52 protein-coding genes (1 of these 52 cut by a window edge) are annotated in these 57,082 nt (G+C 62.8%); 25 read left to right on the forward strand and 27 right to left on the reverse strand.

Features of this window, described 5'->3' with window-relative positions:
• Positions 1-874, forward strand: an 874-nt coding sequence (locus NKI49_RS23110; protein ID WP_352605645.1) for a class I SAM-dependent methyltransferase, incomplete at its 5' end; no start/stop codon positions are given.
• Positions 875-891: 17 nt separating this feature from the next.
• Here NKI49_RS23110 and NKI49_RS23115 read toward each other — a convergent pair.
• The 4 genes from NKI49_RS23115 to fabA all read right to left on the reverse strand — a co-directional run bounded on the left by NKI49_RS23115 (position 892) and on the right by fabA (position 5,273).
• On the reverse strand, positions 892-2,436 hold the full coding sequence (locus NKI49_RS23115; protein ID WP_352605643.1) for a putative bifunctional diguanylate cyclase/phosphodiesterase: 1,545 nt from the start codon (positions 2,434-2,436) through the stop codon (positions 892-894).
• Between the two features lie 204 nt (positions 2,437-2,640).
• Positions 2,641-3,453 (reverse strand): enoyl-ACP reductase FabI, encoded by an 813-nt coding sequence (gene fabI, locus NKI49_RS23120; protein WP_352605641.1) that lies wholly within the window; start codon positions 3,451-3,453, stop codon positions 2,641-2,643.
• Between the two features lie 31 nt (positions 3,454-3,484).
• Entirely contained in the window at positions 3,485-4,705 is a 1,221-nt protein-coding gene (fabB, locus tag NKI49_RS23125; protein WP_352605639.1) for a beta-ketoacyl-ACP synthase I, read from the reverse strand.
• Between the two features lie 49 nt (positions 4,706-4,754).
• Positions 4,755-5,273, reverse strand: coding sequence for a 3-hydroxyacyl-[acyl-carrier-protein] dehydratase FabA (fabA, locus tag NKI49_RS23130; RefSeq protein WP_352605637.1), 519 nt, complete (start codon positions 5,271-5,273; stop codon positions 4,755-4,757).
• 243 nt (positions 5,274-5,516) lie between these two features.
• On the opposite strand from fabA, the gene irrA reads away from it, so the two are divergent.
• Complete coding sequence (gene irrA / locus NKI49_RS23135; RefSeq protein ID WP_027026599.1) at positions 5,517-5,948, forward strand: iron response transcriptional regulator IrrA; 432 nt, start codon at positions 5,517-5,519, stop codon at positions 5,946-5,948.
• Between the two features lie 10 nt (positions 5,949-5,958).
• Positions 5,959-6,318, forward strand: coding sequence for a DUF4260 domain-containing protein (locus NKI49_RS23140; protein ID WP_352605635.1), 360 nt, complete (start codon positions 5,959-5,961; stop codon positions 6,316-6,318).
• A 44-nt stretch (positions 6,319-6,362) separates the two neighbouring features.
• On the opposite strand, the gene NKI49_RS23145 is transcribed toward NKI49_RS23140, so the two are convergent.
• A complete protein-coding gene (locus tag NKI49_RS23145) occupies positions 6,363-6,536 on the reverse strand; it encodes a hypothetical protein (RefSeq protein WP_352605633.1) in 174 nt (57 codons plus the stop codon).
• A gap of 79 nt (positions 6,537-6,615) precedes the next feature.
• Entirely contained in the window at positions 6,616-7,176 is a 561-nt protein-coding gene (locus NKI49_RS23150; protein ID WP_352605631.1) for an SH3 domain-containing protein, read from the reverse strand.
• A gap of 147 nt (positions 7,177-7,323) precedes the next feature.
• Here NKI49_RS23150 and NKI49_RS23155 point away from each other — a divergent pair, with 147 nt between their 5' ends.
• Positions 7,324-8,325, forward strand: a complete 1,002-nt coding sequence (locus NKI49_RS23155) for a 2-hydroxyacid dehydrogenase (protein WP_352605629.1) — start codon at positions 7,324-7,326, stop codon at positions 8,323-8,325.
• A gap of 133 nt (positions 8,326-8,458) precedes the next feature.
• On the opposite strand, the gene NKI49_RS23160 is transcribed toward NKI49_RS23155, so the two are convergent.
• From NKI49_RS23160 to NKI49_RS23200, 9 genes are all read right to left on the reverse strand, one after another.
• The gene (locus NKI49_RS23160) at positions 8,459-8,947 is read right to left on the reverse strand and encodes a GNAT family N-acetyltransferase (protein ID WP_352605627.1); all 489 of its coding nucleotides are present in this window, start codon (positions 8,945-8,947) and stop codon (positions 8,459-8,461) included.
• Positions 8,948-8,950: 3 nt separating this feature from the next.
• Positions 8,951-9,703: a molybdopterin-synthase adenylyltransferase MoeB gene (locus tag NKI49_RS23165; protein WP_352605625.1), complete on the reverse strand. Its 753-nt coding sequence runs from the start codon at positions 9,701-9,703 to the stop codon at positions 8,951-8,953.
• A gap of 31 nt (positions 9,704-9,734) precedes the next feature.
• On the reverse strand, positions 9,735-10,880 hold the full coding sequence (gene recF, locus NKI49_RS23170) for a DNA replication/repair protein RecF (protein WP_352605623.1): 1,146 nt from the start codon (positions 10,878-10,880) through the stop codon (positions 9,735-9,737).
• 177 nt (positions 10,881-11,057) lie between these two features.
• Positions 11,058-12,176: a DNA polymerase III subunit beta gene (gene dnaN / locus NKI49_RS23175; protein WP_027026589.1), complete on the reverse strand. Its 1,119-nt coding sequence runs from the start codon at positions 12,174-12,176 to the stop codon at positions 11,058-11,060.
• Positions 12,177-12,482: 306 nt separating this feature from the next.
• A complete protein-coding gene (gene dnaA, locus NKI49_RS23180; RefSeq protein ID WP_352605620.1) occupies positions 12,483-14,030 on the reverse strand; it encodes a chromosomal replication initiator protein DnaA in 1,548 nt (515 codons plus the stop codon).
• An 847-nt stretch (positions 14,031-14,877) separates the two neighbouring features.
• On the reverse strand, positions 14,878-15,144 hold the full coding sequence (gene rpsT, locus NKI49_RS23185) for a 30S ribosomal protein S20 (RefSeq protein ID WP_027026587.1): 267 nt from the start codon (positions 15,142-15,144) through the stop codon (positions 14,878-14,880).
• A 180-nt stretch (positions 15,145-15,324) separates the two neighbouring features.
• Positions 15,325-16,098 (reverse strand): enoyl-CoA hydratase, encoded by a 774-nt coding sequence (locus NKI49_RS23190; RefSeq protein ID WP_352605618.1) that lies wholly within the window; start codon positions 16,096-16,098, stop codon positions 15,325-15,327.
• A 32-nt stretch (positions 16,099-16,130) separates the two neighbouring features.
• Complete coding sequence (mutM, locus tag NKI49_RS23195; RefSeq protein ID WP_352605616.1) at positions 16,131-17,021, reverse strand: bifunctional DNA-formamidopyrimidine glycosylase/DNA-(apurinic or apyrimidinic site) lyase; 891 nt, start codon at positions 17,019-17,021, stop codon at positions 16,131-16,133.
• On the reverse strand, positions 17,014-18,255 hold the full coding sequence (locus tag NKI49_RS23200; RefSeq protein WP_352605614.1) for a phosphopentomutase: 1,242 nt from the start codon (positions 18,253-18,255) through the stop codon (positions 17,014-17,016). Before NKI49_RS23200 ends, mutM begins: the two co-directional genes overlap by 8 nt.
• Positions 18,256-18,451: 196 nt before the next feature.
• Here NKI49_RS23200 and NKI49_RS23205 point away from each other — a divergent pair, with 196 nt between their 5' ends.
• The gene (locus tag NKI49_RS23205) at positions 18,452-19,372 is read left to right on the forward strand and encodes a phosphate/phosphite/phosphonate ABC transporter substrate-binding protein (RefSeq protein WP_352605612.1); all 921 of its coding nucleotides are present in this window, start codon (positions 18,452-18,454) and stop codon (positions 19,370-19,372) included.
• Between the two features lie 6 nt (positions 19,373-19,378).
• On the opposite strand, the gene NKI49_RS23210 is transcribed toward NKI49_RS23205, so the two are convergent.
• From NKI49_RS23210 to NKI49_RS23220, 3 genes are all read right to left on the reverse strand, one after another.
• Complete coding sequence (locus NKI49_RS23210; RefSeq protein ID WP_352605609.1) at positions 19,379-20,002, reverse strand: TadE/TadG family type IV pilus assembly protein; 624 nt, start codon at positions 20,000-20,002, stop codon at positions 19,379-19,381.
• Positions 20,003-20,037: 35 nt separating this feature from the next.
• Positions 20,038-20,619 (reverse strand): TadE/TadG family type IV pilus assembly protein, encoded by a 582-nt coding sequence (locus NKI49_RS23215; protein WP_352605607.1) that lies wholly within the window; start codon positions 20,617-20,619, stop codon positions 20,038-20,040.
• Positions 20,620-20,755: 136 nt separating this feature from the next.
• A complete protein-coding gene (locus NKI49_RS23220; RefSeq protein WP_352605605.1) occupies positions 20,756-21,178 on the reverse strand; it encodes a pilus assembly protein N-terminal domain-containing protein in 423 nt (140 codons plus the stop codon).
• A 355-nt stretch (positions 21,179-21,533) separates the two neighbouring features.
• Here NKI49_RS23220 and NKI49_RS23225 point away from each other — a divergent pair, with 355 nt between their 5' ends.
• The 9 genes from NKI49_RS23225 (at position 21,534) to NKI49_RS23265 (ending at position 30,669) form a co-directional block, all read left to right on the forward strand.
• Complete coding sequence (locus NKI49_RS23225) at positions 21,534-21,710, forward strand: Flp family type IVb pilin (RefSeq protein WP_352605603.1); 177 nt, start codon at positions 21,534-21,536, stop codon at positions 21,708-21,710.
• 183 nt (positions 21,711-21,893) lie between these two features.
• Positions 21,894-22,412: an A24 family peptidase gene (locus NKI49_RS23230; RefSeq protein ID WP_352605600.1), complete on the forward strand. Its 519-nt coding sequence runs from the start codon at positions 21,894-21,896 to the stop codon at positions 22,410-22,412.
• Between the two features lie 216 nt (positions 22,413-22,628).
• Positions 22,629-23,441, forward strand: a complete 813-nt coding sequence (cpaB, locus tag NKI49_RS23235) for a Flp pilus assembly protein CpaB (RefSeq protein ID WP_352605598.1) — start codon at positions 22,629-22,631, stop codon at positions 23,439-23,441.
• A complete protein-coding gene (locus NKI49_RS23240; RefSeq protein WP_352605596.1) occupies positions 23,438-24,982 on the forward strand; it encodes a type II and III secretion system protein family protein in 1,545 nt (514 codons plus the stop codon). The genes cpaB and NKI49_RS23240 overlap by 4 nt, the downstream gene beginning before the upstream one ends.
• A 14-nt stretch (positions 24,983-24,996) precedes the next feature.
• A complete protein-coding gene (locus NKI49_RS23245; RefSeq protein WP_352605594.1) occupies positions 24,997-25,734 on the forward strand; it encodes a CpaD family pilus assembly protein in 738 nt (245 codons plus the stop codon).
• Positions 25,735-25,766: 32 nt separating this feature from the next.
• On the forward strand, positions 25,767-27,053 hold the full coding sequence (locus NKI49_RS23250) for a CpaE/TadZ family protein (RefSeq protein WP_352605592.1): 1,287 nt from the start codon (positions 25,767-25,769) through the stop codon (positions 27,051-27,053).
• 29 nt (positions 27,054-27,082) lie between these two features.
• Positions 27,083-28,591 carry a TadA family conjugal transfer-associated ATPase gene (locus NKI49_RS23255; protein WP_352605590.1) on the forward strand — a complete coding sequence of 503 codons (1,509 nt, stop codon included), beginning with the start codon at positions 27,083-27,085 and terminating at the stop codon, positions 28,589-28,591.
• A 29-nt stretch (positions 28,592-28,620) separates the two neighbouring features.
• Positions 28,621-29,634, forward strand: a complete 1,014-nt coding sequence (locus NKI49_RS23260) for a type II secretion system F family protein (RefSeq protein ID WP_352605588.1) — start codon at positions 28,621-28,623, stop codon at positions 29,632-29,634.
• A gap of 9 nt (positions 29,635-29,643) precedes the next feature.
• Positions 29,644-30,669, forward strand: coding sequence for a type II secretion system F family protein (locus tag NKI49_RS23265; protein WP_352605586.1), 1,026 nt, complete (start codon positions 29,644-29,646; stop codon positions 30,667-30,669).
• Between the two features lie 82 nt (positions 30,670-30,751).
• Here the strand turns inward: NKI49_RS23265 and NKI49_RS23270 are convergent, their stop codons facing one another.
• Entirely contained in the window at positions 30,752-31,573 is an 822-nt protein-coding gene (locus NKI49_RS23270; RefSeq protein ID WP_352605649.1) for a tetratricopeptide repeat protein, read from the reverse strand.
• Between the two features lie 126 nt (positions 31,574-31,699).
• Here NKI49_RS23270 and NKI49_RS23275 point away from each other — a divergent pair, with 126 nt between their 5' ends.
• The 5 genes from NKI49_RS23275 (at position 31,700) to pdeM (ending at position 37,774) form a co-directional block, all read left to right on the forward strand.
• Positions 31,700-33,064, forward strand: a complete 1,365-nt coding sequence (locus NKI49_RS23275; RefSeq protein WP_352605584.1) for a leucyl aminopeptidase family protein — start codon at positions 31,700-31,702, stop codon at positions 33,062-33,064.
• Between the two features lie 157 nt (positions 33,065-33,221).
• Positions 33,222-33,572, forward strand: coding sequence for a MarR family winged helix-turn-helix transcriptional regulator (locus NKI49_RS23280; RefSeq protein ID WP_027026568.1), 351 nt, complete (start codon positions 33,222-33,224; stop codon positions 33,570-33,572).
• A 27-nt stretch (positions 33,573-33,599) separates the two neighbouring features.
• Complete coding sequence (locus NKI49_RS23285) at positions 33,600-34,460, forward strand: C40 family peptidase (RefSeq protein WP_352605647.1); 861 nt, start codon at positions 33,600-33,602, stop codon at positions 34,458-34,460.
• Between the two features lie 66 nt (positions 34,461-34,526).
• Positions 34,527-37,061 carry a ligase-associated DNA damage response DEXH box helicase gene (locus NKI49_RS23290; RefSeq protein WP_352605582.1) on the forward strand — a complete coding sequence of 845 codons (2,535 nt, stop codon included), beginning with the start codon at positions 34,527-34,529 and terminating at the stop codon, positions 37,059-37,061.
• Positions 37,058-37,774: a ligase-associated DNA damage response endonuclease PdeM gene (gene pdeM / locus NKI49_RS23295; protein ID WP_352605580.1), complete on the forward strand. Its 717-nt coding sequence runs from the start codon at positions 37,058-37,060 to the stop codon at positions 37,772-37,774. Before NKI49_RS23290 ends, pdeM begins: the two co-directional genes overlap by 4 nt.
• A 2-nt stretch (positions 37,775-37,776) precedes the next feature.
• Here the strand turns inward: pdeM and NKI49_RS23300 are convergent, their stop codons facing one another.
• From NKI49_RS23300 to NKI49_RS23315, 4 genes are read right to left on the reverse strand one after another with little or no spacing between them, the layout of a single operon-like run.
• Entirely contained in the window at positions 37,777-38,709 is a 933-nt protein-coding gene (locus NKI49_RS23300) for a dimethyl sulfoxide reductase anchor subunit family protein (protein WP_352605578.1), read from the reverse strand.
• A 5-nt stretch (positions 38,710-38,714) separates the two neighbouring features.
• On the reverse strand, positions 38,715-39,449 hold the full coding sequence (locus NKI49_RS23305; RefSeq protein WP_352605576.1) for a 4Fe-4S dicluster domain-containing protein: 735 nt from the start codon (positions 39,447-39,449) through the stop codon (positions 38,715-38,717).
• A complete protein-coding gene (locus NKI49_RS23310; RefSeq protein ID WP_352605574.1) occupies positions 39,446-42,376 on the reverse strand; it encodes a molybdopterin oxidoreductase family protein in 2,931 nt (976 codons plus the stop codon). Before NKI49_RS23310 ends, NKI49_RS23305 begins: the two co-directional genes overlap by 4 nt.
• Positions 42,377-42,378: 2 nt before the next feature.
• Complete coding sequence (locus NKI49_RS23315; RefSeq protein ID WP_352605652.1) at positions 42,379-42,705, reverse strand: hypothetical protein; 327 nt, start codon at positions 42,703-42,705, stop codon at positions 42,379-42,381.
• Here NKI49_RS23315 and NKI49_RS23320 point away from each other — a divergent pair.
• Positions 42,655-43,557: a LysR substrate-binding domain-containing protein gene (locus NKI49_RS23320; protein WP_352605572.1), complete on the forward strand. Its 903-nt coding sequence runs from the start codon at positions 42,655-42,657 to the stop codon at positions 43,555-43,557. The two genes, NKI49_RS23315 and NKI49_RS23320, sit on opposite strands and share 51 nt — an antisense overlap.
• 5 nt (positions 43,558-43,562) lie before the next feature.
• Here NKI49_RS23320 and NKI49_RS23325 read toward each other — a convergent pair whose 3' ends face one another.
• The 4 genes from NKI49_RS23325 to NKI49_RS23340 form a co-directional block, all read right to left on the reverse strand.
• Positions 43,563-44,819 carry an Hsp70 family protein gene (locus NKI49_RS23325; protein ID WP_352605570.1) on the reverse strand — a complete coding sequence of 419 codons (1,257 nt, stop codon included), beginning with the start codon at positions 44,817-44,819 and terminating at the stop codon, positions 43,563-43,565.
• A 187-nt stretch (positions 44,820-45,006) separates the two neighbouring features.
• On the reverse strand, positions 45,007-45,798 hold the full coding sequence (locus tag NKI49_RS23330) for a TIGR02186 family protein (RefSeq protein WP_352605568.1): 792 nt from the start codon (positions 45,796-45,798) through the stop codon (positions 45,007-45,009).
• Positions 45,798-46,721, reverse strand: coding sequence for a sulfite exporter TauE/SafE family protein (locus NKI49_RS23335; protein ID WP_027027593.1), 924 nt, complete (start codon positions 46,719-46,721; stop codon positions 45,798-45,800). Before NKI49_RS23335 ends, NKI49_RS23330 begins: the two co-directional genes overlap by 1 nt.
• A gap of 189 nt (positions 46,722-46,910) precedes the next feature.
• Positions 46,911-50,990 carry a peptidoglycan-binding protein gene (locus NKI49_RS23340; RefSeq protein WP_352605565.1) on the reverse strand — a complete coding sequence of 1,360 codons (4,080 nt, stop codon included), beginning with the start codon at positions 50,988-50,990 and terminating at the stop codon, positions 46,911-46,913.
• A gap of 453 nt (positions 50,991-51,443) precedes the next feature.
• On the opposite strand from NKI49_RS23340, the gene NKI49_RS23345 reads away from it, so the two are divergent.
• The 5 genes from NKI49_RS23345 to NKI49_RS23365 all read left to right on the forward strand — a co-directional run.
• Positions 51,444-51,905, forward strand: a complete 462-nt coding sequence (locus tag NKI49_RS23345; RefSeq protein WP_081689647.1) for a MerR family transcriptional regulator — start codon at positions 51,444-51,446, stop codon at positions 51,903-51,905.
• A 284-nt stretch (positions 51,906-52,189) separates the two neighbouring features.
• On the forward strand, positions 52,190-54,001 hold the full coding sequence (locus NKI49_RS23350; protein WP_352605563.1) for an acyl-CoA dehydrogenase: 1,812 nt from the start codon (positions 52,190-52,192) through the stop codon (positions 53,999-54,001).
• Between the two features lie 46 nt (positions 54,002-54,047).
• On the forward strand, positions 54,048-55,220 hold the full coding sequence (locus NKI49_RS23355) for an acyl-CoA dehydrogenase family protein (protein ID WP_352605561.1): 1,173 nt from the start codon (positions 54,048-54,050) through the stop codon (positions 55,218-55,220).
• Between the two features lie 31 nt (positions 55,221-55,251).
• Entirely contained in the window at positions 55,252-56,460 is a 1,209-nt protein-coding gene (locus NKI49_RS23360) for an acetyl-CoA C-acetyltransferase (protein ID WP_352605559.1), read from the forward strand.
• A 23-nt stretch (positions 56,461-56,483) separates the two neighbouring features.
• On the forward strand, positions 56,484-57,082 hold the beginning of the coding sequence (locus tag NKI49_RS23365) for a 3-hydroxyacyl-CoA dehydrogenase NAD-binding domain-containing protein (protein ID WP_352605557.1). The gene runs 1,621 nt beyond the window's last position; only the first 599 of its 2,220 coding nucleotides appear in the window; its start codon is at positions 56,484-56,486; its stop codon lies off the right edge, out of view.

Genomic DNA, 57,082 nt, shown 5'->3' on the forward strand with positions numbered 1-57,082 from the left:
GCAAGGTTTTCGACCGGATTTTCGTGCGTTGCAGGCCGCGGGGTTCGCAGTCACGCCGCTGGCGGAAGGCGATGGATTTGACGCGGCGCTGGTGCTCGTTGGCCGCCATCGCGGCCAGAACGAACTGCGCGTCGCCGATGCGCTTGAGCGCGTGGCGCCGGGTGGATTGATCGTCGTCGCCGGCGGCAAGGACGACGGCGTCGCCAGCCTCCGCAAGCGCATCGATGAGCTTGTACCGCTCGATGGCCACCTGCCGAAATATCACGGCATTGCCTTCTGGCTACGCCGCCCCGCCGATCCCGCAGCCGCGAAGGCACTGCGCGCCGCCAATCCCGCCTTGCTGGTGGAAGGCCGCTTCCATACCGCGCCCGGCATGTTTTCCTTCGACCGGATCGATGCCGGCTCAAAACTGTTGGTGGAGAACCTGCCTGGCGATCTGCGCGGCAATATTGCCGATTTCTGCGCCGGCTGGGGCTATGTCGCGGCCGAGGTCGCCGCGCGCTCACCCGGCATTTCAACGCTCGACCTTCATGAGGCGGACTTCGCCTCGCTGGAAGCCGCGAAGCTCAATCTGGCCGGGGTTGGCCAATCGATCGCCAGGAATTTCTTCTGGACGGATCTCATCGCCGAACCGGTCGAGCGCCGCTACGACGCGATCGCCATGAACCCGCCGTTTCACCGCAACCGCGCGGCCGAGCCAGAGATCGGCGCCGGCATGATCCGCGCTGCGGCCAAGGCCCTGAAGCCCGGCGGCCGGCTGTTCATGGTCGCCAACCGCCAGCTTCCCTACGAACCGGTGCTTTCCGCCGCCTTTGCCAGCCATGCGGAGCTTGCCCGCGACGGCCTGTTCAAGGTTGTTTCCGCGCGGCGGTGATGCAACGCCGCCTGATCTTAGTGCAGATTGCCGACGCGGCGCGTGGCTTCGGCAACTGGCCCAGCCTCGATCCCGATCTTGAGCGGCGCCGGCCGCCCGAACAGGTAGCCCTGCACCACTTCGCAGCCGGCTGCCCGAAGCAGCGTCGCCTGGCTCTCGGTCTCGACGCCTTCGGCAATGATACTGACGCCGAGCGCGCGAGAAAGCCCGACAATGGACGAGACGACCGCGCCGGAGCTGGAATCGGTATCGATGCGGCTGACGAAGGAGCGGTCGATCTTCAGCTTGCCGAACGAGAAGTCGATCAGGTAGCTCAGATTGGAATAGCCGGTGCCGAAATCATCGACGGCAACGGAGATGCCCATCTCGGCAAGCTGTTTCAGAATGGCGGCGGCACGGTCACGATCCTGCATCATCGCCGTCTCGGTGACTTCCAACTCCAGCCGCGACGGCTTGATGCCTGTGGCCGTCATCGTGTCGCGCACGGTGCCGATGAAATCCTTTGTCATGAACTGGACCGGCGAGATGTTGACGGCGACGAAGCAGTCGTCCGGCAAATGGCGGGCGTCGCTGCAGGCCCTGCGCAGAACCCATTCGCCGATCGGGTTGATCATGCCCGTCTCCTCGGCGATCGGGATGAACTCCATGGGCGGGATCATGCCGCGTTCGGGATGGTTCCAGCGGATCAGTGCTTCGTAGCCGACGATACGGCCGGTCGGCAGGTCGAGTTGCGGCTGATAGTGAAGATCGAAGTCGCCGCGTTCGAAGGCGGTGTGCAGCTCGGATTCGACCCATTGGCGATAATCGGCCACGCGCCCCATCTCGCCGTCGAAGACCGACCAATTGCCGACCCCGCGGGCGCGCGCGTTCTGCAGCGCCAGGTTGGAGCGGCGCAGGATCAGGATCGGATCGATGCCGTCCTTGGGCATAGCCACGATTCCCACCGACAGGCTCACCGACTGCTGGTGACTGCTGAGTTCATAAGGCTCCATCATCTCGTCGATGAGCCTCTCGATTATGCTCTCTATCGTCCCCCGGATCTGATGGTCCGGGAGCAGCACCGCGAATTCGCCGGCGCCGATGCGTCCGATCAGCGCGCGCTCCGGCATGCATGTCTGCAGCCGTTTGGTGAAAGCGCGGATCAGCTCATCGCCCTGGCTGTAGCCGATCGCATCGTTGATCTGTTTGAACCGGTCGATGTCTATGTCGATCAGGAACACCGGTTCCCCGGTCCGGCTTGTCGCGCATGCCGCCTCGGCGATCTTGCCGACCATCGCCGGGCGCGCCAGAAGGCCGGTCAGCTTGTCGAAATGGGTTTCGTTGAAGACAAAATCCGCAGATTCATCGACGCCGGCGAAGAAGGACATTGCCGCCACCGACGCTGCCAACGCGCAAAGCGCGGCCATAACCACGACCATCATGCCGGCCGGTATGCCGGTGAAGCCATCGCCGAGACCGTATTTCAGGCCCCAGATTCCGAGAACGAAACTGCCGATACCCGAGCTTGCTATGGTGAGCAGTCGGAACACCGGTGTTCGCTTCGGGTTGCTGACGGAAGGCATTGAGACGTCCCCAAACTGCGGGACTTCGTAGCGGATATCCTCTTAAAATGGGTTTCCGCGAATGCTTCCAATTTTATCGGAAGGGATTATTTTTTTACTGGAGAAAAGAATATTTCCCCGCGCGTCCTGATGCATGTCGTCCAGCAGTGATTCCCGGTTTGGGACGAAACCTTTCGCCTGAATCCGGTTCAGGGGCGTCGGGCTTTAGTCGCGCGCGCTGTCCGTCTGCTTCAACTCGTCGAGGGTCGGCATCGAGACGATGTGATAACCGGAATCGACATAGTGGATTTCGCCGGTGACGCCTGAGGCGAGATCGGACAGCAGATAAAGCGCCGAGCCGCCGACCTCGTCGATTGTCACCGTGCGGCGCAGCGGCGAGTTACGCTGCTGATACGAGAACATGTGGCGCGCGTCTGAGATGCCGGCGCCGGCAAGCGTGCGCACCGGTCCCGCCGATATGCCGTTCACCCTGATGCCGCGCGGGCCATAGTCGTTGGCCAGGTAGCGCACGCTGGCTTCCAGCCCTGCCTTGGCGACGCCCATGACATTGTAGTTTGGCATGACCCGAACCGAACCGGCATAGGTCAGCGTGATCATCGAGCCGCCGTCCTTCATCAGTGCGGCGGCATGGCGGGCGATTTCGGTGAAGGAATAGCAGGAGATGACCATGGTGCGGATGAAATTGTCGCGGCTGGTATCGGCGTAGAGGCCCTTCAGCTCGTTCTTGTCGGAAAAGCCGATGGCATGGACGACGAAGTCAAGTCCGCCCCAAGCCGTGCCCAAGGTCTCGAACGTGGCTGCGACCGAAGCGCTGTCCTCGACATCGCATGGCACGACCAGCGAGGCGCCGACCTTGTCGGCGAGGGGCTTGACCCGGCGGCCGAAGGCGTCACCCTGATAGGTGAAGGCGAGTTCCGCCCCCTGTTCGGACAGTTTCCGCGCAATGCCCCAGGCGATCGAATGATCGTTGGCGACCCCCATGACAAGCCCGCGCTTGCCCTTCATCAATCCGTCCATGGCCGCCAATCCTTATACAAAAACGCTGGTCTTACGCGGAATAGCGCTGGAAAATCAGCGTTGCGTTGGTGCCACCGAAACCGAACGAATTCGACAAAACAGTGTCGATCCTGGCGTCGTCGATGCGCTTTCGCACGATCGGCATGCCCTCGAATTCGGGATCGAGGGTCTCGATATGGGCGCTTTCGCCGATGAAGCCGCCTTGCATCATAAGGATTGAATAGATGGACTCCTGCACGCCGGCAGCGCCCAGAGAATGGCCGGTCAGCGATTTCGTCGAGGTGATGAACGGCATCTTCTCGCCGAACACCTCGCGGATCGCACCCATTTCCTTGGAATCCCCAACCGGGGTAGAGGTGCCGTGGGTGTTGATGTAATCGACCGGCGTGGTGACGGTCGACAGTGCCTGCCGCATGCAGCGCGCAGCGCCCTCGCCCGAAGGGGCAACCATGTCGTAGCCGTCCGAGGTCGCGCCGTAGCCGACGATCTCGGCATAGATCTTGGCACCGCGCGCCTTGGCGTGATCGAGCTCTTCCAGCACCAGCACGCCGGCCCCGCCGGCGATGACGAAGCCGTCGCGATCGGCGTCATACGCGCGCGAAGCGGAAGATGCCCGGTCGTTGAATTTCGACGACATCGCTCCCATAGCGTCGAACAGGTCCGACATCGTCCAGTCGAGATCCTCGTGGCCGCCGGCAAAAACCATGTCCTGCTTGCCCCACTGGATAAGTTCGTAGCCATTGCCGATGCAATGCGCCGAGGTCGAACAGGCCGAAGAGATCGAATAGTTGACGCCGTGGATCTTGAACCAGGTGGCCAGCGTGGCCGACGCGGTCGACGACATCGCCTTTGGAACCGCGAAGGGGCCGATACGCTTGGGACTGCCATTCTTGAGCGTGGTTTCGGCCGCTTCGACGATGGTGCGGGTGGAAGGGCCTCCCGAGCCCATGACGATGCCGGTGCGCTCATTGGTGATGTCGTTTTCGCCGAGGCCCGCATCGGCGATCGCCTGGTCCATGGCGACGTGGTTCCAGGCTGCGCCCTGCGACAGGAAACGCATCGCGCGTCGGTCGATCATGGCGGTCGGATCGAGTGTCGGCGCGCCCCAGACATGGCAGCGGAAGCCGTGCTCGGCGAAGGAATCGGAGAAACTGATGCCGGATCTGGCGTCATGCAGCGAGGTCTGCACCTCATTGGCATTGTTGCCGATCGACGACACGATGCCGATGCCTGTGACTACGACACGTCTCATTCGCAACTCCTTCCAGGGATGCTGGCCGGAGGACCGGCCAGGACTGCGGTCAAGCGACCGCCGACTGCTTGGACAGACCGACCTTGAGGTCGGTTGCCGCATATATGGGCTCGCCGTCGGCCTTCAGCCAGCCATCGGCGATGCCCAGCACCAGCCGGCCGCGCATCACGCGCTTGAAATCCACGCCGTACTCGACCTTCTTGACGGATGGCGTGACCATGCCCTTGAACTTGACCTCACCGGTCGACAGCGCCATTCCCTTGCCCGGTTCGCCGAGCCAGCCGAGATAGAAACCGGTCAATTGCCACAGCGCGTCGAGGCCGAGGCATCCCGGCATGATCGGATTGCCGATGAAATGGCAGGCAAAGAACCACAGGTCCGGCTTGATGTCGAATTCCGCGCGGATGAAGCCCTTGTCGAAGGCGCCGCCCGTCTCGCTGATTTCGGTGATGCGGTCGAACATCAGCATCGGCGGATAAGGCAGTTGGGCATTGCCTGGGCCGAACAGCTCGCCGCGGGCGCAGGCCAGCAATTCGTCGTAGTCGTAGCTGGATTTGTTACCCGCCATCAATCTCTTCCCGTTATTGTCCCGGGCGGTAGCGCGCCCTTGTCGTTGGTGTCCTAACACAATCTGTTTCAGGCCGGAAACCGGCGTTTGCGCTTAACCCGCCAGTCTGCTCGGGTCAATGCACGCTATTGATCGTGTTCGGACGACAGAATATATGTCGACAGGGGTCCGGTTTTGGCAGAGATCCATTTTTTTGCCATTCTGGGCGTATCTTGAAGCGGGACTGTGAGCTTGGACGACCAGATGGACCGGGGCCGCCGGAAGGAAAATGTCGCTGTGGACAAGCGGGTTCGTGAAGCCGGCCTGAGGCCGACGCGTCAGCGCATCGCGCTGGCCGACCTGCTTTTCGCCAAGGGCGATCGCCATTTGTCGGCCGAGGAACTGCACGAGGAGGCGGTGGCCGCCGGCGTGCCGGTGTCGCTGGCCACCGTCTACAATGCCCTTCACCAATTCACCCAGGCGGGGCTGCTGCGTATTCTCGCCGTCGAGGGCGCGAAGACCTATTTCGACACCAACACCTCCGACCATCACCATTTCTATGTCGAAGGCGAGAACCGGATATTCGACATCGCCAACGGCCCGGTCACGATCACCAACCTGCCCGAGCCGCCGGAGGGGATGGAGATCGCCAATGTCGACATCGTGGTGAGGCTGCGGCCCAAACGCCCTGAATGACTGGCGGGAGATGAAACCCCTCGATTTGGCGATCCGGTTGGAATGGGCCATCGTGGCCGTGGCCTCAGTCGTATTCTATGGATCGGTCGGCGTTTCCTGGTGGCTGTTCGGATTGCTCATCCTGGCGCCGGACCTGTCGATGCTGGGCTACCTTGCCGGGCCGCGCGTCGGTGCCGCAGCCTATAATGCCTTGCATGTGCTGATTTTCCCGCTGTTGCTCGCGTTTGCCGGAGGTATCTTCGGCAACACCATGGCGACAGCCATTGCCCTGGTCTGGATTGTCCACATCGCCATCGACCGCGCGCTGGGCTACGGCCTGAAGCTTTCAACCGGTTTCCAGGATACCCACCTCGGCCGCATCGGCAGCTAAGTGACAGCGATCTGGTACATGCGACCAGACCGCCCATTGCATCGCTACATACCGCCGGTCGAAACCGGTGTCGCGGAAACCATCGGCAGCATTCGCTCCGTCGCGTCGAACAGTTCTTCGGCGAGGTCCGAGAGCCGTGGATAGGGCGAGAATACCAAGATTGGATTCAAGGCTCGGACCGTTACACCGCCTGCTTGCTCGCTGACCAGGAACTTCAACGGCGCTTCGGGTACGGCGCCGGGATCAGGCCGGTCGCTATCCGATCCCGAGTGCCTCCGAAGCTCTCGATGCTGAGGGTCAGTTCTTGACCCGCTCGCCTGGATAGGCGCCCCAGACCGCCGACTGGGCGAGCCAGCCGGTGTGGCCGTCGAGCGTCATTTCGCACCACTGGCCGTCGCAGGATTTGATCGTGCCCATGACGCCGGGCTCGACGATCGCCACCACACCGGCATCCTTTTCGGGACTCTTGAGAAGATTGATCTGAGCACCCTTGCCGCGCTGCCATGGCGCGATGATCGCGGTGCGCCGGCCCGAAAGCAGCGATTGGTTGATCCAGCCTTCCGAGCCGTCCGCGTCGCGCACACGGCGCCACGTGTCGAATTCCTGGACGATCTCCATGGGCAGGCCGGCCTTCATATACATCCAGTCGACCGAGTAATTGGCGCCCGGACCGACGCGCGAGTTGACGCGGCCGGATTTCAGGCTGACGAATCGCGGCAGAGGCAAGCCGCTCGGCCCGAGCGTCACGGCGCTCTGGGCGGGTGCCGCCGCACTCTGGGCGGCCAGCTGCGGGGAATAAAGGAGAGCGCCGAGAAATGCTGCGCTGAGGGTCAGGCGGAGCGACGCGAAACCAGACACTTTCGTTCCTTTCGGCGCTGGCCTGCCGGCTCTGGCGCCCCTTTTTCTTTGTCTTCGGCGGCACCGCTTGTTACATGAGTAAATCGGCTACCGCGACCGGCTCCAGTTTCGCCGGTCTTGGTTAAAGAGGTCTCAACGAGGGAAACAATGGCAGGCAAAAAGAAGCCTCTCGTGGTCATCACGCGAAAGCTGCCGGACCCGGTCGAGACCCGCATGCGCGAGCTGTTCGACGCAAGGCTGAATGTCGAGGACAGGCCGATGACGCAGCCGGAACTGGTCGCGGCGGTCAAGGAAGCCGACGTGCTGGTGCCGACGGTGACGGACCATATCGACGCCGCGCTGATCGCCCAGGCCGGCGACAATCTCAAGCTAATCGCCAATTTCGGCAACGGCGTCGACAAGATCGACGTGGCGGCCGCGGCCAAGAGAGGCATTACCGTCACCAACACGCCGAACGTGCTGACCGAAGATACCGCCGACATGACCATGGCGCTGATGCTGGCGGTGCCGCGCCGGCTGGCGGAAGGCGCCAATGTGCTCACCGGCGACAAGAAATGGGCCGGCTGGTCGCCGACCTGGATGCTTGGCCGGCGCATTTGGGGCAAGCGGCTCGGCATTGTCGGCATGGGCCGCATCGGAACCGCCGTCGCCAGGCGGGCCAAGGCCTTCGGCCTGTCGATCCACTATCACAACCGGCATCGCGTGCTGGCGGCTGTCGAGGACGAGCTGGAGGCGACCTATTGGGAGAGCCTCGACCAGATGCTGGCCCGCATGGACATCATCTCGGTCAATTGTCCGTCGACCCCGGCGACATTCCACCTGCTTTCGGCGCGGCGGCTGGCGCTGCTGCAGCCCACGGCCTATATCGTCAATACCGCGCGCGGCGACATCATCGACGAAGAAGCACTGGTCAAGCTGATCCAGGACGGCAAGATCGCCGGTGCCGGCCTCGACGTCTACGAACACGAGCCGGCGCTGAACAGTAAGCTGCTCAAGCTCGCTGGCCGGGGCAAGGTCGTGCTGTTGCCGCATATGGGCTCGGCGACTCTCGAGGGCCGCATCGACATGGGCGAGAAGGTCATCATCAACATCCGCGCCTTCGTCGACGGTCACCGCCCGCCGGACCGCGTCCTGCCGCTCAGGACCTGATGCGGCGCATGACCCTGAAAAATGGGACCGGCCTTCGGGATCATGCTCTCGATAAAGCCTATCCCGATTCAATCGGGATGCGACGGCTATATTGCAGCGCAATGCTGGGCAGGCTCCAAGTGAAAGCTCAGGCTTACGAAAGGCTCTTCCGCATGGTTATCGAAGTCGGCCTGCTGTAGCCCTCATGCGCGGTGCGCTTGGTCTCGTGGAAGCCGAGGCGGGCAAAGGCGGCATGATTCCCGGTCAGCTCGATCCGCGTCTGAAGCTCGATGGCGGGTTTGCCCCGGTTGAGCGCAAGCTCTTCGACGGTCTGCATCAACCGCCGGCCAATGCCCTGTCCCTGACGGTCCGGCGCGACGGCGAGCTTGCCAATATAGAAACTATCGGTCCTTTCAAGAGCAAAGACACAGCCGACGATCCTATCACCGCCCAGGGCCACGAAGCCGGTTTCCCGTCCGGCCTTGTCGCGCAGACCGTCGACGGTGAGCAAGTGCGCAGAGGAGGCAGGATCGATGACGCCGTCCATCGGGGCGAAGGCAAGCAGGATCAGTGCGAGTAGGTCGTCCCAGCGCTCGAAATCGGCGTGAATCCGGGCAACGGAGACAGTTTCGGCCTGATCCACTGGTCAGGTTCTCTTGTAGCGGATCGTTTCGAAACGCGCGCTCAGCGCATCATAAAGCAGTAGCCGGCCGACCAGTGGCTCGCCGATACCCGTGATCAACTTGATCGCTTCCATTGCTTGCAGCGTGCCCACGACCCCGGTCAGCGCGCCAAGCACGCCGGCTTCGGCGCAGGACGGCACCATGCCCGGCGGCGGTGGCTCCGGAAACAGATCGCGATAACCCGGGTTGGGGCTGCCGTCCTTGCCATCCTCGAATGGTTTCAGCACGGTCACCGAGCCGTCGAAGCGCCCGACCGCGGCATGCACCAGCGGTTTGCGTTCGCCCGCGCAGGCGTCGGCCACCGCATAGCGGGTCTCGAAATTGTCGGAACCGTCGACGACGATGTCATAGCGGGCAATGAGGGCAGGGGCGTTGTCTTCGGCCAGACGGAATGTGTGCGTTTCCACGCTGGTGTTGGGATTGATCCGGGCGATTGCCGCCTTGGCGCTGTCGGTCTTCAGCATACCGACAGTATCGGTTCCGTGAATAACCTGGCGCTGCAGGTTGGAGAGCGAGACTGCGTCATCATCGATGATGCCGAGTGTTCCGACGCCGGCCGCGGCCAAATATTCCAGCACCGGCGCGCCCAGCCCCCCGGCGCCGATGACCAGAACCCGCGCTTGCTTGAGCTTCTGTTGACCGGCGCCGCCGACCTCGGGCAGCACGATGTGCCGGGCATAGCGTTCGATCTCGTCGGCGGTGAGCGCAGGGGTCATTGCCAGACCATATAGTGGCTGAAAAAGCTTGTCAGGAGTGTTCGGTTGGCCCAACCGCACCATGGTCGACGGTTAGGAATTGCGCGCGTCCCTTGAGACTGGAAAACAGCGCCGCATCGGTTCCGGTCATGAAAGCCTGGCAGTTCAATTCCTCCAGGATCGAAAACAGCGCCGCCCGCCGTCCGCCGTCGAGATGTGCCGCGATCTCATCGAGCAGCAGGATCGGCGTCATCCCCGACATCTCGCCCGTCAGCCTGGCATGGGACAACACAATGGCGACCAGCAGCGCTTTCTGCTCGCCTGTCGAACAGAGCTCGGCCGGCATCGCCTTGGGCCGATGCCGAACCACGAGATCCGAGCGATGCGGCCCTTCGAGCGTGCGTCCGGCAGCGCGGTCGCGGTCGCGGCCATCCGAAAGCGCCCGCCGGAACCGCTCCTCGACGTCGACCGCCGGGGCGGTGACGATCTCAGCCTCCAGATCGCCTGAAAGGCCGATGTCGGCCTGCGGAAACGGCCCGCTGTCGGGCAGCCGGTCGATCATGGTGGCCAGAAGGCGCACCAATTCGGCGCGCGCGGCGGCGATCGCGACGCCGGTTTCGGCCATCTGCGTCTCGATCGCGTCGAACCAGCGATCGTCCCGGGAGCCTTCCGTCAGCAGCCGGTTACGGCCGCGCATCGCTTTCTCGTAGTCGAGCGCTCGCTGGCCATGGCCGGGATCGATCGCCAGCACCAGCCGATCGAGAAAACGCCGCCGATCCGCGGCCGGTCCCGTGAACAACGCATCCATGGCCGGCGTCAGCCACACGACGCGCAGCCATTCCAGCATGTCCTCGGCCGAACGCGCCGGAGCCCCGTTGATCCGCACCCGCCGGCCGCCTTCGCCGGCACTGTCGCCGCCGGAAACGCCGGTGCCGATCTCGACCTGGCCGTCAGGTCCATCAAGCCGCGCATGCAGGGCAAAGCCGCCGTCGCCGCCCTCGCGCGCGACGTCGGCGTAAGGAGCACGGCGCAGGCCGCGTCCTGGCGTCAAAAACGAAATCGCTTCGAGGAGATTTGTCTTGCCTGCGCCGTTGTCGCCGGAAAAGATCACGGCGCCCGGCGCAAGATCTATAGCCAACGTCGCGTAGTTGCGAAAATTTGTAAGCGTTAACTTACTTATATAGGTTTGTGCCGGCAACCGCTATCCGCCTATAGACCGGCTCTTCGTTTCACGAAAACGCAGAACCGTTCTATCTCCTTGTTTTGACGCAATTCGGGACGGAAAACCGCTTTTTCCTGGATTGCTCTGGAAGTCGCCGAAAAATTATCGTCCTCGCTGCCGGTCCTGCGGCAGAACATGATGAGGCCGCGACGGCTACACCCGCATCGGCATCAGCACATAGAGCGCGGTTTCGTCGGCCATGTCATGGATAAGGGTCGGCGAACCGGCATCGGCCAGCATGAATTTGGCTTCCGAACCGGTCAACTGCGCGGCAACGTCGAGCAGATATTTGGCGTTGAAGCCGATCTCGATCGGGTCGGCTGAATAGTCGGCCGCAAGCTCCTCGGTGGCGCTGCCCGAATCCGGATTGTTGACCGCAAGTGTCACCTGACCCTCGCTGATCGACAGCTTCACTGCCCGTCCGCGTTCGGAGGAAATGGTCGAGACGCGATCGACGGCGGCGGCAAAGCTCTGGCGGTCGATGATCAGTTTCTTGTCGTTGCCGGTCGGAATGACCCGCTGGTAGTCCGGGAAGGTGCCGTCGATCAGCTTTGAGGTCAGGACGACACTGCCGATGGTGAAGCGGATCTTGGTATCCGACAATTCGGTGGTGACGGCAACGTCCGGATCATCGACCAGCTTCTGCAGCTCGCTTACCGTCTTACGTGGAATGATGATGCCCGGCATGCCCTCGGAGCCCGCCGGCGCGTCGATCTCGGCGCGCGCCAGACGATGGCCGTCCGTCGCCACCGAACGCAGCTTCAGCTTGCCGCCGACCTCATGCGTGTGCAGGTAGATGCCGTTCAGGTAATAACGCGTCTCCTCGGTGGAGATGGCGAACTGGGTCTTCTCGATCAGGCCCCTCAGGGCAACCGAGTCGAGGCGGAATATGTGTGAGAAAGATCCCGCCGAAAGCTCCGGGAAGTCGGATTGCGGCAGGCATTGCAGCCGGAAGCTCGAGCGGCCGGACGTCACCGTCATGGCATTGCCGTCCTCGTCCGTCTTCAGCATCACCTCGGCGCCATCCGAGAGCTTGCGCACGATGTCGTAGAGAAGGTGCGCCGGAACCGTGGTCGCGCCGCCGCGCTCGACCTTGGCGGGCGTTGCTTCCGTCACCTCGAGATCGAGGTCGGTGGCCTTCATTTCGAGACTGGCGCCCTCGGCGCTGAGCAGCACGTTGGACAGGATCGGTATGGTGTTTCGCCGTTCGACCACGCGGTGGACGTGGTTGAGCGATTTCAGGAGATTTGACCGTTCCAGGATAACACGCATGACGAAACAGGCTCGCTTGAAAGGATGAGCGGGTCCCCGGCTGGCGGCGCCCCGCGAAAAACGTCTGAATAGGCTCAGAATCTACCCAAACTGACAGGAAAAAACCAGCAAACGCAAGCCCGCGCCGCCGGTTCGGGCCGGCGGCGGAGGCTTTCTGGGGATAAAGGCGGCGAAGTCCCTGAACCCATCGGATGAATCCGAAATCCTGATCGCCGCCAAGCAGCGCAACCGGCCGGTTTGAGGCCCAGGGCCGGACAGGCAAGCCATTGAATTCAGTGATGTTCTGGCTTGCCCGTACCGAACTGGTCAGGCTTGGTCGTTGATCAGCCGCCTCAACAGCTCGAGTTCCTGTGCCAGCGTGTTGTCGTTGCCGGAAAGATCCTCGATCTTGCGCACGGCATGCAGCACCGTGGTGTGGTCGCGGCCGCCGAAGCGCCGCCCGATCTCGGGCAACGATCGCGGCGTCATCACCTTCGACAGGTACATGGCGACCTGCCGTGGCTTGACGATGGTGCGCGTGCGCCGGTTGGACAGCAATTCGGTCTTCGACACGTTGTAGTGGCGCGCGACGATGCGCTGGATATCCTCGATACGCACCCGCTTCGGTTCGCCCGTGCGATAGATGTGGCCGAGGATCTCGTCGATGCGGTCGATGGTGATCTGCGGCTCGAAAGACTGGCGAAACAGCAGTTGATTGAAGGCGCCTTCCAATTCGCGTCCGCTGCCGGTCACTGTGCGGGCGACGTGGTTGAGGATTTCCTCCGAAATATCGAGCGATGCGTCGTCGGCCCTGGCGGTGGCGAGGCGCAGTTTAAGCATGCCGAGACGCATGGCGAAATCGGGCGCCGACATTTCGAGCGCGACGCCGCCATTGAGACGCGAGCGGACCCGCGGTTCGAGCGATTCCAGTTCCGACGGCGGCCGGTCGGCGGCAACGACCACTTGCTTGGCGCTGTCGAGCAACATGTTGATCAGGTGGCAGAATTCGTGCTGGATCGACTTGCCCTGCAGGAACTGCATGTCGTCGATGATGAGCAGGTCGATATCGCGCAGCTGCTCCTTGAGCGTCAGCGCATTGTTGTCGCGGATCGCGGTGGCGAAGCGCCACATGAAATATTCCGCCGTGAGATAGACAACGCGGGATTTGGGGTTCTGCTTCAGCGATTCCGCGGCGATGGCCTGCAGCAAGTGTGTCTTGCCGAGCCCGACGGTGGCGTGCAGGAAAAGCGGATTGAAGCGCACCGCGCTCGATTGCGATTCAGCGACGGCCCTGGCGGCGGCGAAGGCTACCCGGTTCGACGGGCCCTCGATGAAGGAGCCGAATGTGTAGCGCGGATCGAGCGGCGAACCGAGCACATTGTGCCGGAACTCGCTCTCGACCGCGGCGCCCGGCCGTGGCGCTGGGGACCGCTCCACCCTGCCGGGGCTTACAGTGCCGGCGGCGAGCGCCGTTTGCGTCTGCCGCGTCATCTTGCGCGCCGGGGCCAATTCCGGCTCTACATGGCTGCGCCCCTGGCGGGTGGCCGTGCGCACCACGATCTCGATCTTCAGGATTTCGGGGTCCTCATGCTTCCACAACTCGGAGATGAGGTCGTGATAATGGCCGTTGATCCACGAGCGCAGGAAAGCGGTCGGCACCGAGATACGGACGATGCCCTTGGAAGCCTCCGCGACCTTCATGCGTCCGAACCAGCTTGAATAGACTTCGGTGCCCAGCCGCGCCTTCAACTGGGCCTTGACCCGGTCGAATTTCTGCTCCGCGTCGCTGGAAGCCGCCATGTCGCTTGCTCCGATCAGATTTCCTGGAAATGGGAGTTCGCTTGTGAGCTCCCTTTCGATGCCGCCGCTCTGCATGATCGAGTTCCTTATCTTTGTACCTGTTTTCCGCCGGGGATGCGCCTCCTGCATCCGTGTCCCGGCGACTGCGCTTCGCTACGATGCCCGGTTGCCGCCGCCGGCACATGAACATCGCCCATTATCCAGGGAGAACCGGTGCCGGCCTATGAAGCCAGTCCGCGTTGGGTATGTCAGGCAATACAACACCGTCCGGCGAAAACGCCGGCGCGCTGTCGAGCTGCCATGTCTAGTTACGCCAGTCCCCTACCGTACCGAAAAAGAGCAAACCAACCCGTCCACGGACTTGATCCGCGTCGCAAATCCCGCCGATTTAAGCTGGCCCGATTCAGGCTGGGTTATGGGCTGGAGGCCCGTCCCTTTCGATGGATCGACATTACCGAAATCGCTGTGGATAGGGCAAGGCCACCTCTAACGGATTTTTAAGGAATCTGGTCAGCGTAGCCAGATCGGACCGCCATGCCGCAACGATGTATTTTGACAAAGCCATTGTGATTCAAACCCTTTTCCGGCGAATATGAAAAAGCCGGGCTGGCGTGAAATTTTCTGAAATAATTCGCTTGACAGCCAATTGTCCCCCATCGCTTCGCGGCTATGTGAACAAGCTGTGGACGACCGTCTGTAACTATTTGAAAAAAAACAATTATCTCTGAGGGCAGAGAGTCTTTTGGTCGGCCGTTTTCATGTCTGTCGACCAACAGCCGGCACACATATGCCGGCAAAGCATTTCGAACCGCGAAATCCGCGTTCGACGCTATTTCCGAGTATTCTTTTTAAGTACTTGCCGGCAAACGAAAAAACCCGGCGCGATAGGCCGGGTTCGAAGAAGATCAATCTGAAGTGGATGTCAGGCCGACAGCACTTTTAGACGCTGTGCGAGGCGCGACACTTTGCGGGAGGCAGTGTTCTTGTGGATCACGCCTTTGGTCGCGGCGCGCATCAACTCGGGCTCCGCGGCCTTGAAAGCGGCCTGTGCGGCAGCCTTGTCGCCGGAGGCGAGTGCCTCCTCGACCTGGCGCACATAGGTGCGGACACGCGACCGGCGGTTCTTGTTGATCGCCGCGCGGCGGGCGATCTTGCGCGTAGCCTTTTTGGCCGAGGATGTATTGGCCATGATGCCTCTCTTCTGATCTGGTCGGCGCATGCGGCATGCCGCAGGGCGCAAAAAACAAACGGGCAGCCACGGGGCCGCCTCGGTTGGTGGGGCTTATAGTTCAGCTTTTCCGGCGCGTCAACGCTGCCCGGCGTTCTTTTTGGCTGGCGCGACGGGTTTCACGCGCCAGCCGGTGGCGCTCTACCGGTTGGTGAAATTCGGCTTCCGTTTTTCGACGAAGGCCGCCATGCCTTCCTTCTGGTCTTCGAGCGCGAAAAGCGAGTGAAACAGCCGGCGTTCGAACCGCAATCCCTCGGCAAGCGTCGTTTCATAGGAGCGGTTGACGGCTTCCTTCGCCATCATCACCGATGGCAGTGAGAGATCGGCGATCTTGGCCGCCACCCTCACGGCCTCCTCGACGAGCTCGCCGGCAGGCACGACTCGCGACACCAGGCCCGAACGCTCGGCTTCCGCGGCATCCATCATGCGTCCGGTCAGGCACATGTCCATCGCCTTGGACTTGCCGACGAAACGGGTCAGGCGTTGCGACCCGCCCATGCCGGGAATGACGCCAAGCGTGATTTCGGGCTGGCCGAATTTCGCCGTGTCTGCGGCAATGATGAAATCGCACATCATCGCCAGTTCGCACCCGCCGCCCAGAGCATAGCCGGCCACCGCCGCGATGACAGGCTTCCGCACTCGCGTAAACTCTTCCCAGCCGGCGAAGAAGTCCTGGCTGTAAGCGTCGACATAGGAGATCGCCTGCATCTCCTTAATGTCGGCGCCAGCGGCGAACGCCTTTTCGGAGCCGGTCACGACCATGGCGCCTATGCCTGCATCGGCGCTGAAATCCTGCACCGCGGCGACCAGCTCGGCCAGCACCTGGGAATTCAGCGCATTGAGCGCCTTTGGCCGGTTCAGGGTGATCAGCCCGACCTTGCCGCGCGTCTCCATGATGATTGTTTCGTAGGCCATAGCTGCTTCTCCTCGCTCGACTTCGGTCCAACTTAGGCTTGGCACGTGCGGCAATAAAAGGTCGAGCGTCCGCTCTGCACGACGCGCTCGATGTGACCGCCGCAGCCGGGCTTGGGGCAAGGGCCGCCCTCGCGGTCGTAGACGGCGAAAGAATGCTGGAAATAACCAAGCGATCCGTCGGTCTGCACGTAGTCGCGCAGCGAAGACCCGCCGGCTGCGATGGCGTCGGCGATGACCGAGCGGATTGCCTCGGCGAGGCGTTCGCTTTGCTCCCTGGCCTTCTTGCCAGCCTTGGCGATGGTGCCCGCCTCGCGCAATGGCGATAGCCCGGCGCGCCAAAGCGCCTCCGACACATAGATATTGCCGAGCCCGGCGATCAGCCGCTGGTCGAGAAGTGCTGCCTTCAGCGGCGATCTCCGGCCTTTCAGCAGCGAGGCGAGCAGCACTCCGTCCAGCGCATTGCCCGTAGGCTCGACGCCCAGGCCGGCCAACATAGGATGGGATTCCGCCAGCCCCTCCGAAAACAGCATGAAGCCGAAGCGGCGCGGGTCGTTGAAGATCACCCGAGATCGGGCTCCGGCCGCGGTTTCGACATGGAACACGACATGGTCGTGCGTCGTGCTTTTCGAGCGTTCGTGCGGGAACGCGCCTGGTATCTCGCTGTCGTCGTCGCTCTCGATGCGAAAGGAGCCCGACATGCCCAGATGGCAGATCAGCACCGGGCCGTCTTGAACGTGCATGGTCAGATATTTGGCCCGGCGGCCAAGCGCCGTGACCGTCCTGCCGCTCAGCCGCTCCGAAAACCGGTCGGGAAACGGAAAGCGAAGATCGGGCCGTCGCGCCTCGACCCTGGTAAGGCGGGCACCTTCCAGAACCGGCTGCAGCCCGCGCCGGACCGTTTCAACTTCGGGCAATTCAGGCATGGCCGCCGATCGCCGGGTAGAAAGAAGTGCCATGGCGACCGCGCGCCAGTCCGAGGTGCTCGGCCACGGTCTCGCCGATATCGGCGAATGTTGTCCTCAGCCCGATGTCGCCGCCTTTGAAACCGGGTCCGGTGCCGATCACCGGGATCCGCTCCCGCGTATGATCGGTTCCGCGCCAGGTCGGGTCATTGCCGTGATCGGCCGTCAATATGAGAAGATCGCCCTGCCTCAGCCTTGCGAATGCCTCGGGCAGCCGCCGGTCGAAAGCCTCGAGCGCGGCGGCGTAGCCTGCAACATCGCGGCGATGGCCGAATTCGGTGTCGAAATCGACGAAATTGGCGAAGACGAGATCGCCGTCGCCTGCGTCGTCCATCGCGCCAAGCGCCCTGTCGAACATGGCCATGTTGCCCGCCGCCTTGCGAACTTCCGAAATCCCGCGATGGGCGAAGATGTCGCCGATCTTGCCGATGGCAATGACGCGGCTTCCTCGCGCGGTCAGCCGGTCGAGCAGGGTCGGCTCCGGCGGCGGCACGGCATAGTCGCGGCGATTATGCGTTCGCTCGAAAGTAGCGCTGGTTTCGCCGACGAAAGGCCGCGCGATCACTCGCCCGATCTTCAGCGGATCGACCAGCCTGCGCACCACCTTGCAAAGTTCATAGAGCCGCTCCAGGCCGAAATGGACTTCGTGCGCGGCGATCTGCAGAACCGAATCGACCGACGTGTAGCAGATAGGTTCGCCAGTGCGGATGTGTTCCTCGCCGAACCGCTCGATGATCTCGGTGCCAGGCGCATGGCAATTGCCGAGAATGCCGGGCACCTTGCCCTCGCCGATGATCGCCTCGGTCAACTCTGCTGGAAAGGCGGGAACCGTGTCCGGGAAATAGCCCCAGTCGAAGCGCACCGGCAGGGCGGCGATCTCCCAGTGCCCGGACGGGGTGTCTTTGCCGCTCGAAACTTCCTGCGCCGCGCCGTGGAAGGCATTGGCGAGCAGATCCGTCCCGGTGCTGGCGAAGCCCAGCCCCGTCGCTGTCTCTGCGGCCTCGCCCAATCCGAGCGAGGCCATATGGGGAACGAACAGCGGCCCTTGACGAAGCCCTTCGCGATCCGCGCGGCCCTCTGCGCAGGCCTCGGTGATATGCGCGAAGGTGTTGGCTCCGGTGTCGCCGTAGCGGTCGGCGTCGGCCGCGCCGCCGATGCCGAAGGAATCCAGGACGAAGAGGAAAGCACGCGCCATTGGGTCATTGTTGCCAGGTTGGATATCCAGACATAGGGTTCCACGGCGGCATTGGCAATTCGCAAACCAAACGGCAACAGCTTGGCGCGATGGTCAGGCGCAGGTCGCCCAAGGTGCCTGGGCTTTGGGGCAACGACAAGGACAAGTGTCTTCACATGTCGGGCATGGATCAAAGAAGACAGACGGCGGTCCTGTCATGAAACCTGCGCTGAAGGCGGGTGCTGTCTTGATGGCCATGCAGGGGGCGGTCTGGTCTGGCTCCGCCCAGGCCGACTGGCGCGACGATGTCGGCACGTTTCGCATCGGCATCGTCTCAGAGCCCGGCGCCGGCAACACCGTTCCGGGATTGCCGCTGCTGACCCAAGCCTTTGCCAATGCGATGGGCATGAAGGTGGAGTTCGTCGTCGCGCGCGACTATGGCGCGCTGATCGAGGCGCAGACCGACGCCCGGATCGAGTATGCCGTCTATTCGGCGACCGCCTATGCAACGGCGCTGCAACGCTGCGGATGCATCGAGCCGCTCGTGGCGCCGGTCGATTCCGATGGCGCGGTCGGTATCCGCGCGGTGCTGCTGACGAAGGATGGCAAGGTGCCTAGCCTGGCGGCGATGGAAAGCCACCGGATCGCCATGGCGCCGGCGGACAGCATCGGTTCTCTTTTGCCATTGGCTGGGCTGGCCGCCGAGCACGTCAGGATCGCCGAGGATGCATCGTTTCTGGTCCAAGCCGATTCGGCTGCGGCGGCCGAGACGATGCTCGTCGACGGCAGGGCCGACGCCGTGTTCGGCTGGGTGAGGGCGGCGGCCGATGGCCAGCCGCAACTATTCGGCGGCACGCAAGCGCGCCTCGAAGCGGCCGGCCTCTCGCCGTCCGCCCTCCAGGCCGTGTGGACGTCCGATCTGCTGAGATATGGTCCCCACGCGGTGCGCAACGATCTCGACCCGGAGGCCAGGCATCGGTTGACCGTGTTCCTGACCAACCTCAAATCGACGACGCCGGATCTCTACGACCTCCTGGAATCGAAGCATTCGGGTGGTTTTGTCACCGTAGACGCCAAGGATTACGCGATGGCGGAAGCCATCGTGCGGTTGGTGGCGACTGGCGGTGGCCGACAATAGACGTCTTCAACAGTCGCCGCAGGGGATCGTCAGGCTTCTGCGGGGGCGCAGATAGTAGGTCTCGCCCATCGATATGTTCTTGATCAGGCTGGGGGTCATTCCAAGCTTCTGTTGGCTGTCCGGCGCCCAGCCGAAGATCGGCGCGTAGCCCAGATTGCTGTCGACGCGGATAAGGAAAGTGCCGGCCACCCTCAGCGTTGTCGGGACCGTGGCGGTCGTGCCTGCGGTAGGACCGACGCTATAGACGCCGTCGACCATTTTGCGCGACCACGCCACCAGGACCTTGGGCGGCGTATCGGTGGTGACGTTTATTGCCGTGATGGTGATGCTCGGCGCCGAGCGGTTGTAGGGTTGAAGGGTGGAGGTGCCGATCTTCATGATGGCGTCGAGATCGGCCTTGGAGATGGTCGGCTGTTGCGTGATGAGATCGGCGACCATGCTGCCGACACGACTGACCTTCTTGCTGGTCTCGATGGCCTGCGAAGCTTCCATGGTCATGAAATACATGACCAGCAGGATAGGCACGATAAGGGCGAATTCGACCGCTGCGACGCCACTGCGATTGGACCAGAGGCCTATCGCCTCGCCCCAGATTTCTGCAATTTTCAGATGTGCCCCCGCACGCATCATTGCCCTGCCTTTTTTCTTGTTGGTGCTTTTCGAACTCAGTTGTTGAACGGCTCGTTCTGCCAGGTCACCGAGGCAAAATGCAGTGTCTTGTTGCCGCCCATCGACTGAGCCAGAAAATCGGTCATGACAGGCCATTTGTAGAAGACCCGCAGCATGTTTTTCGATTCTGCCAGGCCTGGTGAATTTGCGAACGGCTGCGAGTTGGTGCCTTGCATCAATATGACGTTGCTACCCTCTATCTTGAAGGTCGCCGAGGCCGCGTCTGCGAACGTCGGATACTCGCGAAGGTCCACGTCCATCTGATTGGTGCAATCTTGGGAGACTATAACCTGCAGTTTCGCGCAGATCAGGCCCTTCAATTTGTCCCCGGCGACGTCGACCGCCCTCAACTGGCCCGTGCGCAACTGGCGCGCGATGTCGTCGGTCGCGTTGGCCATCACTTCCTGGCCGGCAAAGGAGATGCAGCTTTCCAGGATGGCAAAGACGAGAAGGGCGAACGGCAATGCAAGCAGCGCGAATTCCACAGCCGTGCTGCCGCGGCGGTCGCGACCGAAGTGTTTGAAAAGCCTGGCGTGCCTCGTCTTGCGCTGATCCGCCGAACCGAATTCCTTGCTCATGTCCTGTTCCTGCCCATCTCCAGACGGTTCCGGCAGGTCATTAGCGCAAACCAATTGAGGTCCGGTTTGGATGATCGTTAAAGTCGCCGCGAGCGTCTTAACCAGTCGATAACCCGGGCGACGGCCGACGGCGCGGCTATCGGCTGACGTTCATCTCGGCTTCGGAGGATTTCTCCGCGTCGCTCTTGTAGGAACTTTCGCAATAGGGCGTACAAGACATCGTCTGCACTTCGGCACGCCTGTAGATGCGAACCGAAGAAGCCGCCTGCCGCACGACGGTAACTTGCGCGTCGACGATTGGGCTACCCTCCTGGTCGAGAACGACGAGATTGGTGATGCCGAAGCCCTTGCCGGTGAGCACGATCGTCGAGGCGTCCTGAACGGAAGCATCGGCGATTGCCGGGTTGCCGACGACGATCGTGTCGGCTGGGCGCGACAATTTCACGATCTTGGCCTGGTTCATGGTGACTTCGATGCCAGTGCCGGCACTGGCGGGCATGGTGAAGCTCACGGCGGCAAGAAGCACGGCAATCAGGATTGAGAATCTCGGCTCGGCCATCAACGCGCTCCACGCAAGGCAGACTGTTCAACGGAACATGAACGAGATTGGTGAACCAACGGTTAAGTCGGTCCTCTGCTGCCGGAAGTAGCGAGCGACATGGCTGCTCGCATGACCGGATCCACTCGGGACGCAAGCTCCCCACCCGCACCTTTTGCAGGCATTGCCCCCGGAAACACTACATTAGCCAGCGCTTAGTATGGAGTTAACCACGCAATATGTTGGAGCCCGGAAACGAATCGGTAAGGCTGTTTATTAAGCCGATCGAAAGAGCTTCTCCCTAGATTGGCAGCATCCGATCAACCATCACAGAAGTTGACGGAAGTGCTGTAACACGTGGAGTAGGAGCTCTCGAATGTCTAATCTCATTGCACGTTTCGTGAAGGACGAATCCGGCGCGACCGCTATCGAATATGGTCTGATCGCCGCTCTCATCGCGCTCGCCATCATCGCCGGCGCCGGCGCCCTTGGCAATGCAATCAACGCCAAGTTCTCCGCCATCGGAACTACCTTGAACACCACCGGCGGCTGATCTGCATATTGCTTGACGCTCAGATTGTGTTCTGGACAGGGGCCGCCATGTGGCGGCCCCTGTTTTATGCAGTTCATATTGTACCGCCCATAACGGTCATCTTTTCATTCCAGGCCTCATCAATCGTTAATCGAAGATGCCTAGGCTGACGTCATTGGAATTTGAACCATAGGCACGGCGCCGATGCTTGAAGCCCTGATCTTCGTCGTCTTTCCCTTCTGCATGCTGTTTGCCGCTATCTCCGACATGCTGTCGATGACGATCGCCAATCGCGTGCCGGTGCTGCTGGTTGTCGTCTTCGCGCTGGTGGCGCCGCTGACGGGGATGGAATGGGCAGCTTATGGTTGGCATTTCGCGGCCGGTGCTCTTGTTCTTGCCGTGACGTTTGGCCTGTTCGCAATGGGTGGCATGGGAGGTGGCGACGCCAAGCTGCTGGCCGCCACCGCCGTGTGGATGGGACTCAACATCCAGCTCGTCGAATATCTCGTGGTCTCGACCTTCATAGGCGGCTTGCTGACGCTTGCCATTCTGTTCTACCGGAAGTCGCCGCTGGCGGTTTTTACCAGCCAAAACCCATTCCTGCGTCATTTCGCGGAACAGTCGGCCGGCATTCCCTACGGAATCGCGCTCGGCCTGGGCGGGCTGCTGACCTATCCGGATTCGCCCTTGATGGTGTGGGCGCTGGAAAGACTGGCGAACTGAACACGATCCGAGTTTCGTTACCTTACTTGTATTGCCTGCATCGGCTTTGAAGAGAGGCGGGGCAGGCTCTTTACCCCTGTGGCGGCATAATCCAGCTAATTTATGTAAACCTTAAATTAATCACGATCGTAAGCATTACATTAACCTTGTTTTGACGATTGCCGCTGCAAAGTCCGGCTTGGCTGTGTGGTTTGCCAAGGGCGAGGGTTCGGACAGATGCCAGCATCCCGATTGATTATTCTAGGCGTGGCGGTAGCCGCGGCAGGTGGCGCTGGCTATGTCGCGAAAAACATGGTCGCCACGCCGCCGCCGATCGTCGTCGAATCCGGCCCCGCAGCTCCCGCGGTCGCCCTGCAAGACGTGCTTGTGCTCTCGGGCGATGTCGCGATGGGCAACCCGCTCGAGAACAGCATTGCCTGGCAATCCTGGCCGGCTGACGGCATCAACGCGAATTTCATCACCAAGGCGACTGCTCCCGACGCGCTGGAAAAACTAAAGGGCTCGATCGCCCGTGTAGCGATGTACACAGGCGAGCCGGTGCGGCGCTCCAAGCTGATCGGCGAGGGGCAGAGCTTCATGTCGTCGATCCTGCCTTCCGGCATGCGGGCGGTGGCCACGACTATATCTGCCGACACCTCCGCCGGCGGCTTCATCCTTCCAAACGATTTCGTCGATGTGATCATGACCCGCAGGGCCGACGCCAGCAGCGGCAGCGCCGGTTTCAACACCGAGACAATCCTCAAGAACATCCGTGTCCTGGCGATCGACCAGACCATCCAGGAGGACGAGGAAGGCAAGAAGACCAGAGTGGGCCAGACCGCCACGCTGGAGCTGACGCCAAAGCAGGCCGAAATCATCACGGTCGCCCAGCAGATGGCGGATCGATTGACCCTGGCGCTGCGCGCGGTCACCGACACCCAGGAAAAGAGCGTGGACCAAGCCGACTATCTCGTTTCCGGCAATGGCCGCAGGGGAACGGTGAGGCTGATCAAGTCGGGCGAAGTTTCCGAAGTAGGGGCAAGGAAATGAAGCTAAGCGGTAAACTGCCTGCGATCGTGGCCGCGGCATTCGCCCTGCTGCTGGTCGGAACGAATGTGCGGGGCGTCGTCGAGGCGAAGAGTACGCAAGTGACGGCCACGACGGCCACCCAGCGCGTCAAGCTTGGTCTCAACAAATCGGTAGTCATAGACCTGCCGAGCGATGCCTACGACATTCTTGTCGCCAACCCGTCGGTTGCCGATGCCGTAACCCGCACTGCAAGACGCATCTATCTGTTCGGCAAGGCGGTCGGGGAGACCAACATCTTCGTCTTCGGGCCGAACGGCGAACAGATCGCCAGCCTGGATCTGGCCGTCGAACGCGATGTCGCCGGCCTGGAGGACTATATCAGGCGCTTTATTCCGACGTCCGCCATCAAGGTTGAACTGCTCAACGACAACGTCGTCCTGACAGGAACCGTCGACACCCCGCTGGACGCGAAGCGGGCGGTCGACCTCGCGACGATCTTCGTCTCGGGCGGTGAAGCGACGACGGGACAATATTCGCAGACCGCGGCGGGCGGCTCGGCCCAGAGCGGTGTCGACATCGACAACCCGGACCAGGAACGTCGCACCAGCAAGATCGTCAACCTCCTGCAGATCATCGGCGACGACCAGGTCACGCTCAAGGTGACTGTCGCCGAAGTCAGCCGCTCCGTCATGAAGCAGCTCGGCGTCAACATGATTGGCAGCGGCTCCGCCAACGGCATTTCTTACGGTGCGACGAGTTCGCCCAACTTGGGTTTAGGAAAGCCGATTTCACAGACATCCGGCTTGTTGCTGGGAGACGGCATCGGGAACGGTATCCAGGCCTACATCAATGCCATGGAACAAAGCGGTGTCATGAAGACATTGGCAGAGCCGACCCTCACTGCCGTTTCCGGCGAGAAGGCTACATTCAAGGTGGGTGGTGAGTACAATCTGGTCACCGGACGCTCAAGCAACGTGTCGACTGATAACCAGACCGGCCTGACCACATACAGTTTCGATAAAATAGAATACGGCATCGGCCTCGAATTCCAGCCGGTTGTGTTGTCGGCCGGGCGTATAAGCCTCAAGGTCAGAACGTCCGTTTCGGAGCCGACCACGACAGGTGGGGCGACCCTCGAAGGAGGGGGAAGTAGGCAAAGCATCACTACGCCTGGCATGACGATTTTGTCGATCCGTAAGAGACTTGCCGACACCACTGTCGAATTGCCGTCAGGAGGGTCGATGATGATTGCCGGCTTGGTCCAGGACGATATTCGCCAAGCTGTCGCAGGATTGCCGGGCCTGGCCAAGATCCCAGTGCTCGGAACGCTGTTCCGCAGCAAGGATTTCGTCCGCAACGAAAGCGAACTCGTCATCATCATCACGCCCTATCTGGCGCGGCCGGTGGCGCGCAACGACCTTGCCAAGCCGGACGACAATTTCAACGCCCCGAGCGATGGCGCCGGCATGTTTCTTGGCCGCGTCAATCGTGTCTACGGCACCATGCAGACCGACAAGCCCAACGGCCGCTATCACGGCGTTGTCGGCTTCATCTACAAGTGAATGGGGAAGCGGACATGTCTCAGTCAGCATTGAACGCAAGCACCATCCTCACGACGATGCGTACGGGCCGTTCGCGGATCCACCTGCGGGCCCTTCCGGTCCTGGCGGTAGCCGTATCGGCGCTGCTGGCCGGCTGCGCCCATCGCGACAGCGTCACCGTCGGCGCCATTCCGGACGACTATCGCACCAACCATCCGATCGTCATCGCCGAGAAGAATCAGAAGATCGATCTTCCCGTCGGCGCCGGCGACCGCGGCATGACCGGCTCGCAGCGCGACACCCTTCTGGGGTTCCTCGACGGTTATGACAGGAGTGCCGCCCCGGCGCTGACGATCCAGATCCCAAGCGGGTCGGCCAACGAGGTCGCCGCGACGGCGGCCGGCCGCGATTTCGCCCGGCTCGCCGTCGCCAGCGGCGTCAAACGCAACCGGATCGTCGTCACCTCCTATCAGGCCGCCTCCAGCGAAATATCCGCTCCGGTGCGCGTCGCCTACATCGCGGTGAAAGCCCAGACCGACAAATGCGGACGCTGGCCCGACGACCTCACGGAGACATCGGAAAACAAGCACTATGCCGACTTCGGCTGCTCCTATCAGAACAATCTTGCCGCCCAGATGGCCAACCCGGCCGATCTGATCGGTCCGCGCAAGTCCACCACCATCGACGCGGAAAATCGCGGCGCGGTGATAGACGTCTATCGCAACAGGGGCATTTCGGATGAATTCCTCGGCAATTCGGAAGTGAGCTACTAAGCCGCCCCAGGAAGAGAAGTCACGGAAAGAGCATGACCATGAGCAACCTTGCCTACGACGCCCCCGTGGACAGCGGCGACAGCTCGGCGCAGGACATCGCCGCGATGCAGGCGTTGCGGCCGATTCCGCGCATCTCGATCCAGGCATTCTGCGAGACCGAGGGCGTTGCCAATCCGGTCGAACGCGCCGGCGAGGATCGGCGCATGACGAAGGCGCATCTCAAGGTCCATATGGGTGGTGTCCCCACCGCGATCGAATTCTATCAGTCGGCGCCGACGCCGAACCTGATCCTGCTGGAATCGCGCAGCGAGCCGAAGCAATTGCTGGAGCAGCTCGCTCAGCTCTCGGAATACTGCGATCCGTCCTCGAAAGTGGTGGTCATCGGTCACTACAACGACGTCGGTCTGTATCGCGAACTCATCCGCTCCGGCATCTCCGAATATGTCATCGCGCCGGTGTCGATGGCCGACATCGTCAGCGTCGTTTCGTCGATCTTCGTCGATCCGGAAGCCGAACCGCTCGGCCGCTCGATCGCCTTCGTCGGCGCCAAGGGCGGCGTCGGCTCGTCCACCATCGCCCACAATGTGGCCTGGGCGATGTCGACCTTGTTCAAATCCGAGGTCGTCGTTGCCGATCTCGATCTTGCCTTTGGCACCGCCAACATCAACTTCGATCAGGACCCGGCACAAGGCATCGCCGAGGCGGTGTTTTCGCCCGAACGCATCGATGAAGTCTATCTGGACCGGCTGCTGACCCAGTGCGCCGAGCATCTGTCGCTGCTGGCGGCGCCCTCGACGCTCGAACGCGTCTATGATTTCGATCCCGATGCCTTCGCGCAGCTTGTCGATACCGCGCAGCGCAGCGTGCCGCTCCTGGTGCTCGACGTTCCCCATGTCTGGACCGGTTGGGCCAAGAATACCTTGGTCAAGGCCGACGAGATCGTCATCACGGCAACGCCGGAACTGGCCAATCTGCGCAACACCAAGAACCTTGCCGACATGCTCAAGCGACTTCGTCCCAACGACCCGCCGCCGAAGCTGATCATCAACCAGGCCGGTGTCCCCAAGCGCCCGGAGATTTCACCGTCCGACTTCGCCGAGCCGCTCGGTCTGTCGGCGATGTCGGTCATCGGCTTTGATCCGGTGCTGTTCGGCAACGCCGCCAATAACGGACGCATGCTCGGCGAAATGGATGCCAAGAATCCGGTTGTCGCCATGATCAACGAGATCGCCCATGTGCTGACCGGGCGCAGTGAAATAAGGGCGAAAAAGAAAGCTGGCCTCGGCAATCTGCTGGGCAAGTTCTCGCGCAAGAAATGACGCTTTGGCAGTGAGATCGGTAGTCGACCATGTTTGGTAAAAGAGGCGACGACAACGGCAACCGGTTCAAGCCGGAATTCCGCCAGCCAGCACCGGCGCCGACCGCGCCGGCAGCCGCGGGTTCGGTGGACACCGCGGTCCTTGACCGGCCCCCGGCACCGCTTCAGTCCAGCGCAGCTGTGGCGCCGCCGGCTCGCCGCGCGGTCGAGGCGCCGCCCATGGCACCGGAGCCACGGCGAGCCCAGCGTGAGAAGAGCGAAACCTACTACGACACCAAGAGCCAGGTTTTCTCGGCGCTCATCGACACCATCGACTTGTCACAGCTCGCCAAGCTCGACCCGGAAAGCGCGCGCGAGGAAATCCGCGACATCGTCAACGATATCATCGCGATCAAGAATTTCGCGATGTCGATCGCCGAGCAGGAGGAACTGCTCGAGGACATCTGCAACGACGTTTTGGGCTATGGGCCGCTCGAGCCGCTGCTCGCCCGCGACGACATCGCCGACATCATGGTCAACGGGTCCAAGAACGTCTACATCGAAGTCAACGGCAAGGTCGAACAGACCGGCATTCGCTTTCGTGACAACCAGCAGCTTCTCAACATCTGCCAGCGCATCGTCAGCCAGGTCGGCCGCCGTGTCGACGAATCCAGCCCGATCTGCGACGCCCGTCTTCCCGACGGTTCCCGCGTCAACGTCATCGCGCCGCCGCTCGCCATCGACGGCACAGCACTCACCATCCGCAAATTCAAGAAGGACAAGCTGACGCTCGATCAGCTGGTCAAGTTCGGCGCCATCTCGCCGCAGGGAGCCGAAGTTCTCAAGATCATCGGCCGCGTTCGCTGCAACATTGTCATCTCGGGCGGCACCGGCTCGGGCAAGACGACGCTGCTCAATTGCCTGACCAACTACATCGACCGCGACGAGCGCGTCATCACCTGCGAGGACTCGGCCGAGTTGCAACTGCAGCAGCCGCACGTCGTGCGCCTCGAAACCCGTCCGCCCAACCTCGAAGGCGAAGGCGAGGTGACGATGCGCGACCTGGTCAAGAACTGCCTGCGCATGCGGCCCGAGCGCATCATCGTCGGCGAAGTGCGCGGACCCGAGGTGTTCGACCTTCTGCAGGCTATGAACACCGGCCATGACGGTTCGATGGGAACGATCCACTCGAACAGCCCGCGCGAATGCCTGAACCGCATCGAATCCATGATCGCCATGGGCGGCTATTCGCTGCCGCAAAAAACCGTGCGCGAAATCGTCGTCGGCTCGATCGACGTGATCATCCAGGCGGCGCGCCTGCGCGACGGATCGCGCCGCATCACCCACATCACCGAGGTGATCGGGATGGAAGGCGACGTCATCATCACGCAGGACATCGTCCTCTACAATATCAAGGGCGAGGACGCCAATGGCAGGCTGCTGGGAGAGCATGTATCGACCGGCATCGGCCGCCCGCATTTCTGGGACCGGGCTCGTTACTATGGCGAAGACCAGCGCCTCGCCATTGCGCTCGAGGCGATGGAGAAACGCGCTGACTGACGCATGCACAGGCGTGAAGGTTTTGGTCGATGTTTGGAATTGACGGCACCGTATTGGCGTTTATCGCGCTCGCCGGCTTCAGCGCCGGCGCGGTCGCTTATGCATTCCTGTTCAACCGGATCACCAATGAGAAGCAGGCCGGCAAGCGGCTTCAAACGATCAAGACCGCCGAGACGGATCGCTCCATTGTCAAGGCCTCGCGCGACCGTGTGGCCGAGGCTGCCAAGCGGCGCAAGTCAGTTCAGGATTCGCTGAAGGACCTTGACGAGAAGCAGAGAACGAAGGACAGCGCCGTCAAGAGGCCACCGCTGAAAGCTCAGCTTCGTCAAGCCGGTCTCAAGGTTCCCATCGAACGTTTCTATATCTACTCCGCCGTATGCGGCCTGGCGCTGACGGTAGTGGCCTATATGGCCGGTACGCCGCTGCTTGTCTTGCCCGGCGTTCTGATGGCGGGCGCCCTTGGTCTGCCGCGCTGGTTCGTTTCTTTTCGCCGCGCCCGCCGCGTCAAGGCATTCCTCAACGAATTCCCCAATGCGCTCGACATCATCGTGCGTGCGGTCAAATCCGGCCTGCCGCTGAACGATGCCGTGCGCCTGATCGCCAACGAATCCTCCGAGCCGGTGAAGGGCGAGTTTCGCCGCATCGTCGATTCCCAGCAGATGGGCCTGTCGATTCCCGACGCGACCTTGCGCATGCCCGAAACCATGCCTTGCACGGAGGCGAGCTTCTTCGGCATCGTCATCCAGATTCAATCCCAGGCCGGCGGCAATCTCTCCGAGGCGCTGGGCAATCTTTCGCGCGTGCTTCGCGACCGCAAGAAGATGAAGGCCAAGGTCCAGGCACTGTCTATGGAAGCCAAGGCGTCCGCCGCCATCATCGGCGCGCTGCCTTTCATCGTCGCGTTTCTCGTCTATCTCTCCAGCCCCAACTACCTGATGCCGCTGTTCAACACCAGCGTTGGCAACCTGATCCTGGGGGTTTCCGCCGTCTGGATGTCGATCGGCATCCTCGTGATGCGCAAGATGATGAACTTTGAAGTCTAGGGCCGCGGCATGACCGAACAAGTCATCAAATCACTCACGGATCCCGGCCTCCTGATCGCGCTGCTGGTCGGCATCGCCGTGTTCGCGACGGTCTTCACCTTGCTGCCGGCATTTGGCGGAAACCAGCTCAAGGCGCGCATGAAGTCGGTCGCGCTGGAGCGCGACGAATTGCGTGCTAGGCAGCGCGCGCGGCTTGCAAGCGAGGCGGATCGCCGCCGCAAGGGCTTGCGCGAGGAACAGTCGATCGGCATGCGCAACATCGTCGACCGGCTCGATCTGCGGCGCGCATTGGCTGACGAGGGCACTTTGCAGAAGCTCAAGGTCGCAGGTTTCCGCGGACAGAACCCGCTGACGCGCTTTCTCTTCTTCCGCCTCGTGCTACCGTTTGTCGGCTTCGCGTTGGCCCTGGTTTACATATTTGTGCTCGGTGGATTGCCCGACAAGCCATTGATCATCAGGCTGTTCGTCTGCGTCCTCGTTGCCTATGCCGGTTTCTACGCACCGATCGTCTACGTCAATAACCGCGCCACCAAGCGAAAGCAGTCGATTCAGATGGCATGGCCGGATGCCCTCGACCTGATGCTGATCTGCGTCGAGTCGGGCATGTCTGTCGAAGCCGCGCTGCGCAAGGTTGCCGACGAGATCGGCGCGCAGTCGGTGGCGCTGGCCGAAGAGTTCATCCTGACCAATGCGGAGCTTTCCTATCTCCAGGAGCGCAAGCAGGCTTACGAAAACCTGGCCAGCCGCACGGGGCTGGAATCGGTCAAGTCGGTGTCGCAGGCGCTTGTCCAGGCCGAACGCTACGGCACGCCGGTGGCGCATGCACTGCGCGTGCTTGCTAGCGAAAGCCGTGACATGCGCATGAACGCCGCCGAGAAGAAGGCCGCCGCCTTGCCGCCCAAACTCACCGTGCCGATGATCCTGTTCTTCCTGCCGGTGCTTTTCGCTATCATCCTGGGCCCCGCCGGTATCCAGGTCAGCCAACGCGGTATCTTCGGCGATCATTCAGGGGCGGCAGCGTCAGGTACCCAGTAACGCCGCGACCAGACCTTGCACGAACACAAAAGCCGCACCTGCATTGCAGTGCGGCTTTTCACCGTATCGGCAGGATCACGCGTCAGTTGGTAGCGGGCTTCGCCTTGTCCTGATCCTTGAGCTGGCTCCAGGCATTCTGCTGAGCCAGCATCTGCCTGAGGTAAGCGACATTGGCCTGCGCCTGTTCGGGCGAGAGCTCCTGCGAAGCAATTTTCTCGGCTTCGTCGAACCGGCCCTGCAGGCCGACCACGAGCGCCAGGTTCTGACGCACGCGGCTGTCGGCATTCGGCTGCTGGGAGGCCGAGCGCATATAGGTCTCGGCGGTGCGCAGGTCGCCTTCCAAAACATAAGACATGCCCAGATTGGAGAGAACCGAGGGCTCGTTCGGCTTGAGTTCGAGTGCCTTGCGGTAAAGCTGGCGGGCATCGTTCTTCTGGCCAAGCTGGTCGAGAATGGCCGCCTCCGCGGACACCAGTTTCCAGTCGGGATATTCCGGCGTCTGTGCACGGCGCACGGCGTCGAGCGCCGCCTCGAACTGACCATTGGCGGCCAGCGCCTTGCCGTAGGCGGCCAGCACGTCGCGGTCCTTGGGATAGGCGATGGCCAGCTTGCGCATCACCGCAAGCGACTGGTCGGCATCGCCGTCCATCTGCAGCGCGGCGGCGAAGTTGGTTGCGATCCGCCTGTCGTTCGGGTTCCTGGCGTAGGATTGGCCAAGTGCACCGGTGGCGTTGTGCAGTTCTCCGGCCGACATGGTTTCCAGCGGCTTGCCGTTGGTGCGTCCGATCGAGCCGGTGGTGAGCTTGCTGGTCCCGCAGCCGGCGATGCCGGCCGCGAGCGTCAGCATCAATGCCGTGGTGACGAACCGCCTTCTCCCGGTGTTCATCGTGCGGTTGGTCGGCATCGGCACCGGGCCTCCATTCATGCGCGGCCATTGCATGGCCGTCTTCCCTCCCGCAGAAATATTCTGTTAACCCTAACGGAGAGTTAAGAAACGCCGACTCGCAGTGGGTCGGCAGGAGAACATCGAATGCCTGTCGAACTCGTCGAAAAGAAACTGCAAGGCGCGCTGCCGGTCCATCTGGTTGCCAAGAATGGTCTGGAAGCGGCCGGCCTGCCGCCATCCACGATCGCCTGGGCCAGGGCCAACGGCTTCTCCGGCGAGACGGGCAGGACGCTGGCTCTGCCTGGCGAAAACGGAACGCTCGGCGGTGCCTTGTTCGGCATGGGTGACGATGACGACGCGCTGGCTCTCGGAGCGCTGGCGAAAGCCCTGCCGGAAGGCGACTGGCATTTCGCCTCCACGCCGGCCGAGCCGGAACTTGCGGCAATCGCGTTGGCGCTCGGCGGCTATGTCTTCACCCGCTATGGCAAGAAACCCGGCAAGACGCTGCGCTTCGCCTTGCCGGCCGGCGCCGATGCAGATCGGGTTCGCCGCACCGTCGATGGTGTCTTCCTGGCGCGAGACCTTGTCAACACGCCGAGCAGCGACATGGGACCGGATGATTTGGAGAGGGCGGTGCGGGCCGTGGCCGGAGCCCACAAGGCCCATGTCTCGGTGATCAAGGGCGACGATCTGCTCGCGCAGAATTTCCCGATGATCCATGCCGTCGGCCGTGCGTCCCTCGGCGCGCCACGCCTGATCGACATGATATGGGGACAGCAGGGCGCACCGAAAGTGACGCTGGTCGGCAAGGGCGTCTGCTTCGATACGGGCGGTCTCGACATCAAGCCCTCATCCGGCATGCTGTTGATGAAGAAGGACATGGGCGGCGCCGCCAATGTGCTGGGTCTGGCCTCGATGATCATGGCTGCCGGGCTCAACGTGCGGCTGCGCGTGCTCATTCCCGCGGTCGAGAATTCGATCGCCGGCAACGCCTTCCGGCCCGGCGACGTGCTGGCGAGCCGCAAGGGCATGTCGGTCGAAATCGGCAATACCGACGCCGAGGGACGGCTGGTGCTGGCCGACGCCCTGGCGCTGGCCGACGACGAGGAGCCGCAGCTTCTGGTCGACATGGCGACGCTGACCGGAGCGGCGCGTGTTGCACTTGGCCCCGACCTGCCACCCTTCTACACTGGCGACGAAGCACTGGCGTCCGACTTGGCGGCGGCTTCCGTCGCCGTCGAGGATCCGCTGTGGCGCATGCCGCTGTGGCGGCCCTACGATGCAAAGCTGTCGTCGAAGATCGCAGACATCAACAACGTAACCACCGACGGTTTCGCCGGTTCGATCACCGCGGCGCTGTTTCTCAAGCGGTTTGTCGAGAAGACGCCGAGCTGGGCGCATTTCGACATCTTCGCCTGGAACCCCGCTGACCGTCCGCATGGTCCCGCCGGCGGCGAGGCGCAAGGCATTCGCGCGCTGGAGCGGATCATCTCGAAACGCTTTGGCTGATCATGATCCCCAAAAGGGACCCGGTTTTCGGATAAGATCCTGGTCCAACAAGACCATGGTCCCGAAAAGTGGGAGCCGGTTTTCGGATGAGATCATGGTCCAACAAGAACGCCGAGACTGAAACGGAACCGAAACAATTTGCCGTCATGCTGGGTTGATGTCGATAGCGATGCGCCCGAGCCAGGCCTTGCGACTGTGGCAGCAAGTGATGCTGTCGCAGGTGCGTGACGACGCGCCCGACCTCACCATGCGCCAGACGGCGATCCTGTTCACCATCTATCTCGATCCGCCGCCGCACACGGTGCGCGGGCTGGCGGCGCGGCTCAACGTCACTAAACCGGTGATCACCCGGGCGCTTGACACGATGGGTGCATTGAAGCTTGTGTCGCGCCATCGCGACGAACTCGACAAGCGCAATGTCCTGATCAAGCGCACCGTCGAGGGCGCGCTCTTTGTCGAGCGGTTTGGCGATGTTATCATTGCCAAAGCCCACGAACTGCCGATCTGATTGACCAATCTTGACCGAGTTGCCGATTTGACTGCCAGGGATGCACGCCTTCACGCTTTCCGCTCCGATCTCGCCGACGCGCGTTTGAAGGGGGAGGTCGCCGCCGACCGCTTCGTCGCCGGTCGGCCGGCGCGGGTCGCTGCACCCGTGGCCGATGTCCGCAAGGCACCGCGTCCGGATGCCGGCGTCAACACGCAGATCCTGTTCGGCGACGACGTCCTGGTCTTCGAGGAGGCCGAGGGCTGGGCTTGGGTCCAGGCCGAACGGGACGGCTATGTCGGCTATGTCGCCGAAACCAGCCTGGGCGGACGAAACCATACGCCCACCCACGTCGTCATTGTGCCCCGTACCTTTCTCTATCCCGGACCGGATCTGCGCTTTCCGATCGCGGGACAGCTGTCGATGGGATCGACCGTGACGGTGACGGGGACCACCGAAACGCGCGGTACGCATTATGCCGTGCTGACCTCCGGCGAAACGTTGATTGCCGGCCATGTGCGACCGGTCGGCGAAATTGCCGCCGATTATGTTGCGGTTGCCGAGACCTTTCTTGGAACGCCTTATCTGTGGGGAGGCGTTTCCGGCTTCGGCATCGACTGTTCGGGCCTGGTTCAACTTGCGATGCGCATGACCGGCAAGGAGGTGCTGCGCGATTCCGACATGCAGGCTGCTTCCATCGGCGAGCCGCTCGATCCGGGTCCTGATTTCTCGGGACTGCGCCGCGGCGACCTGGTGTTCTGGAAGGGCCATGTCGCTATCATGACCGACGCTCAAACCATGATCCATGCCAATGGCCACACCATGCTGGTGTCGCGCGAGGGGCTAAAGGACGCCGTCGCCCGTATCGGATATCTCTACGGCGGCCCGACCGGGTTCAGGCGGCCTTAGAACGCCCGATCCCCTTTTGTTCCGATTCTTCTTGGCGATTGACTGCCGCCGCGCTACGTCTGGCGGGTGACAGAGCAGCCGCGCCTCGCCGACCAGAATGCCGCCGTCGTCCTGCCCGAGCCATTCGTCAGATGGTTCGGGCAGAAGGGCTGGTCGCCGCGCGCTCACCAGATCGAATTGCTGGCAAAAGCCCAGGCAGGGCAATCGGTGCTGTTGATCGCGCCGACCGGCGCCGGCAAGACGCTTGCCGGATTCCTGCCTTCGCTGACCGAACTGGCCGGCCGGCCAAGGCGAAGGCCCGGTCAGGCGCAGCGCGGCATCCATACGCTTTACATCTCCCCGCTAAAGGCGCTGGCCGTCGATATCGAGCGCAATCTCGGCAAGCCGGTCGAAGAGATCGGGCTGCCTCTCACCATCGAGACGCGCACGGGCGACACGCCGGCGCACAAACGCCAGCGGCAGAAGCTGGTACCGCCTGACATCCTGCTCACCACGCCCGAGCAACTGGCGCTGCTGATTGCGGCAGGCGATGCGAGACGCTTCTTCGAGGACCTGCGCTACGTCGTGCTCGACGAGTTGCATTCGCTGGTGACGTCGAAGCGGGGCCATCTGCTGGCGCTCGGCCTGGCACGGCTGCGCAGTTTTGTCCCCGGCCTGCAGACAATCGGCCTGTCGGCGACGGTGGCTGAGCCGGATGAATTGCGGCGCTGGCTGGTCAGCCAGAATCCACCCGGCGATATGGCCGAACTGATCGTCGTCACTGGCGGTGCGAAGCCCGACATATCGATCCTCGATTCGGAAGAGCGGGTGCCGTGGGCAGGACATTCGGCGCGCTACGCCACGCCCGAAATCTACCGCGAGATCAAGCGCCACAAGACCACCCTGCTGTTCGTCAACACCCGCAGCCAGGCCGAACTGCTGTTCCAGGAATTGTGGCGGGTCAATGAAGACACCTTGCCGATCGCACTGCATCACGGCTCGCTTGACGTAGCCCAGCGCCGGCGTGTCGAGAAGGCGATGGGCGAGAACGCGCTGCGCGCCATCGTCGCCACCTCGACGCTCGACCTCGGTATCGACTGGGGCGATGTCGATCTGGTCGTGCATGTCGGCGCGCCGAAAGGTGCCAGCCGGCTGGCGCAGCGTATTGGCCGCGCCAACCACCGCATGGACGAACCGTCCAAGGCGATCCTCATTCCGGCCAATCGATTCGAGGTCCTGGAATGCCGGGCGGCGCTCGACGCCAATTATCTCGGCGCGCAAGACACGCCGCCGTTGGTCAATGGCGGCCTCGATGTGCTGGCGCAGCATGTGCTGGGCTGCGCCTGCGGCACGCCGTTCCGCGCCGATGACCTGTTCGAGGAAGTGCGAACCGCGGCGCCCTATGCCGGCCTCGATCGGCCGGCATTCAACCGCGTCATCGATTTTGTCGCCACCGGCGGCTACGCGCTGAAGAACTACGAGCGATATGCTCGCATCCGCCTGAACAAGGACGGGCTGTGGCGGGTGTCCAATCCTCGCGTTGCCCAGCAATACAGGCTGAATGTCGGCACTATTATCGAGGTGCCGGCACTCAACGTTCGATACGTACAGGCTGGCAGCAAAGGCTCGGCTTCGCGTGGCGGGCGGGTTCTCGGCAAGATCGAGGAGGCCTTCCTCGAAACCCTGACGCATGGCGATACGTTCATGTTTGCCGGCAAAGTTCTGCGTTTTGAGGGCATTCGCGAGAATGAGTGCTTCGTGTCGAACGCACCCGGCAGCGATGCCAAGGTGCCTTACTACGGCGGCGGCAAGTTTCCGCTTTCGACATATCTTGCCGAGCAGGTCCGTATCATGCTGGACGACCCGCGACGATGGAAGAAGCTGCCGGAGCAAGTGGCCGACTGGCTGCGGTTTCAGGCCGACAAATCGGTGCTGCCCAAACGCGGTGACCTGCTGGTCGAAACCTTTCCACGCGGCAATCGGTATTATCTGGTCGCCTATCCCTTCGAAGGCAGGCTGGCCCATCAGACGCTCGGCATGCTGCTTACCCGCCGTCTCGACAGAGCGGGTGCCAGGCCTCTCGGTTTCGTCGCCACCGACTATGCGCTAGCCATATGGTCTCTGGGCGACATGGGCACGATGTTCAGGGCTGGCAAACCTTCGCTCGGCGCACTTTTCGACCAGGACATGCTGGGCGACGACCTCGAAGCCTGGCTGGCCGACAGCTGGCTTCTCAAGCGCACCTTCCGCAACTGCGCGCTGATTTCGGGACTGATCGAGAAGCGTCACCCGGGCCAGGAGAAAAGCGGCCGGCAGGTCACCGTGTCGACCGATCTGATCTACGACGTGCTGCGTAGCCATGAACCCGATCACATCCTGCTTCAGGCGACGCGTGCCGATGCGGCGACCGGTCTGCTGGATGTCAGCAGGCTTGCAGACATGCTCTCGCGCATCCGGGGTCGAATCGTGCATAAGAACCTCGAACAGATATCACCGCTCGCCGTGCCGATCATGCTCGAGATCGGCAAGATGCCGGTGAACGGCGAAGCCGATGAAACACTGCTGATGGATGCGGCGACACTGGTTGAGGAGGCCATGGGGCCGGGAATGAGTGAGACATGAATTTTTCGCTGGCGCGCGCATCGCTGATCGCCGAGGCCGACTTGGTCGGCATCGCCGGCGAGCGTGCGGTCTGCGACCCGCGCGGCGTGCTTTATTTTCCCGAGTTCAGGCTGCTGGCCGTATCCGACCTGCATCTCGAAAAGGGTTCGTCGCTGGCCAGGCGCGGTGCGCTGATCCCGCCTTACGACACCGGCGCAACCTTGCTCAGATTGCAGGCCATCATCGCCGATTATCAACCGGCGATCGTCATCAGCCTGGGCGACTCCTTCCATGATGGCCACGGCGCCGAGCGCATGCATGCAAGTTTTCGCGAAAGGCTGGAGGCGTTGATGGCGGGCCGCGACTGGTTCTGGGTCGCCGGCAACCACGATCCGGAAGCGCCGGCGGATCTGCCCGGCGAGACCGTGCGGGAACTGGCCATAGGCTCGCTGCTGTTCCGGCATGAGCCATCGAAGGTGAGGGTCGAGGGCGAAATATCGGGCCACCTCCATCCCTGCGCCCGCATCGTGCAACAAGGCCGCTCGGTGCGCAGGCGCTGCTTTGCCGGCGACGGCGGCCGCATGATCATGCCGGCTTTCGGCGCCTATACCGGTTCGCTCAACGTGCTCGATCGCGCCTATGCCGGGCTGTTCCGTCTGGACACGCTGATGGCTTACATGCTCGGCGCGGAGCGTATCTTCGCCATCTCCAGCTCGATGCTGCGGCCAAATTGACCTTAACGTCCATAGTAGAGCGTCACCGTGTGCTTCGCCTCCGCGAAGAACAGCCAGCGTTCGACCAGCATGCCGGCGAACTGGGCGATTGCGGCGAGCAGGGACAGTACCGCCGCAAAGGGCCATGACAAGGCGAAGGAAGCGGCGAGCAGCAGAACGGGCAAGGCAAAAGCCAGAAGCTGCGTGATCCAGCGCAGCCGCGCGCTGTGCTTGCGCGCGATGCGAAAACCCATTTCCTTGAGCAGGTAATTTTCCTCGGTATGGGGCCATTCCAGCGACCGCACCGTGCCGCCGGCCAGGCCGGTGGCAGTGTTGGCATTGGTGGGGATTTCAATCTGGTCGTTGTGGCGCCAGGTCGCCAGCTTCCAGCCCCAGCCAAGCAAGGTCAGCAGTACGCAAGCCGCCAGCATTTTCGAACCGAGGGCAAAGCCCTGCAGCAACGCATTCAACAGCACGCTGCCGGTCATCGCCGAGAAGATGAGATAGGCGGGCAGCGTGAAGCGGCTGTGCCACTGGGCGATTGGCGCCAGCGATGCGTAGATCATCCCTGTGGTGCAGACGGTGACGACGGCGCCAACAGCCGCCAGCAATCCGGCGATGCCGACCCAGCCATCGGTGCGGCCGAAGAATACCCAGCCGATACCGAACAAGCCTGCCGGAATGAAAGTCGCGACCGAGGCGACGCCTTCACGCGACAGCCACGAACTGCGCCATTGCGAGAACGCCCGCCAGGCGCGTTCGGGTCTGCCGAGATGGCCGGTCGACGACAGCAGGCCGGCGGTGATCAGGCCGAGCGCCAGGCCCATGCCGATGAGGCCCAACCAGAAATCGGGCGGGATGATTTGGAAGCCTCCGAGCACGCCCATCAGCGCCAGCAGCCCATAGCCGGCACCGGTTGCTGCGGTGAAGAAGACGACAGAAAAGGCTGGATGCATGGAGGTCAGTTCGAAAGCATGCGGTCGACCCAGCCGAGGAAGCCGCCTTCGGCTCGCACCGGCTCCAGCGCGGGTGCGGCCACCGATGCGGCGCGCTGCGTATGGGCGCGTGGCGGCAGGTATTTGTTGGTTGGATGATAGCCGAGCTCAGGCATCAGGTCGACACCGCCGCGCTCCGCCACCAGTTGCGACACGGCCGACAGGGGATCGCCGAGATCGCCGAAATGCCGGGCGCTGGTCGGGCAGGCGGCGACGCAGGCCGGCACGCGGTCCTCTTCGGACAGATTGTCATTGTAGATGCGGTCGATGCACAGCGTGCATTTCTTCATGACGCCGACATCGGTGTCGAATTCGCGAGCGCCATAGGGACACGCCCAACTGCACAGTTTGCAGCCGATGCACTTGTCCTCGTCGATCAGCACGATACCGTCCGAGGCCCGCTTGTAGGAGGCGCCGGTCGGGCAGACCGTGACACAGGCCGGCGTGTCGCAATGCAGGCAGGAGCGCGGGAAATTCACCGTGCGACCGCCCATCTCGGTTGTGTGTTCATAGCTGTGCACGCGGTTGAACCAGACGCCGTCTACATGGCCGCCATAGGGGTCGATATCGGTCAGCGGTGCCATGTGGCCGCCGGTGTTCCATTCCTTGCAGGCGGTGACGCAGGCTTGGCACCCGACACAGGTGTCGAGGTCGATGACGAGGCCGAGCTTTTTGTCGGTGTGAACGGGAAGGCAGGTCATTCGGCGGCCTCTCTGTTCACGCGAAACTCGGCGCCGAAGCTCAGTCTGCCGGGCGGCGGCTCGAAACGTGGCGGCTGCTGGAAACGCTCGAATTGCGGCTCGGTGAAGCCGGCTTCCTCGGCCGCGCATTTGACGATGCGCACGCGAAGATCGAACCACGCCGCCTGGCCGGTCACAGGGTCGGAATTCGAATAGCGCTTGCCATTGGTATCGGCCGAGGTCTGGTCGCCGATGATGTGATTGAGCAGGAAGCCGCGATTACTCTCGGCGGCATCGTCCTTCAGGCCCCAGCTGCCGCGCCTTTTGCCGATGGCATTCCAGGTCCACACCGTGCTCTCATTTACGCCGTCGACCAGCTTGATCTGTCCCTTTACCCTGCCGTTGATGCTTTCGATCCATACCCAGTCGTCATCGGCAAGGTCGAGGCCGGCGGCGGTCCCATGATGCACGAACAGTCGGTTTTGGCTGGTGATCTGCCTGAGCCATGCATTCTGCGAGCCCCAGGAGTGATACATGTGCATCGGCCGCTGTGTCAGCGCGTGCAGCCGATATTTCTGCACATCGACCACCGCTTCCTCGAAAGGCATGTACCAGAACGGCAGCGGGTCCATGTAGGTCTCGATGCGCTGGCGCTCGCCCTCCGGCGGCAAAACGCGGCCATGGCCGCGCGCGGCCAGACGGAAGCGCTGCAACGGCTCGGAATAGAGCTGAAAGACGATCGGCTCCGCCTTGGGGATGAAGCCCATCTGCACCGCGAAGTCGAGATAGGAGCGGTTGGCCATCTTGTAATAGCGCTGGTCCTCAGCGAAATCCTGATGCCAGAAGCCGCCATTGTCGATGTAGCGTTGCAACTGGTCCGGATTGGCTTCGCCCCTGCCGATCGAGGCGCCGTCCTTGCCGCGCCAGCCGGCGAGTGGGCCGATGCCCGGCGTGCGCTCATGGTTGACGATGTAGTCGGCATAGTCGCGGTACTTGGCCGTGCCGTCTTTATCGACGAAGCCGGGCAGACCGAGCCGGGCGCCGAGTTCGATCAATACCGACTGGAACGGCCTGACGTCCCGGTCCGGCTCGACGACGGGATGGCGTATGGCATCACCCGGGCCGTCGGCATGGCTGATCGGCCGGTCCAGCAGGCTGATGCAGTCATGGCGCTCCAGATATGTCGTGTCCGGCAGCACCAGGTCGGCGAACGGCACCGTTTCGGAATAATAGGCATCGGAATAGATGATGAAGGGGATCTTGTAATTGCCGGCCCCGTCGTGATCGGTCAGCATGGCGATGGTCTCGACGGTGTTCATCGAGGAATTCCAGGCCATGTTCGACATATACATCATCAGCGTGTCGATCCTGTAGGGATCGCCGGCCCAGGCGTTGCGGATGACAGTGTGCATCAGACCGTGCGCCGCCAGCGGGGCATCCCAGGAGTAGGCTTTGTCGATGCGGGTCGGCATGCCCGCCCCATCGACCAGCAGGTCATCTGGCCCGCAGACGAAACCGAGCGGCATGCCGTCGAGCGGCGTCATCGGCTTGGTGGTCTTGCCCGCCGGTTTTGGTCCGGGTGGCGCCGATCTGGGATAGGGCGGCTTGAAGCGGAAGCCGCCTGGAACATCCACCGTGCCCAGCAACACTTGGAGGAGATGGAGGGCGCGGCATGTGTGAAAACCGTTCGAATGGGCGGAGATGCCGCGCATGGCGTGCATCGAGACAGGCCGCCCCTTGATCGTCTCGTGCCGGCGCCCAGCCCAGTCGGTCCATGCAACAGGAAGTTCGATCGTCTGTTCGAAGGCGACATGGGCGAGTTCGGCGGCGATCCTGCGGATCGTATCCGCGGAAATCCCGCACCGTTCCGCGACCGCGTCGGGCGCATAGCTCTCGTTGAGGTAGCGGTCGGCGATCAGCTGGAATACCGGAACGCAGCGGCGCCCGTTTATCGTGAAATTGCCAGTTAGCGCCGGCTTTGCCTCCGGATCGGTTGCGTGGACCGGTGTCTTCGCCACCCTGTCCCACGCCAGCGGATTGCCATCGCCGTCGCGCATGAACAGCCCGTCATCGGCCGCACGCGGCTCCTGGATGACGAAGGTATGGGCATTGGTGTAGCGCAGGAGATAATCGAGATCGACGCGGCCGGCCTTCAGCAATTCGTGGATGAGGGCAAACACGAACAGGCCGTCGGTGCCGGGCCGGATGCCGATCCAGTCGTCGGCGATAGCATTGTAGCCGGTGCGGCATGGATTGATCGACACCACCTTGGCGCCGCGCGCCTTGAGCTTGCCGAGACCGATCTTGATCGGGTTGGAATCATGATCCTCGGCGACGCCGAACAGCATGAAGTATCTGGTGTTGTCCCAGTCGGGCTCGCCGAATTCCCAGAAGGATCCGCCGATCGTGTAGAGACCGCCGGCCGCCATGTTGACCGAGCAGAAGCCGCCATGGGCAGCAAAGTTGGGTGTCCCGAACTGGCTCGCCCACCAGCCAGTCAACGATTGCGATTGATCCCGCCCGGTAAAGAAAGCGAGTTTCTTCGGGTCGGTCCGGCGGATGGCCGAGAGCCGCTCCGTAGCGATCGAGAACGCTTCCTCCCACTCGATTTCGCGGAATTCGCCCGAGCCACGCGGGCCGGTGCGCAGCAACGGTTTCTTCAGCCTGGCCGGGCTGTAGTGCTGCATGATGCCGGAACTGCCCTTGCCGCAGATCACGCCGCGATTGACCGGATGGTCCTTGTTGCCGTTGATGTAGCGGATCTTGCCGTCCTTGATGTGCACGTCGATGCCGCAGCGGCAGGCGCACATGTAGCAGGTCGTCTTGGCGACGCTGTCGAAAACGCTTGGCGACGTGTCGACGCCGTCGCCTTCATCAGGTGTGCTGGTGTCAGCAAGCGGGCGTTGCGATGGTGCCGAATTCGCGCCGCGAAGCAGTCCCTGCGTCATGATCAGGCGGTGCCCACGCCGCCGGTGGATTTGGCTCGCGTCTTCGGCCCGGGACCGCGCATGTAATGTTCTTCCGGATGATAGCGATCGCCGGCCAGTCGCCGTCGAATGCCGCGGGTCCAATGCGCAAGCAGGGATTTGAACCGCCCGACCATTCTGTTCTCTGCGATCTTCTGGCGAATTTTTTCTAACTTCGCGTGAAAAGGTAGAATAAAGCGATCGATCCGTCTAATCAGTTGTTCTTGTAAATTCGATCGATATTGGTTTTTAATGCGCGCATGACCCTGGACCAATTGCGGATTTTCGTAGCTGTCGCCGAGCGCGGCCATATGACCAAGGCGGCGGAGTTGCTGGGCATTTCCCAGTCGGCGGCCTCGGCCGCCATTCGCGCGCTTGAGGAACAGCACGGTGTCCATCTGTTCAACCGGGTCGGCCGCAATATCGAGCTCGCCCAGACCGGTCACCGGTTCCTGCCGGAGGCCAAGGCCGTGCTTGAGCGAGCCGCCGCGGCCCGCAACGTGCTGGAGCATGTCTCGCAGACGGTGGCTGGCAGCCTGTCGATCGCCGCCAGCCTGACCATCGCCAGCTACTGGCTGCCGCGCCGGCTGGCTTCCTTCCACGAAGCCTATCCCGCCGTCAGGCTGAGCGTCACCATCGGCAACACAAGGCAGGTCGAGGCCAATGTCCTCGACGGCGCGGCGGATCTCGGCCTGGTCGAAGGGCGCACCGAATCGGACATATTGCGCCGCGCCAAGGTCGATGTTGACAGGCTGGTGCTGGTCGTCGCCAGCTCGCATCCCGAGATCGCCGAAATCGCACCTGGCCGTCCCGATATCAGAGGCCTGCGCTGGATCATCCGCGAGGGCGGTTCGGGCACGCGCGAGGTGTTGGAGGATCTGGCGCGCCGCGAGGGGATTTCACTCGCGGACTTGCAGGTGTTTCTGGTGCTGCCAAGCAACGAGGCGGTTCGCCAGGCGGTCGAGGCGGGCGCCGGCGCCACTATCATTTCGGAACTCGTCGTCGGGCGCGCCGTGGCCGAAGGCAGTCTGCGGTCCGTGCCGCTCGAATTGCCGAAGCGCGACTTCGCCATGATCACCCATCGCGACCGCCAGGAAAGCCTGGCTCAGATCGCACTGAAGGCACATCTCGGCGCCGAAACCCTTGGAAGCGACACTGCCTAGCAGGATCAGCGGAACTTTCGCTGCGCATCGAGTGCCAGGCCAAGCCCGACCGAACCGAACATATCGCCTTCGATGACGGATGCCTGCGGCACCAGCGACAGGATCTCTCGCCTTGCCAGAGGGATCGCGGTCGATCCGCCGGTCAGGAACACCGCGGTGATGTCTGATGGCTTGACTTGCGCGTCCTTGATGGTCTGCGTCACAGTTTCGGTGACCCGCTCGATGTCTCTGGCGATCGTGGCGTCCAGCCCGCCGCTTGTGATCTCGGCGGCGAACGCGGCGCCGGGCAGCTTCACCGCAACTTGAGCCGACGGTCTGTCGGTCAACTCGATCTTGGCCTTCTCGACAAGTGCAGCCAGCGCGTGACCATAACGGTGCTCGACGATGTCGATGAAGCGGTCGACCAGGTCGGCACGTTCGGCCTCGTAGCGGATCTGGCGCAGATGCGTCATCGCCTTGGCGGTGTAGACCAGGTTGATGCGCTGCCATGTTGCGAGATCGATGAAGTAGCTGGCCGGCAGATTGCGCTTGCCATCCTTGGTCGGGGTGAGATAGCCGAGCCGAGGCATGACATGGGCGATGCTCAGCAGCCGGTCGAAATCGGTGCCACCGATGTGGACGCCCCGGCTGGCCAGGATGTCGTCCTTGCGGTCCGGCGACCGGGAGCGCTCCGGCGAGACGCGCACGACCGAAAAGTCCGACGTGCCGCCGCCCATGTCGATGATCAGCGCCAGTTCCTCGCGCGTCACCTTCTGCTCATAGTCGAGTGCCGCCGCGATCGGCTCGAACTGGAAAGCGATGTTCTTGAAGCCTTGGGCGCGAGCGGCTTTTTCGAGTTCGCCTTGGGCATTCGCGTCGGCTTCGGCATCGTCATCGACGAACTGCACCGGGCGGCCGAGCACCACCGTCTCGACCACATCGCCGGCGTCGTTCTCCAGCTTCTCCTTGAGATGCCCGAGGAACAGGCCGATGATCTCCATGAAGCCGATGGAGCGCGCCTTGATGCGCGTCTTTTCATGGGCCAGCGAACTGCCGAGCACGCTTTTCAGCGAGCGCATCAGCCGGCCTTCGACGTTGTCGGTGTAGTTGGCGATGGCGTGGCGGCCGAAACAGGTGCGGTTGTCCTCGAAGTTGAAGAACACCGCGCTTGGAAGCGTGGCCTGGCCGTCTTCAAGCGCGACGAGACGAGGCTGCCCGTTGCGGACCACGCCAACGGTTGAATTCGAAGTGCCGAAGTCGATGCCGGCGAATGCTGGTCGCACCGCAGCCTCCTGTGATTGTCCCCGGCAGGCGCCGCCGTGGAAGCGCGCGCTGTCGTCCGGACGACCCGGACCGCTCTGCCAGATTGAATGTGCGTGTTTGCCCGTCGGGCTGGGAGGGGCGGTCTATAGCATGATCGGCGAAAGGGAAACCTCTTTTTGGGAGGCCCGTGCCACAGGATTGGAAGCCTCAGTCCTTGCGGAAGATCAGCCTTCCGAGCCAGCCTGTGATCATGGCCAGCGACACCGCGAAGAAGCCGTAGAGGAACGAGTAGTCGTGGGCGACGCGGAAGATCGACTGTTCGAAACCGGATTTGCGGATTTCGAGCTGGGCCGAGCTCTCCTTGATGAACAGGCCGCTCTTGAACAGGAAGGCGCGCGCCTTGTGGGTTCCGACCGGCACATTCGGCGCCAGCCGGACTGTGGCGCGGAACAGGTTCTGCGACAGGAACTGTACGCCGCCGACATTCTCGCTGTAGAGGCCGGCGGCTGCCTTGCGCTCACGCAAGGCAGCCGTGAATTCCTCGATCGTCACCGGGCTGTCGCCGGCATCGGCGGGTTGCATGTAGAGGTTGGAGGAGCCGAGCGACAGCTGCTTGTAGCTGTTCGGTTCGGTGATGTCCTGTAGCGGCCGCGTCGTCGCCACCGAATAGGAAACCGGCACGTTCTCGAATGTCTCGGACTCCAGATTGACCCAGACGCCGAGCACCCGGTCCTTGCGGCGCACCACAACCGGCTTGGGCGGCCCTTCGAGCACGACGATGACGTCGTAGCGCCCTTGGCGCGCGACCAGCGGATCGGGATTTTCCAGCGAACCGAAAATGGTCAGGTCGGCGCCCGAGAAGCCGGCGGTGATCGACACCGCGTCGGTGGAAAGGCCGATCTGGATGCCTTCCGTCGGGGGCGTCTGCGCCTTCGTCGGCGCGGCGGCCGCAATCAGCGACAGGAGACTGGCGGCTGCGAGCGTTCTCAGGCCCTTCATCAGTCGAGGCCCACGCCGGACAGCGAGTAAAGGTTTGGCGGAGTGACGAAGAGGCCGATGGCAAGCCGGATGGCCACGGCCAGAACCAGCAGCGCCAGCAGTGCCCTCAGTTGCTCGCCGCGCAGCTTCTGGCCGGCCTTGGCGCCATATTGGGCCCCTGCCACGCCGCCCGCCATCAGCAGGAAGGCGAGCATCACATCGACCGTCTGGTTGGTCGTGGCATGCACCAGCGTCGTATAGGCGGAGGTGAAGATGATCTGGAACAGCGAGGTGCCGATGACGACATTGGTAGGCACCTTCAGGAGATAGATCAGCGCCGGCACCATGATGAAGCCGCCGCCGACACCCATGATCGACGACAGGAAGCCGATGCCGGCGCCGAGGCCAAGCACCGGGATGACGCTCACGAACAGTTTCGACGCCCTGAACCGCATCTTCAGCGGCAGGCGGTGGATCCAGTTGTGCTGGCCGGATTTCTTCAGAACTGGTGCCGCGCCGCTGCGCGTGGCGCGCAGCGCGTTGATGCTTTCGACCAGCATCAGCCCGCCGACGGTGCCGAGCAGCACGACGTAAAGCAGCGAGATGAACAGGTCGAGCTGGCCGAGCCTGCGCAGGAAGGCGAAGACGTAGATGCCGCCGGTGGACCCCACAACGCCGCCGGCAAGCAGCACCCCGCCGAGCTTGAAGTCGAGCGTGCCCCGCTTCATATGCGACAGCGCGCCGGAGAAGGAGGAGGCGATGACCTGGTTGGCGCCGGTTGCGACCGCGATCGCCGGTGGAATGTTGTAGAAGATCAGCAGCGGCGTGATGAGAAAACCACCTCCGACGCCGAACATGCCCGACAGGAAACCCACCGCGGCGCCCATGGCCAGCAGCACGAAGACGTTGACGGAAATTTCCGCAATCGGGAGATAGATGCCCACCCGTCAGTCTCGATCGGTTTGCCTGCCGACGGCGCCGTCCGTTGCGGACGTCTCCACCGAAAAGCCTTATCGTTCTTGCGCCGGCAACGTGGCCAAGTCAAACCACGCCACGCCACCGAAACAAAACCATCTCAATCTGTTAACAGGCAAATGTGTGGCAAGAGCATCGTGGAAGCGACGCTTCTGCCGTTATTTGCGCGCCAGCAATGCCCTGACAAGTTTCTCGTCGACCGTGCCGGTGGCCGGCATCTTGTTGTCGGTCTGGAAAGCGATGATTGCGGTCTTGGTTTTCTCGCCCATGACGCCATCCGCGCCGCCGGCATCGTAGCCGTTCTTGTTAAGGATGAGCTGGATGTTCTTGACCGCCTTCTTCATGTCGATACTGGCGGTGGTCTGCGGCGTGCCATCCTGCCAGGATTCGGGAATGTCGACCGAATTGGCTGCCGCGTTGAGCGGCTTGGCCTTCCACAATTCGGCCGCGGCACGCGCGCGCTCGAGCTGCTCGGGCCGCAGCGCGTTGGCGATCTCGTCGCGCTTGGCCGCCGCATCCTTGTCACCGGTCTTGGCCACGAGCGCGAACCATTTGTAGGATTCCTCCAGGTTCTGCTTCATGCCGACGCCTTTGGCGGCGAGGATACCGAGATTGAACTGGCTGTCCTTGACACCGAGGTCGGCGGCTTCCTGGAACCAGTGCGCCGCCGATTCATTGTCGGTCACGCCGTCCGCAGCCATGGCGAACAGCACCGCCAGATTGTGCATGGCGCTGGCGTTGCCCTGTTCGGCGGCGAGCTGGTACCAGGTCTTCGACTTCTTGATGTCGCGCGCGACGCCGATGCCCTTCTCATAGAAATTGCCGATGCGGTACTCGGCCGGCGCGAAGCCGAGTTCCGCCGATTTCCCGTACCATTTTGCCGCTGCCGCCATGTCTTCCTTGACGCCGCGCGACTCGGCGTAGCGCGAGCCGACCTCGAACAGTGCCTTGGCGTCGCCACCGCCGGCAGCATCGCGCAAGGCGGGCGGACCGGCATCGGCTGGAATGTCGAATTCGGCCGTGGCGGTGACCGCGGAGTTGCCCGCGGGCGTAACGGCGCCGGTGGTATCCGTGGCCGCTGCCGCGGTCGGCTCCGTGGCGGTGTGGGCATCCGTCGCTTGCGTGCCCGCGGCAGCGGCCGGCGCCGAAGCGGCAGAGCTCGGACCAGCGGAAGGTGGGGCGGCAGAGATTGGAGCAACGGCGGCAGGTTCGGTCAAAGCCATAGTGTCCGAGGCGGTTGCGCCCTGGCCGGAAGGTGTGGCCGAAGCCGCAGTCTGGGCAGTCTCGACCGCCGGCGCTGCGACCGGCATCGCGTCGGTGTCCGACGGCATGACCAGGGCGGTCTGCGCAACCATATCGTCCTTTGTTGCCGGCGCGGATGGCTCGGCCTGCCTGACGGCCTGGGCCGCTGCGCTGTCCGTGGCCGCGGGGTGGGCTTCCGTCTTCGGCCGGCTTGAGGCGTCGGCGGAAGCCGTTTCCACCGGTTGCGAGGCGACGATCGGCGCCGGGTCGCTGCTCGCCACCTGGGTGGGGTCGGAGAAGAACGCCTTGCCGAGCTGCAGGCCGGCAAGCGCCAGCATGATCGCGGCCGCCGCCATCAGGATCGGCTTGCGCCGGGCCTTGAGCAGGTCGCCGATCCTGAGCGCCTTCACCGGCCCCTTCATTGTCGACTGGCGCTTCAACGCATCGGCCTCGGCAGCGGCGGCCTGCGCGGCGCGCCGGGCCGCCGCGATGAAATCCGATTTCGCGGCGTCGCCGCCGCTGAGCTTTGCCGGTTGCCCGCGCTCATCGCGTACACGCTTCATGATGGCGTTGAGGTCAGGCGCACCGGAGCCGGGCTCCAGCGGGCGATTGGCCACTTTCGGATCGAGCGGCTCATCGAGATCGACGCTCGAAACGTCGGCGGTAGGCGCCGAGCCGGCCAGCGGCGGAACGTCGGCCTCCTTTTTGCCCTTGAAGGCGCGTGCCAGCCCGCCGAACATCGACTTGCGGCGGCTTGCCGGCTCGCCTTTTTCGGCGAGCGCGTCGGAACCGAGCGCGGCCATGGCGGCCGCAGCGGCGGCTTCGGCGGGTGAGCGCGTAGCCAGGTCGCTGCGCGTACCCGGGTCGTTGCGCGTGCCCAGGTCGCTTCGCGTGCCCAGGTCGCTGCGCAGCGAGGCGGCGGCGCGGCCATCGAGATCGGCGATGTCCCCGGTCAACGGAACAGGCTCATCGATGTCCATCGACGGCGCTGCCACCGCCATCTTGGCAGCACGCATGCGGCGCCTGCCGACCGCCTCGTCCGGCCGTGTGTCCAGGAGTTCGCTTACCGCCTCGGATGGTTCGCTGGTCTCGAGGGAGCCCAGCCTGTCGACGATCTTGAGCAGCGTGTCGTGGATGGCCTCGAAGGTTCTCGAATTGCGCTCGTCGGAACGACGCGTCAGCGTCTCGAGCGTCTTCAGGTCCTGGGCAAGGCCGGAAACGGCGGTCGTGTTGGCGTCTGAACCGGCCAACGAACGCACCGCGCTTTCGGCCGCGTCGCGTGCCGCGCCGAGGATCGAATCGCGGGTGCCCGCCAACGCCTTTTCGATTTCGTTGAGGCGCGGGCTGATGTCCTCGAACTCCGGCAGCGGAGTGCTGGGCTTGGACAGATGGGCGGAGAGGCCGGCAACTTGTGCCTCCAAGCTGCGGATCAGTGCCGGATCGATACCGGCGACCTGCGCGGCCGACGCATCCAGCCGGCGCGAAATGTCCTCGAGCCGGCTCTCCAGGCCGCGGATCGCCGCTTCGCCGGCGGGATCGGGAATGCGTGTCTCCATCCGCTTGGCCAGCGCGGTGAAGCGGGCGTCGATGGCATCCATGATGCCGGCGCTGTCGACTTGCGGCATGCGCTGGTCCAGCCGGTCGGCGACCTCGTCCAGCCGGCGTTCGAGATCGCGGAACAGAATATTGCCCTGTTCGATGGCGTCGCCCTGGCGGCGTTCCATCATGCCCGACAGCACGTCGAAGCGCTGCTCCAGCCCGTGGAAGATATAGTCGGCGTCGGGCATGGCAGGCGCCTGGTCGATCTTGTCGGCGATGAGCGCGATCTGCTTGGCCAGCCGTTCCATCGCCTGCTCGGGCAGGTTGGCGCGGCCGGCGAGCTCGTCGACCCGACCTGACAGCGTGACCAGCCGATCCATCACCGCGTTGCCCGGATGATCCTGCGCCACCTCCTCGATCTGCTTGGCGAGCGAATCGATCCGCTTCTCGATGCGCGCGAAGGCTTCGTGGTCGACTGAATTGGCTTGTGCCGCGACGGTCGACGCAACGATGGCGCGGGAAATCTCGTCCAGCCGCTCGTCGATCAGAGCAAGCGTGTCGCCGCCGCGATTGTCCTGCCGGCTGGCGAAGTGATCGACTGCGCCGGCCAGCGTGCGCACCTTTTCCTCCAGCGAGCGTAGCGACAGCGATTCAGGCAGGTTGTTGACGGCGTTGCTGATCTGCTCCAGCCGGTCGGTCAGCGCCGAAAGGGCGGGGTCGCCTGAACGTTTGCGCTGGTCGGCGTCGACACGGTCCTCGAAGGCCGTCCAGCGGCGATCGAAATCGTCCCAGCGGCGGTCGACCTTCTGGACGCTCTCCTCGCGCGCCAGTGTGTCGAGCGCCGCCTTGACCTGTTCGAGCTCAAGCCGCAGCATGTTGACGCTTCGGTCGTCGCTCCTCTCGGCAAGCGTCTGGATGGCGCCCGAAAGCCGTTCGAATTCGACGCCGAGTTCGGCGCTGCCCTTGGCCAGGACACCCGATGGGGCGCCTGGCTTGGCGTTTGACTGGAAGGCGCGGTCGATATCCTTGCGCAGGACCTCGAATTCGCGCTGCAGCCCGGCCGTCATCTGGTGGCGCAGTTCCTCGCGCATGCCGCGCAGCTCGCCGGCGATCTTGCCGACCATGGCGACGCCGTCTTCCTGGCCGCGCACGCGGTCGATGTCGCGGGCAATTGCCTGATAGTTCTGCTCGAAGGTGGGAGCCTGCGACGGGCTCTTCGCGCGTGGCGTCGGCTGCGGATCTTCGTACCAGCGCTGCTGGCCGGTGGCCTGAGCGGCGGGATAGCGCGGATCGGTCGCGGGATAGCGCGGATCGGGACGTCCCATCGTGTCCTCGCGCGTCCGCTCCAGGCGCTGTTCCAGCGTCTCCAACGAGCGGTTCAACTGCTCCAGCGTGGTCTGCGGCTTGCGCTGCCTGCCGGCGTTGAGTGTGTCGAGATAGGACCGCTTGCTGTTCATAGGTGCGTCCGTCTTTCAGATTGGCCGGTTGCGACCAGTTCCCAAGTCCCTGTCGGAACGAAGGCGACCGCGCTTGCCTGCAACGGTGGAAGACAAGCTTCCCGGGGTTTCGCCCGCGCTCCGAAAAACCGTGAAAAGTTCGATACAGGATAACCACGGGTAGCCGACATGCGCACATTTCGCCCAACGTAGTAAACAACGCGTTAACCAAGCTTAAGAAGTTGCAAGGAAGTGATTGTCGCCGTCTGCGTGCGGCATAAAGCACCGTTCACTGAACGCCCTTGCGTCATGCGGCGGCTATCGGTATAGAATTGACGTAAACGTAAAAGGCGCATCGAGTGTGCCGTTTGCGATTTGTTTGTCGAAACCACGGCTGAAGGCACGCCCCCGCTTTCAGTCAGGCGACGCATGGTCCAGGACCGCGACGCCACCAGACGGGGAAAGCCAGTGACCATGAAGCTTATCTCGGCCGGCGAGACCGCGGCCAATACCAATAACGTACCTGCCGAAGCCGGCGAGGACCTTGTCCGCATCGGCGAGATGGCCAAGAAATACGGCGTGACGCTGCGCACGCTGCGTTTTTATGAAGACAAGGGCCTGCTCAACCCGCAGCGTGACGGTTCGACCCGTCTCTACACGCGTCGCGACAAGGCCCGGCTGAAGCTGATCCTGCTCGGCCGCAAGGTCGGGTTCTCGCTGCGCGACGTCAAGCAGATGATGGATCTCTACGACCCGACCGGTTCCAACACCAAACAGCTGCGTCTTGCGTTGGACAAGTCGGAAAAGCAGCTTGCCCGTCTGCAGAAGCAGCGGGCGCTGATCGACGACGCCATCAACGAGCTGAGCGGCTCGATGACGGCCGTGCGCCAGATGCTGGCCGAGCGTTCGGCACCGCAGGCGAGCGTCGCCGGCTAAGCCGATCGGCTGATTCCGACACTGTCGGACAGCTGACTATCAAAGCCGCGTGGCCTGCCGCGCGGCTTTTTTGTTGTCTTGCTCCCGCATTACCCTTCAATGTTGCTCGGTATGGCGCCTGCCAAGCTGCTATGCGCGCGGCGCCCGAGCGGAAATCTCGTCGCGGAAAATTGACGTTTACGCAAACGTCAATTTTTGCTATCTCGATTTCAACATGGGTCCGCATGCTGCCTGACCGTGATTTCGGCGGCTTTCGGATCAGGTCCGCAGGGTGGAGAAAAAGCATGCCGACATACAGGGCTCCGGTCCAGGACACGCTGTTCGTGCTCAACGAGGTGCTGGGCTACCAGCGCTACTCGAATCTTCCCGGATTTTCCGATGCGACGCCCGACGTGCTGGAAGCAATCCTCGCCGAAGGCGCCAAGCTTGCCGAGAACATCATGCATCCGCTCAACCGCGTCGGCGACATCGAAGGTTGCGTCCGTCATGATGACGGCTCGGTGACGACGCCGAAAGGCTTCAAGGAAGCATTCGACCAGTACCGCGAAGGCGGCTGGATGGGGCTGGCCGCGCCTGTCGAGTTCGGCGGCCAGGGCCTTCCTTATGCGGTGCACACGGCGGTCGCCGAATACATGGTCTCGGCCAACATGTCGCTGATGATGTATCCGGGCCTCACGCAAGGCGCGATCGCGGCGATCATCACCCACGGCACCGACGAGCAGAAGGCCAAATGGTTGCCGAAGATGGTCGAAGGCGCCTGGACCGGCACCATGAACCTGACCGAACCGCATTGCGGCACCGATCTCGGCCTGCTGCGCACGAAAGCGGTGCCGAACGGCGATGGCACATACAGGATTTCAGGCCAGAAGATATTCATCTCGGCCGGCGAGCACGACATGTCGGACAACATCGTCCATCTGGTGCTGGCCCGGATCGAGGGCGCGCCGGAAGGCGTGAAAGGCATCTCGCTATTCATCGTACCAAAGCTCAAGCTGGACGCCTCGGGCAATCCGGGGACAAGGAACGCCGTTTCCTGCGGCTCGATCGAGGAGAAGATGGGCATCCACGGCAATTCGACCTGCGTCATGAACTATGACGAAGCCGAAGGCACACTGCTCGGCGAGGCCAATGGCGGCCTCAAGGCGATGTTCACGATGATGAACGAGGCGCGGCTCGGCGTCGGCCTGCAAGGCCTGTCGCTGTCGGAGATCGCCTACCAGAACGCCGTTGCCTATGCCAAGGATCGTTTGCAGGGCCGTTCGCTATCGGGGCCGAAGGCGCCGGACAAGAAGGCCGATCCGATCATCGTCCATCCCGACATCCGCCGCTCGCTGATGACCATGAAAGCCTTCAACGAGGCCGGCCGCGCGCTGGCGCTTTGGACCGCGATCAAGTCCGACATCGCGCATCGCTCCGGTGACGACAAGGACCGCCAGGCGGCAGACGACTACACCGGCCTGATGACGCCGGTGGTCAAGGGCGTGCTCACCGACAAAGGGTTCGACCACGCTGTCGCGGCACAGCAGGTGTTCGGCGGCCACGGCTATATCGAAGAGCATGGCATGAGCCAGTTCGTGCGCGATGCACGTATCGCCATGATCTATGAGGGCGCCAACGGCATCCAGGCGCTGGATCTCGTCGGCCGCAAGCTTGGTTTGAATGGCGGCCGCGCCGCGCAGGCTTTCTTCAAGGAGGTCGGCGAATTCTGCGAGGAAAACCGCTCCGACGAGAAGATGGCGCTTTTCACCAAGGCCTTGAAAAAGGGCCTCAACGATTTGCAGGCGGCAACCATGTGGCTTGTGCAGAACGGCATGGCGAAACCCGACAATGCGGGTGCCGCCTCGACCGACTACATGCATCTCTTCGGCCTTGTCGCGCTGGGCTACATGTGGGGCCAGATGGCAAAGACGGCACTTGGCAAGACCGGCGCCAACGGCTCCCAATCTTCCCATGAAAACAACGTGGCCTTCTACGACAACAAGGTGGTGACGGCGCGCTTCTTCATGGAGAGGATCATGCCGGAGACCTCGGCGCACCTCGCGCGCATTTCGAGCGGCGCCGATACGCTGATGGCTCTCCCGGCCGAAGCATTCTAAGCTCAATCTCGTTAGCCTTTCTGCCTGTCGATACGTGGAGGAAATCGTGGCGACAAATCCCGCCGAAGTGCTCTCTTTGCCGAAGCCCGCCTGGGCGGCGGATGAGGTCGGCATGCTTTACGACATGGCAACACGCTTCATGTCGGAAGAAATCGCGCCGCGCTACGACGAGTTCGAGAAGAACGAGATGGTCGACCGCGAGAGCTGGCTGAAAGCCGGTGCGGCCGGCCTGCTCTGCGCCTCGATGCCGGAGGAATATGGCGGCTCCGGCGGCACCTTCGCGCATGAGAGCGCCATTATCGAGGCGATCGGCCATGTCGGCGTCGACGGCTTCGGCATCGGTCTGCACAATTCGATCGTTGCCCCGTACATCCTTCACTACGGCTCCGAGGAGCAGAAGAAGAAATGGCTGCCGAAGCTCGCCACCGGCGAATTGATCGGCGCCATCGCCATGACCGAGCCGGGGGCCGGCTCTGATTTGCAAGGCGTGAAAACGCGCGCCCAGAAGGATGGCAACCAGTACCGGATCAACGGCTCCAAGACCTTCATCACCAATGGTCAGCTGGCCAACTTCGTCATCGTCGTCACCAAGACCGATCCGGAGAAGGGTGCCAAGGGCACCTCGCTGATCGTCGTCGAGACCGACGAGGTCGAAGGCTTTCAGCGCGGCCGCAACCTCGACAAGATCGGCTTGAAGGCCAACGACACGTCGGAACTGTTCTTCAACGACGTGCGCGTGCCGACCTCCAACCTGCTCGGCCACGAGGAAGGGCAAGGCTTCGTCCAACTCATGCAGCAGCTGCCGCAGGAGCGGCTGCAGATCGGCACTGGTGCCATCGCCATGATCGAGCGGGCGCTGGCGCTGACCATCGACTATGTCAAGGAGCGCAAGGCCTTCGGCAAGGCGATCATCGATTTCCAGAACACCCAGTTCAAGCTGGCCGAGCTGAAGACCGAAGCCACCATCGGCCGCGTCTTCTACAATGATTGCGTCACCCGCCACATCGATGGCGGCCTCGACCCGGTGACGGCGTCGATGGCCAAATACTGGCTCAGCGACCTGCAGGGAAAAGTCGTCGACGAATGCCTTCAATTGCATGGGGGCTATGGCTACATGAATGAATATCCGATTGCCCGCATGTTCCGCGACGCTCGCGTCCAGCGCATCTACGGCGGCACCAACGAGATCATGAAATTGCTGATCGGACGCTCGCTCTGAGCTGCGTTCGGTAAACCCAAGGAGCAAGAAGATGACTGACGCTTATGTCTATGACGCGGTGCGCACGCCGCGCGGCAAAGGCAAGAAGGACGGTTCCCTGCACGAGGTGCCGGCGGTGCGGCTTGCCGCCAAGGCACTCGAGGCGCTGCGCGATCGCAACGGGCTCGACACCGGCAATGTCGACGACATCATCTTCGGCTGCGTCGATCCGGTCGGCGAGGCGGGCTCGGTCATTCCGCGCGCCGCCGCCTTCGAGGCAGGCTACGACACCAAGGCGCCAGGCATGCAGATCTCGCGCTTCTGCGCCTCCGGTCTCGATGCCATCAATTTCGGCGCCGCCAAGATCGCGCAAGGCGCCGACGAGATCGTCATTGCCGGCGGTGTCGAATCGATGTCGCGCGTCGGCATGGGTGCTTCCGGCGGTGCCTGGTTCATGGATCCTTCTGTCGGCCTGCCCGGCTGGTTCGTGCCGCAAGGCATCTCGGCCGACCTGATCGCCACCAAGTATGGATTCTCCCGCGACGACGTCGATGGCTATGCGGTCGAGAGCCAGAAGCGCGCGGCAAAATCCTGGGCAGACGGCCGCTTCAAGAACTCCGTCATTCCGATCAAGGACCAGAACGGCCTCACCATCCTCGACCATGACGAGCACATGCGGCCCTCGACCGACATGCAGTCGTTGGCGTCGCTCAATCCCTCCTTCGTCATGCCTGGCGAAATGGGCGGCTTCGATGCGGTCGCGGTGCAGAAGCACCCCGAAGTGGAAGAGGTCAACCACGTCCATCACGCCGGCAATTCGTCCGGCATCGTCGACGGCGCCGCCGCCGTGCTGCTCGGCTCGAAGAAAGCCGGCAAGGCAATGGGGCTGAAGCCACGCGCGCGCATCCGCACCTTCGCCAATATCGGCTCGGAGCCGGTGCTGATGCTGACCGGGCCGGTCGACGTCACCGAGAAGCTCCTGAAGCGCGCCAAGATGAAGCTGTCCGACATCGACCTGTTCGAGCTCAACGAAGCCTTCGCCTCGGTCGTGCTGCGCTATATGCAGGCCTTCGACATCCCGCACGACAAGATCAACGTCAACGGCGGGGCGATTGCCATGGGCCATCCGCTCGGCGCCACCGGCGCGATGATCTTCGGCACGGTTCTGGACGAACTTGAGCGCCGCGATCTCAACACAGCGCTGGTGACACTGTGCATCGGCGCCGGCATGGGCACCGCAACCATCATCGAGCGCGTCTGATTTTCGGCCTGAAGGAGAAAGACATGACCTACACAAACTTCACGGTTGACACTGACGCCGACGGCATTGCGCTGGTCACCTGGGACATGCCCGACCGCTCGATGAACGTCTTCACAGAAGAGGTGATGACCGAGTTCGACAGGATCATCGACCAGGTCGTGGCCGACGCGGGCATCAAGGGCGCGGTGATCACCTCGGGCAAGGACAGCTTCTCCGGCGGCGCCGACCTGACCATGCTGCAGAAGATGCTGACGGTCTTCGCCAGGGAGAAGGCCAAGGATCCGGAGAAGGCGGCCAGATTGCTGTTCGACAATGCCGGCCGTATGGGCGGCCTGTGGCGCAAGCTTGAAACCTCGGGCAAACCCTGGGTTTCGGCAATCAACGGCACCTGCATGGGCGGTGCCTTCGAACTGTCGCTGGCATGCCATGGTCGTGTCGCAGCCGATAGCGACAAGGTGAAGATGGCGCTTCCCGAGGTGAAAGTCGGTATCTTCCCGGGTGCCGGCGGCACTCAGCGCGTGCCGCGGCTGACCGATCAGCAGCAGGCGTTGCAGATGCTGACCTCCGGCCAGACACTGTCGCCGCAAAAGGCCAAGTCGATGGGCCTGATCCATGAAATCGC

The sequence above is a fragment of the Mesorhizobium sp. M0587 genome, assembly GCF_040320945.1.
In the GTDB taxonomy this organism is placed as follows: Bacteria; Pseudomonadota; Alphaproteobacteria; order Rhizobiales; family Rhizobiaceae; genus Mesorhizobium.

Bases quoted from the DNA above. Each gene is read 5' to 3' on its own strand.
- NKI49_RS23115 (WP_352605643.1), bottom strand. From the start codon at position 2,436: ATGCCTTCCGTCAGCAACCCGAAGCGAACACCGGTGTTCCGACTGCTC.
- fabI (WP_352605641.1), bottom strand. From the start codon at position 3,453: ATGGACGGATTGATGAAGGGCAAGCGCGGGCTTGTCATGGGGGTCGCC.
- fabB (WP_352605639.1), bottom strand. From the start codon at position 4,705: ATGAGACGTGTCGTAGTCACAGGCATCGGCATCGTGTCGTCGATCGGC.
- fabA (WP_352605637.1), bottom strand. From the start codon at position 5,273: ATGGCGGGTAACAAATCCAGCTACGACTACGACGAATTGCTGGCCTGC.
- irrA (WP_027026599.1), top strand. From the start codon at position 5,517: ATGGACCGGGGCCGCCGGAAGGAAAATGTCGCTGTGGACAAGCGGGTT.
- NKI49_RS23140 (WP_352605635.1), top strand. From the start codon at position 5,959: ATGAAACCCCTCGATTTGGCGATCCGGTTGGAATGGGCCATCGTGGCC.
- NKI49_RS23155 (WP_352605629.1), top strand. From the start codon at position 7,324: ATGGCAGGCAAAAAGAAGCCTCTCGTGGTCATCACGCGAAAGCTGCCG.
- NKI49_RS23165 (WP_352605625.1), bottom strand. From the start codon at position 9,703: ATGACCCCTGCGCTCACCGCCGACGAGATCGAACGCTATGCCCGGCAC.
- dnaN (WP_027026589.1), bottom strand. From the start codon at position 12,176: ATGCGTGTTATCCTGGAACGGTCAAATCTCCTGAAATCGCTCAACCAC.
- dnaA (WP_352605620.1), bottom strand. From the start codon at position 14,030: ATGCAGAGCGGCGGCATCGAAAGGGAGCTCACAAGCGAACTCCCATTT.
- rpsT (WP_027026587.1), bottom strand. From the start codon at position 15,144: ATGGCCAATACATCCTCGGCCAAAAAGGCTACGCGCAAGATCGCCCGC.
- NKI49_RS23190 (WP_352605618.1), bottom strand. From the start codon at position 16,098: ATGGCCTACGAAACAATCATCATGGAGACGCGCGGCAAGGTCGGGCTG.
- mutM (WP_352605616.1), bottom strand. From the start codon at position 17,021: ATGCCTGAATTGCCCGAAGTTGAAACGGTCCGGCGCGGGCTGCAGCCG.
- NKI49_RS23200 (WP_352605614.1), bottom strand. From the start codon at position 18,255: ATGGCGCGTGCTTTCCTCTTCGTCCTGGATTCCTTCGGCATCGGCGGC.
- NKI49_RS23205 (WP_352605612.1), top strand. From the start codon at position 18,452: ATGAAACCTGCGCTGAAGGCGGGTGCTGTCTTGATGGCCATGCAGGGG.
- NKI49_RS23210 (WP_352605609.1), bottom strand. From the start codon at position 20,002: ATGATGCGTGCGGGGGCACATCTGAAAATTGCAGAAATCTGGGGCGAG.
- NKI49_RS23215 (WP_352605607.1), bottom strand. From the start codon at position 20,619: ATGAGCAAGGAATTCGGTTCGGCGGATCAGCGCAAGACGAGGCACGCC.
- NKI49_RS23220 (WP_352605605.1), bottom strand. From the start codon at position 21,178: ATGGCCGAGCCGAGATTCTCAATCCTGATTGCCGTGCTTCTTGCCGCC.
- NKI49_RS23225 (WP_352605603.1), top strand. From the start codon at position 21,534: ATGTCTAATCTCATTGCACGTTTCGTGAAGGACGAATCCGGCGCGACC.
- NKI49_RS23230 (WP_352605600.1), top strand. From the start codon at position 21,894: ATGCTTGAAGCCCTGATCTTCGTCGTCTTTCCCTTCTGCATGCTGTTT.
- cpaB (WP_352605598.1), top strand. From the start codon at position 22,629: ATGCCAGCATCCCGATTGATTATTCTAGGCGTGGCGGTAGCCGCGGCA.
- NKI49_RS23240 (WP_352605596.1), top strand. From the start codon at position 23,438: ATGAAGCTAAGCGGTAAACTGCCTGCGATCGTGGCCGCGGCATTCGCC.
- NKI49_RS23245 (WP_352605594.1), top strand. From the start codon at position 24,997: ATGTCTCAGTCAGCATTGAACGCAAGCACCATCCTCACGACGATGCGT.
- NKI49_RS23250 (WP_352605592.1), top strand. From the start codon at position 25,767: ATGACCATGAGCAACCTTGCCTACGACGCCCCCGTGGACAGCGGCGAC.
- NKI49_RS23255 (WP_352605590.1), top strand. From the start codon at position 27,083: ATGTTTGGTAAAAGAGGCGACGACAACGGCAACCGGTTCAAGCCGGAA.
- NKI49_RS23260 (WP_352605588.1), top strand. From the start codon at position 28,621: ATGTTTGGAATTGACGGCACCGTATTGGCGTTTATCGCGCTCGCCGGC.
- NKI49_RS23265 (WP_352605586.1), top strand. From the start codon at position 29,644: ATGACCGAACAAGTCATCAAATCACTCACGGATCCCGGCCTCCTGATC.
- NKI49_RS23270 (WP_352605649.1), bottom strand. From the start codon at position 31,573: ATGCCGACCAACCGCACGATGAACACCGGGAGAAGGCGGTTCGTCACC.
- NKI49_RS23275 (WP_352605584.1), top strand. From the start codon at position 31,700: ATGCCTGTCGAACTCGTCGAAAAGAAACTGCAAGGCGCGCTGCCGGTC.
- NKI49_RS23280 (WP_027026568.1), top strand. From the start codon at position 33,222: ATGTCGATAGCGATGCGCCCGAGCCAGGCCTTGCGACTGTGGCAGCAA.
- pdeM (WP_352605580.1), top strand. From the start codon at position 37,058: ATGAATTTTTCGCTGGCGCGCGCATCGCTGATCGCCGAGGCCGACTTG.
- NKI49_RS23300 (WP_352605578.1), bottom strand. From the start codon at position 38,709: ATGCATCCAGCCTTTTCTGTCGTCTTCTTCACCGCAGCAACCGGTGCC.
- NKI49_RS23305 (WP_352605576.1), bottom strand. From the start codon at position 39,449: ATGACCTGCCTTCCCGTTCACACCGACAAAAAGCTCGGCCTCGTCATC.
- NKI49_RS23310 (WP_352605574.1), bottom strand. From the start codon at position 42,376: ATGACGCAGGGACTGCTTCGCGGCGCGAATTCGGCACCATCGCAACGC.
- NKI49_RS23320 (WP_352605572.1), top strand. From the start codon at position 42,655: ATGACCCTGGACCAATTGCGGATTTTCGTAGCTGTCGCCGAGCGCGGC.
- NKI49_RS23315 (WP_352605652.1), bottom strand. From the start codon at position 42,705: ATGGCCGCGCTCGGCGACAGCTACGAAAATCCGCAATTGGTCCAGGGT.
- NKI49_RS23330 (WP_352605568.1), bottom strand. From the start codon at position 45,798: ATGAAGGGCCTGAGAACGCTCGCAGCCGCCAGTCTCCTGTCGCTGATT.
- NKI49_RS23340 (WP_352605565.1), bottom strand. From the start codon at position 50,990: ATGAACAGCAAGCGGTCCTATCTCGACACACTCAACGCCGGCAGGCAG.
- NKI49_RS23345 (WP_081689647.1), top strand. From the start codon at position 51,444: ATGAAGCTTATCTCGGCCGGCGAGACCGCGGCCAATACCAATAACGTA.
- NKI49_RS23350 (WP_352605563.1), top strand. From the start codon at position 52,190: ATGCCGACATACAGGGCTCCGGTCCAGGACACGCTGTTCGTGCTCAAC.
- NKI49_RS23360 (WP_352605559.1), top strand. From the start codon at position 55,252: ATGACTGACGCTTATGTCTATGACGCGGTGCGCACGCCGCGCGGCAAA.